The 55,023-nt window shown below is 73.1% G+C and carries 56 protein-coding genes, 5 tRNA genes, 1 other RNA gene and 1 pseudogene (2 of these 63 cut by a window edge); 28 read left to right on the top strand and 35 right to left on the bottom strand.

Annotation, left to right across the window (positions count from 1 at the left end; translation table 11 throughout):
* Window positions 1–513: the 5' portion of an alpha/beta fold hydrolase gene (locus AB0K17_RS03915; RefSeq protein WP_365982004.1), read on the bottom strand. The gene continues 318 nt to the left of window position 1, outside the view; only the first 513 of its 831 coding nucleotides appear in the window; its start codon is at window positions 511–513; its stop codon lies beyond the left edge, outside the window.
* Window positions 514–567: 54 nt separating this feature from the next.
* On the bottom strand, window positions 568–1,233 hold the full coding sequence (locus tag AB0K17_RS03910; RefSeq protein WP_365982003.1) for a DUF4097 family beta strand repeat-containing protein: 666 nt from the start codon (window positions 1,231–1,233) through the stop codon (window positions 568–570).
* Between the two features lie 235 nt (window positions 1,234–1,468).
* Between AB0K17_RS03910 and AB0K17_RS03905 the strand changes: the two genes are divergently transcribed.
* Entirely contained in the window at window positions 1,469–2,191 is a 723-nt protein-coding gene (locus tag AB0K17_RS03905) for a helix-turn-helix domain-containing protein (protein ID WP_365965134.1), read from the top strand.
* 3 nt (window positions 2,192–2,194) lie between these two features.
* Complete coding sequence (locus AB0K17_RS03900) at window positions 2,195–2,650, top strand: hypothetical protein (RefSeq protein ID WP_365982001.1); 456 nt, start codon at window positions 2,195–2,197, stop codon at window positions 2,648–2,650.
* A 13-nt stretch (window positions 2,651–2,663) separates the two neighbouring features.
* Here the strand turns inward: AB0K17_RS03900 and AB0K17_RS03895 are convergent, their stop codons facing one another.
* The 5 genes from AB0K17_RS03895 to AB0K17_RS03875 all read right to left on the bottom strand — a co-directional run bounded on the left by AB0K17_RS03895 (window position 2,664) and on the right by AB0K17_RS03875 (window position 5,616).
* Entirely contained in the window at window positions 2,664–3,248 is a 585-nt protein-coding gene (locus AB0K17_RS03895) for a Uma2 family endonuclease (RefSeq protein WP_365982000.1), read from the bottom strand.
* Between the two features lie 47 nt (window positions 3,249–3,295).
* Window positions 3,296–3,487, bottom strand: coding sequence for a hypothetical protein (locus AB0K17_RS03890; protein ID WP_365981999.1), 192 nt, complete (start codon window positions 3,485–3,487; stop codon window positions 3,296–3,298).
* The gene (locus AB0K17_RS03885) at window positions 3,477–4,283 is read right to left on the bottom strand and encodes a hypothetical protein (RefSeq protein WP_365981998.1); all 807 of its coding nucleotides are present in this window, start codon (window positions 4,281–4,283) and stop codon (window positions 3,477–3,479) included. The genes AB0K17_RS03890 and AB0K17_RS03885 overlap by 11 nt, the downstream gene beginning before the upstream one ends.
* Before the next feature lie 245 nt (window positions 4,284–4,528).
* Window positions 4,529–4,780 (bottom strand): DUF397 domain-containing protein, encoded by a 252-nt coding sequence (locus tag AB0K17_RS03880; RefSeq protein WP_365982051.1) that lies wholly within the window; start codon window positions 4,778–4,780, stop codon window positions 4,529–4,531.
* A gap of 14 nt (window positions 4,781–4,794) precedes the next feature.
* Entirely contained in the window at window positions 4,795–5,616 is an 822-nt protein-coding gene (locus tag AB0K17_RS03875; protein ID WP_365981997.1) for a helix-turn-helix transcriptional regulator, read from the bottom strand.
* Between the two features lie 137 nt (window positions 5,617–5,753).
* Here AB0K17_RS03875 and AB0K17_RS03870 point away from each other — a divergent pair, with 137 nt between their 5' ends.
* Window positions 5,754–6,227 carry a hypothetical protein gene (locus AB0K17_RS03870; RefSeq protein WP_365981996.1) on the top strand — a complete coding sequence of 158 codons (474 nt, stop codon included), beginning with the start codon at window positions 5,754–5,756 and terminating at the stop codon, window positions 6,225–6,227.
* Here the strand turns inward: AB0K17_RS03870 and AB0K17_RS03865 are convergent.
* The 5 genes from AB0K17_RS03865 to ffs form a co-directional block, all read right to left on the bottom strand.
* A complete protein-coding gene (locus AB0K17_RS03865; RefSeq protein ID WP_365965127.1) occupies window positions 6,169–6,837 on the bottom strand; it encodes a DUF5063 domain-containing protein in 669 nt (222 codons plus the stop codon). The two genes, AB0K17_RS03870 and AB0K17_RS03865, sit on opposite strands and share 59 nt — an antisense overlap.
* The gene (recR, locus tag AB0K17_RS03860; RefSeq protein WP_365965126.1) at window positions 6,830–7,429 is read right to left on the bottom strand and encodes a recombination mediator RecR; all 600 of its coding nucleotides are present in this window, start codon (window positions 7,427–7,429) and stop codon (window positions 6,830–6,832) included. Before recR ends, AB0K17_RS03865 begins: the two co-directional genes overlap by 8 nt.
* A gap of 38 nt (window positions 7,430–7,467) precedes the next feature.
* A complete protein-coding gene (locus AB0K17_RS03855; protein WP_365965125.1) occupies window positions 7,468–7,803 on the bottom strand; it encodes a YbaB/EbfC family nucleoid-associated protein in 336 nt (111 codons plus the stop codon).
* A gap of 136 nt (window positions 7,804–7,939) precedes the next feature.
* Window positions 7,940–10,573: a DNA polymerase III subunit gamma and tau gene (locus AB0K17_RS03850; RefSeq protein ID WP_365981995.1), complete on the bottom strand. Its 2,634-nt coding sequence runs from the start codon at window positions 10,571–10,573 to the stop codon at window positions 7,940–7,942.
* A gap of 98 nt (window positions 10,574–10,671) precedes the next feature.
* Window positions 10,672–10,766, bottom strand: an RNA gene (gene ffs / locus AB0K17_RS03845) — signal recognition particle sRNA small type.
* Window positions 10,767–10,888: 122 nt separating this feature from the next.
* On the opposite strand from ffs, the gene AB0K17_RS03840 reads away from it, so the two are divergent.
* The 3 genes from AB0K17_RS03840 to AB0K17_RS03830 all read left to right on the top strand — a co-directional run bounded on the left by AB0K17_RS03840 (window position 10,889) and on the right by AB0K17_RS03830 (window position 12,993).
* Window positions 10,889–10,976: transfer RNA gene (locus AB0K17_RS03840), tRNA-Ser, on the top strand.
* A 238-nt stretch (window positions 10,977–11,214) separates the two neighbouring features.
* Window positions 11,215–12,072: a hypothetical protein gene (locus AB0K17_RS03835; RefSeq protein WP_365981994.1), complete on the top strand. Its 858-nt coding sequence runs from the start codon at window positions 11,215–11,217 to the stop codon at window positions 12,070–12,072.
* A 51-nt stretch (window positions 12,073–12,123) separates the two neighbouring features.
* Window positions 12,124–12,993, top strand: coding sequence for a phosphorothioated DNA-binding restriction endonuclease (locus AB0K17_RS03830; RefSeq protein ID WP_365981993.1), 870 nt, complete (start codon window positions 12,124–12,126; stop codon window positions 12,991–12,993).
* Between the two features lie 64 nt (window positions 12,994–13,057).
* Here AB0K17_RS03830 and AB0K17_RS03825 read toward each other — a convergent pair whose 3' ends face one another.
* Window positions 13,058–15,073, bottom strand: coding sequence for a M6 family metalloprotease domain-containing protein (locus AB0K17_RS03825; RefSeq protein ID WP_365981992.1), 2,016 nt, complete (start codon window positions 15,071–15,073; stop codon window positions 13,058–13,060).
* An 89-nt stretch (window positions 15,074–15,162) separates the two neighbouring features.
* Window positions 15,163–15,330 (bottom strand): hypothetical protein, encoded by a 168-nt coding sequence (locus tag AB0K17_RS03820; protein ID WP_365965153.1) that lies wholly within the window; start codon window positions 15,328–15,330, stop codon window positions 15,163–15,165.
* Between AB0K17_RS03820 and AB0K17_RS03815 the strand changes: the two are divergent.
* The 3 genes and pseudogenes from AB0K17_RS03815 to AB0K17_RS03805 all read left to right on the top strand — a co-directional run.
* Window positions 15,309–15,935, top strand: a pseudogene (locus AB0K17_RS03815) (alpha/beta hydrolase); the annotation flags it as partial. The gene AB0K17_RS03820 and the pseudogene AB0K17_RS03815 overlap by 22 nt on opposite strands.
* 55 nt (window positions 15,936–15,990) lie before the next feature.
* Entirely contained in the window at window positions 15,991–16,584 is a 594-nt protein-coding gene (locus tag AB0K17_RS03810) for an HhH-GPD-type base excision DNA repair protein (protein WP_365965121.1), read from the top strand.
* A 67-nt stretch (window positions 16,585–16,651) separates the two neighbouring features.
* Window positions 16,652–16,855 carry a DUF5988 family protein gene (locus AB0K17_RS03805; RefSeq protein ID WP_365965120.1) on the top strand — a complete coding sequence of 68 codons (204 nt, stop codon included), beginning with the start codon at window positions 16,652–16,654 and terminating at the stop codon, window positions 16,853–16,855.
* A 29-nt stretch (window positions 16,856–16,884) separates the two neighbouring features.
* Here the strand turns inward: AB0K17_RS03805 and AB0K17_RS03800 are convergent, their stop codons facing one another.
* Window positions 16,885–18,396 carry a helicase HerA-like domain-containing protein gene (locus AB0K17_RS03800; RefSeq protein ID WP_365981991.1) on the bottom strand — a complete coding sequence of 504 codons (1,512 nt, stop codon included), beginning with the start codon at window positions 18,394–18,396 and terminating at the stop codon, window positions 16,885–16,887.
* An 88-nt stretch (window positions 18,397–18,484) separates the two neighbouring features.
* On the opposite strand from AB0K17_RS03800, the gene AB0K17_RS03795 reads away from it, so the two are divergent.
* Both AB0K17_RS03795 and AB0K17_RS03790 read left to right on the top strand, forming a co-directional pair.
* The gene (locus AB0K17_RS03795; RefSeq protein ID WP_004929488.1) at window positions 18,485–18,781 is read left to right on the top strand and encodes a type II toxin-antitoxin system VapB family antitoxin; all 297 of its coding nucleotides are present in this window, start codon (window positions 18,485–18,487) and stop codon (window positions 18,779–18,781) included.
* A gap of 96 nt (window positions 18,782–18,877) precedes the next feature.
* A complete protein-coding gene (locus AB0K17_RS03790) occupies window positions 18,878–19,600 on the top strand; it encodes a LytR C-terminal domain-containing protein (RefSeq protein WP_365981990.1) in 723 nt (240 codons plus the stop codon).
* Between the two features lie 130 nt (window positions 19,601–19,730).
* On the opposite strand, the gene upp is transcribed toward AB0K17_RS03790, so the two are convergent.
* The gene (gene upp / locus AB0K17_RS03785; RefSeq protein WP_365965117.1) at window positions 19,731–20,366 is read right to left on the bottom strand and encodes a uracil phosphoribosyltransferase; all 636 of its coding nucleotides are present in this window, start codon (window positions 20,364–20,366) and stop codon (window positions 19,731–19,733) included.
* A 335-nt stretch (window positions 20,367–20,701) separates the two neighbouring features.
* Here upp and AB0K17_RS03780 point away from each other — a divergent pair, with 335 nt between their 5' ends.
* The 5 genes from AB0K17_RS03780 (at window position 20,702) to AB0K17_RS03760 (ending at window position 25,896) form a co-directional block, all read left to right on the top strand.
* Window positions 20,702–20,923, top strand: coding sequence for a hypothetical protein (locus AB0K17_RS03780; protein WP_365965152.1), 222 nt, complete (start codon window positions 20,702–20,704; stop codon window positions 20,921–20,923).
* 198 nt (window positions 20,924–21,121) lie between these two features.
* Window positions 21,122–21,649, top strand: coding sequence for a hypothetical protein (locus AB0K17_RS03775; protein WP_365965151.1), 528 nt, complete (start codon window positions 21,122–21,124; stop codon window positions 21,647–21,649).
* A gap of 82 nt (window positions 21,650–21,731) precedes the next feature.
* The gene (gene tadA / locus AB0K17_RS03770; protein ID WP_365981989.1) at window positions 21,732–22,328 is read left to right on the top strand and encodes a tRNA adenosine(34) deaminase TadA; all 597 of its coding nucleotides are present in this window, start codon (window positions 21,732–21,734) and stop codon (window positions 22,326–22,328) included.
* 10 nt (window positions 22,329–22,338) lie between these two features.
* Window positions 22,339–22,428: transfer RNA gene (locus tag AB0K17_RS03765), tRNA-Ser, on the top strand.
* Window positions 22,429–22,557: 129 nt separating this feature from the next.
* Entirely contained in the window at window positions 22,558–25,896 is a 3,339-nt protein-coding gene (locus AB0K17_RS03760; RefSeq protein ID WP_365981988.1) for a BTAD domain-containing putative transcriptional regulator, read from the top strand.
* A gap of 341 nt (window positions 25,897–26,237) precedes the next feature.
* Here the strand turns inward: AB0K17_RS03760 and AB0K17_RS03755 are convergent, their stop codons facing one another.
* Window positions 26,238–26,609, bottom strand: a complete 372-nt coding sequence (locus AB0K17_RS03755) for an STAS domain-containing protein (RefSeq protein ID WP_365965114.1) — start codon at window positions 26,607–26,609, stop codon at window positions 26,238–26,240.
* A gap of 510 nt (window positions 26,610–27,119) precedes the next feature.
* Here AB0K17_RS03755 and AB0K17_RS03750 point away from each other — a divergent pair.
* The 5 genes from AB0K17_RS03750 (at window position 27,120) to AB0K17_RS03730 (ending at window position 30,499) form a co-directional block, all read left to right on the top strand.
* Window positions 27,120–27,281 carry a hypothetical protein gene (locus tag AB0K17_RS03750; RefSeq protein ID WP_365965113.1) on the top strand — a complete coding sequence of 54 codons (162 nt, stop codon included), beginning with the start codon at window positions 27,120–27,122 and terminating at the stop codon, window positions 27,279–27,281.
* 16 nt (window positions 27,282–27,297) lie between these two features.
* Window positions 27,298–27,591, top strand: coding sequence for a Dabb family protein (locus AB0K17_RS03745; RefSeq protein ID WP_344433155.1), 294 nt, complete (start codon window positions 27,298–27,300; stop codon window positions 27,589–27,591).
* 296 nt (window positions 27,592–27,887) lie between these two features.
* Complete coding sequence (locus AB0K17_RS03740) at window positions 27,888–28,715, top strand: RNA polymerase sigma factor SigF (RefSeq protein WP_365982050.1); 828 nt, start codon at window positions 27,888–27,890, stop codon at window positions 28,713–28,715.
* Window positions 28,716–28,903: 188 nt separating this feature from the next.
* Window positions 28,904–29,749 carry an RNA polymerase sigma factor SigF gene (locus tag AB0K17_RS03735; protein WP_365965112.1) on the top strand — a complete coding sequence of 282 codons (846 nt, stop codon included), beginning with the start codon at window positions 28,904–28,906 and terminating at the stop codon, window positions 29,747–29,749.
* A 39-nt stretch (window positions 29,750–29,788) separates the two neighbouring features.
* Window positions 29,789–30,499, top strand: coding sequence for a hypothetical protein (locus AB0K17_RS03730; protein WP_365981987.1), 711 nt, complete (start codon window positions 29,789–29,791; stop codon window positions 30,497–30,499).
* A gap of 195 nt (window positions 30,500–30,694) precedes the next feature.
* Here AB0K17_RS03730 and AB0K17_RS03725 read toward each other — a convergent pair whose 3' ends face one another.
* Complete coding sequence (locus tag AB0K17_RS03725; RefSeq protein WP_365981986.1) at window positions 30,695–30,937, bottom strand: hypothetical protein; 243 nt, start codon at window positions 30,935–30,937, stop codon at window positions 30,695–30,697.
* 174 nt (window positions 30,938–31,111) lie between these two features.
* Between AB0K17_RS03725 and AB0K17_RS03720 the strand changes: the two genes are divergently transcribed.
* Together AB0K17_RS03720 and AB0K17_RS03715 are read left to right on the top strand one after the other, a co-directional pair.
* Window positions 31,112–31,579 (top strand): MarR family transcriptional regulator, encoded by a 468-nt coding sequence (locus AB0K17_RS03720; RefSeq protein WP_365981985.1) that lies wholly within the window; start codon window positions 31,112–31,114, stop codon window positions 31,577–31,579.
* Window positions 31,580–31,603: 24 nt separating this feature from the next.
* Complete coding sequence (locus AB0K17_RS03715; RefSeq protein ID WP_365981984.1) at window positions 31,604–33,184, top strand: MDR family MFS transporter; 1,581 nt, start codon at window positions 31,604–31,606, stop codon at window positions 33,182–33,184.
* Window positions 33,185–33,334: 150 nt separating this feature from the next.
* On the opposite strand, the gene AB0K17_RS03710 is transcribed toward AB0K17_RS03715, so the two are convergent.
* The 6 genes from AB0K17_RS03710 to AB0K17_RS03685 form a co-directional block, all read right to left on the bottom strand.
* Entirely contained in the window at window positions 33,335–34,141 is an 807-nt protein-coding gene (locus tag AB0K17_RS03710) for a TetR/AcrR family transcriptional regulator (RefSeq protein WP_365981983.1), read from the bottom strand.
* Between the two features lie 93 nt (window positions 34,142–34,234).
* A complete protein-coding gene (locus tag AB0K17_RS03705; RefSeq protein WP_365981982.1) occupies window positions 34,235–35,758 on the bottom strand; it encodes an MFS transporter in 1,524 nt (507 codons plus the stop codon).
* 59 nt (window positions 35,759–35,817) lie between these two features.
* On the bottom strand, window positions 35,818–36,627 hold the full coding sequence (locus AB0K17_RS03700; protein WP_365981981.1) for a response regulator transcription factor: 810 nt from the start codon (window positions 36,625–36,627) through the stop codon (window positions 35,818–35,820).
* A 149-nt stretch (window positions 36,628–36,776) separates the two neighbouring features.
* Window positions 36,777–36,850, bottom strand: a tRNA-Met gene (locus AB0K17_RS03695).
* A 47-nt stretch (window positions 36,851–36,897) separates the two neighbouring features.
* Window positions 36,898–36,970 (bottom strand) — tRNA-Arg (locus AB0K17_RS03690).
* A gap of 172 nt (window positions 36,971–37,142) precedes the next feature.
* A tRNA-Ser gene (locus tag AB0K17_RS03685) sits at window positions 37,143–37,233 on the bottom strand.
* 218 nt (window positions 37,234–37,451) lie between these two features.
* Here AB0K17_RS03685 and AB0K17_RS03680 point away from each other — a divergent pair.
* A complete protein-coding gene (locus AB0K17_RS03680) occupies window positions 37,452–37,934 on the top strand; it encodes an SSI family serine proteinase inhibitor (protein WP_365981980.1) in 483 nt (160 codons plus the stop codon).
* A gap of 235 nt (window positions 37,935–38,169) precedes the next feature.
* Entirely contained in the window at window positions 38,170–43,086 is a 4,917-nt protein-coding gene (locus AB0K17_RS03675) for a PAS domain-containing protein (RefSeq protein WP_365981979.1), read from the top strand.
* 50 nt (window positions 43,087–43,136) lie between these two features.
* On the opposite strand, the gene AB0K17_RS03670 is transcribed toward AB0K17_RS03675, so the two are convergent.
* Complete coding sequence (locus AB0K17_RS03670) at window positions 43,137–43,718, bottom strand: TetR family transcriptional regulator (RefSeq protein WP_365981978.1); 582 nt, start codon at window positions 43,716–43,718, stop codon at window positions 43,137–43,139.
* A gap of 111 nt (window positions 43,719–43,829) precedes the next feature.
* On the opposite strand from AB0K17_RS03670, the gene AB0K17_RS03665 reads away from it, so the two are divergent.
* Window positions 43,830–45,065: an MFS transporter gene (locus AB0K17_RS03665; protein ID WP_365981977.1), complete on the top strand. Its 1,236-nt coding sequence runs from the start codon at window positions 43,830–43,832 to the stop codon at window positions 45,063–45,065.
* Window positions 45,066–45,119: 54 nt separating this feature from the next.
* Here AB0K17_RS03665 and AB0K17_RS03660 read toward each other — a convergent pair whose 3' ends face one another.
* From AB0K17_RS03660 to AB0K17_RS03630, 7 genes are all read right to left on the bottom strand, one after another.
* Window positions 45,120–46,775, bottom strand: a complete 1,656-nt coding sequence (locus tag AB0K17_RS03660) for a long-chain fatty acid--CoA ligase (RefSeq protein ID WP_365981976.1) — start codon at window positions 46,773–46,775, stop codon at window positions 45,120–45,122.
* Window positions 46,776–46,921: 146 nt separating this feature from the next.
* Window positions 46,922–47,464 (bottom strand): SigE family RNA polymerase sigma factor, encoded by a 543-nt coding sequence (locus AB0K17_RS03655; RefSeq protein ID WP_365965099.1) that lies wholly within the window; start codon window positions 47,462–47,464, stop codon window positions 46,922–46,924.
* Between the two features lie 202 nt (window positions 47,465–47,666).
* Window positions 47,667–48,491, bottom strand: a complete 825-nt coding sequence (locus AB0K17_RS03650; protein ID WP_365965098.1) for a DUF1906 domain-containing protein — start codon at window positions 48,489–48,491, stop codon at window positions 47,667–47,669.
* A 54-nt stretch (window positions 48,492–48,545) separates the two neighbouring features.
* Complete coding sequence (locus tag AB0K17_RS03645) at window positions 48,546–49,688, bottom strand: lipid-transfer protein (protein ID WP_365981975.1); 1,143 nt, start codon at window positions 49,686–49,688, stop codon at window positions 48,546–48,548.
* On the bottom strand, window positions 49,685–50,089 hold the full coding sequence (locus AB0K17_RS03640; protein WP_365981974.1) for an acyl dehydratase: 405 nt from the start codon (window positions 50,087–50,089) through the stop codon (window positions 49,685–49,687). The genes AB0K17_RS03645 and AB0K17_RS03640 overlap by 4 nt, the downstream gene beginning before the upstream one ends.
* On the bottom strand, window positions 50,086–51,078 hold the full coding sequence (locus tag AB0K17_RS03635; RefSeq protein ID WP_365982049.1) for an OB-fold domain-containing protein: 993 nt from the start codon (window positions 51,076–51,078) through the stop codon (window positions 50,086–50,088). Before AB0K17_RS03635 ends, AB0K17_RS03640 begins: the two co-directional genes overlap by 4 nt.
* Window positions 51,079–51,245: 167 nt before the next feature.
* Complete coding sequence (locus AB0K17_RS03630) at window positions 51,246–51,566, bottom strand: hypothetical protein (RefSeq protein WP_365981973.1); 321 nt, start codon at window positions 51,564–51,566, stop codon at window positions 51,246–51,248.
* 699 nt (window positions 51,567–52,265) lie between these two features.
* On the opposite strand from AB0K17_RS03630, the gene AB0K17_RS03625 reads away from it, so the two are divergent.
* On the top strand, window positions 52,266–52,916 hold the full coding sequence (locus tag AB0K17_RS03625) for a GGDEF domain-containing protein (protein WP_365981972.1): 651 nt from the start codon (window positions 52,266–52,268) through the stop codon (window positions 52,914–52,916).
* 107 nt (window positions 52,917–53,023) lie between these two features.
* Here AB0K17_RS03625 and AB0K17_RS03620 read toward each other — a convergent pair whose 3' ends face one another.
* Complete coding sequence (locus AB0K17_RS03620) at window positions 53,024–53,437, bottom strand: peptidoglycan-binding domain-containing protein (protein ID WP_365981971.1); 414 nt, start codon at window positions 53,435–53,437, stop codon at window positions 53,024–53,026.
* Window positions 53,438–53,740: 303 nt separating this feature from the next.
* Here AB0K17_RS03620 and AB0K17_RS03615 point away from each other — a divergent pair, with 303 nt between their 5' ends.
* Window positions 53,741–54,652 carry an SGNH/GDSL hydrolase family protein gene (locus AB0K17_RS03615; protein ID WP_365981970.1) on the top strand — a complete coding sequence of 304 codons (912 nt, stop codon included), beginning with the start codon at window positions 53,741–53,743 and terminating at the stop codon, window positions 54,650–54,652.
* 41 nt (window positions 54,653–54,693) lie between these two features.
* Here AB0K17_RS03615 and AB0K17_RS03610 read toward each other — a convergent pair whose 3' ends face one another.
* Together AB0K17_RS03610 and AB0K17_RS03605 are read right to left on the bottom strand one after the other, a co-directional pair.
* Window positions 54,694–54,951 carry a hypothetical protein gene (locus tag AB0K17_RS03610; protein WP_365981969.1) on the bottom strand — a complete coding sequence of 86 codons (258 nt, stop codon included), beginning with the start codon at window positions 54,949–54,951 and terminating at the stop codon, window positions 54,694–54,696.
* 9 nt (window positions 54,952–54,960) lie between these two features.
* Window positions 54,961–55,023, bottom strand: the final stretch of a protein-coding gene (locus AB0K17_RS03605; RefSeq protein WP_365981968.1) for a hypothetical protein. The gene runs 102 nt beyond the window's last position; 63 of the gene's 165 nt are visible here — the last part of the coding sequence; the start codon falls outside the window, past its right edge; its stop codon occupies window positions 54,961–54,963.

Raw genomic sequence — 55,023 nt, 5'->3', positions numbered from 1 at the left:
AACCAGGCCCGTCGGGCGCAGCAGCGGCGTGAACCAGGCCAGACGCCGGAAGAGCCCACGGATCCGCTCCTCCATCGCCCCGTCCAGCCAGTCGTACGGGAACGCGCCGTCGACCAGGACCGCGCCCACCGCACGGTCCGGGTTCCGGGCGGCCCAGTGCGCGGCGACGACCGCTCCGTAGGACCAGCCCACCAGCACCGCCCGCTCCACGCCCCTGGCGGCGAGAACGGCATCCACATCCCGGACGGCGGCCTCGAAGGAGTAGTCCGCCGAGGTCTTCGACTTCTTTCCGCGGGCCCGCTCGTCGTAGGTGATGTGCCGCCACCCCGGCCCCAGTTCGGCGACGGTCCGCCGCCAGTAGCCCTGCGTGGCGAACTGGCCGTTGAGGTAGACCACGGGGGTGCCGGGGCTGCCGGGGCCTCCGGTGTCGGTGACGGCCAGGGCCGTGTCGTCGACGGGCACCATGCCGGTCCACGGCGCGGCGGCGGCCGGGACAGCGCTGCTCTTCGTCATGTGTTCCCCCTGTACGGATGCGGCGCCGGATGCGGTTGCGGATGCGGATGCGGTTCAGAGGCTGCGGGCGGTGATGTCGCCGTGGGGGGTGGTGGCGCGGATGTCGAGCGCGGCGGTGCCGTCGTTCTTGAGGGCGTTGCTGATGCGGCCGTAGCCGGTTTCGGCGTCCAGGGCGGCCGAGACGCCGGCGGCCGCGACCACCGAGATGTCACCGGACTGGGTACGGAGCACGAGCGCGCCGCGTACGGCCTCGTTGATCCGGATGTCGCCCCGCGCGGTGCTGATCTCGGCGGGGCCGCCCAGCCGGCCGACCTGGACATCGCCGTCGACGGCGGTCAGGCGCAGGCTCGCGGCCTCGTCGACCTTGATCTGGCGGTACGCGCCGTCGAAGACGACGTCACCGAGGCGGCCGACGCCGCGCAGTTCGCAGGCGGCGCTCTTCGCCTCGACGCGGGAGCCGGCGGGCAGTTGGACGGTGATTTCGACGGATCCCGAGGCGCCGAAGAGCTGGTTCCTGGGCTCGGGGGTGCTGATCCGCAGGACGCCGTCGGCGTAGGCGACGGCGGTGCGCTCGGCGGTCTGGACGTCGCGGCTCTTGCCGGGGTTGGCGGGCAGGACCTCGACGGTGGTGTCGGTGCGGTCGGCGGCGATGAGCTGGATGCGCCCGGCGGGGATGTCGAAGAGGGCGGAGACCGGGGCGGGGGTGGCGAACTTCTGCATGATGCGTTCCTTCGAGTCGTCGTTTCCGATGACAGAAACGCTACGTTGCGTTCGACCTTCTAGCAACGAACTTGTTGCATAGAAAAAGCATCCTCGCAGGTAGATGCAGGAAATTCGTTGCATCGATCTGAACAGCAACGCAACACACACCCCACTGATCGTTGCAATGAAATGGGCGTGAACGCTATCCTGGACACCCACGGAACGACGGCAAGGACGACGAAGGAGAACCGCGATGCCGGGAGGCAGGCTCACCCAGCAGGAACGCCAGAAGATCGCGCTGGGACTGGCCGACGGCCTCGCCTACGCCGAGATCGCCCGCCGCCTCGACCGCCCGACCTCCACCGTCACGCGCGAGGTCATGCGCAACGGCGGCCCCACCGCCTACCGCGCGGAGGTCGCCCACCGCGCCACCGAACGCCGCGCCCAGCGGCGCAGGCAACCCGCGCCCCGGCGGGCGGACGCGCCCCCGCAGCCTCACGGGCGGGATGCCGAAGCGGTGCGCGAGTACGAGGAGACGTTCACGACGATGCTCATGCAGTCGGGCACGCCCAAGATGATGGCCCGGGTGCTCGCCTGCCTCTGCATCAGCGACACCGGCAGCCTCACCGCGTCCGAACTCGTCCAGCGCCTGCAGGTCAGCCCGGCGTCCGTGTCCAAGGCGGTCGCGTTCCTCGAAAGCCAGGGCCTCGTGCGCCGGGAGCGCGACGAACGCCGCCGCGAGCGCTACATCGTCGACGACGACGTCTGGTACCAGTCCATGATGGCCGCCGCCCGTGGCACCGCCGCCATCGCCGAAACCGCACGCCAAGGCGTCGGCGTGCTCATCCCCGGCACACCGGCCGCCGCCCGCCTCGAAAACATCGCCCGCTTCCTCGACTTCGTCTCCGAGAGCACCACCCGCGCCGCCAACCAGGCCCGCGAAATCCTCCGCACGCCTCAGCCGGAAGGGCGGTAGCCCGTGGCGCACGAGATGGTCACCGTCTGCCTGCCGCCGGACGCGCACCACGACCTGCACTCCGCCATCGAAGCGGCCCTGGCGCCCTTCGACATGAACGGTGACCACGAGCCCTACCAAGGCGAATGGGACCTGTGGTGGCTGGGCCGGCCGGGCGAGGAGTTCGCCGTACTCCCCGGCCACGAGGACGATCCCCGCCTCGTCCGAGCGCCCCTCGACGCGTACGGCAACCCCCGCCACTGGGCGCCCGGACAGTGCGACGGCGGCCCGCGCGGCCTGCTCGACCTCGACGGCACCGGGAGCCGGCTCGCCACGGAATACCTGCTCACCCTGGAGGGAGAGTGGGTCTACGACACCGCCATGCCCCGGCCCGACATCAGCTACCCCGACTTCTTCGGCAAGTACGTGCGTGCCCTCGCGTCGGACGTCATGGTCGTCCGCCTGCGCATCCACTGCTGAGGGGGCCGGTCACTCAGTCGGCGAACTCCTTCAGTTCCTCGGTCTCCAGGACGATGCCGACGGGGGCAGGGATCTCGACACGTGCGCCGAACGAGTGCGTCGCAACGTGGCAGTACTTCCCCTTCGCCGGTTCCGTGTGGACCGTGACCTCCCAACGGTCACGGTCGACGAGCAGGAACACCGGGATGCCCGCAGCCGCATAGCCGTCGGGCTTCTCGATGCGGTCCCGGCGTTCCGTGTCGAAATCATGGGACGTGATCTCGACCGTCATCAGCACGCCGTCGGGATCAGCCCATTCCCCCTGGCCTGCGAAGTGCTTCCGAGGCGCGAGGGCGCCATCCGTGCGCGCGCGCCCCTTGCGATAGGCCTCGACCTTCAGCCCCCGCTCCGGATAGAGGGCAAGATCCGGTCGCTGCTGCATGCACTGCATCAACAGCCACATGATGATCTCGTCGCGGTTGCCGTCCGGCATCGGCTTGACCCTGACCTCTCCACCAATGAGCTCAAGCCGGATGGCTTCCGGCGCCCTGCGGGCAAGTTCTTCGAAGTCCTCCACAGCCACCTGCGGCCGCCCGGGCGTCCTGGGTGTCGGGGTCATGGCGTCGCCTCCTCCCCTCCATGGTGCCCGCATCGGGGCCGGGGCGGTCATGCAAGGCCGCCGTCGGTGTCGGCTTCTCGCGGCCGGAACGTGGCCGGGACGTCCGCCAGGCGGCACTCCTGGCACAGCCCGCCACGCATGGCCTCCAGGCCGCACGGCTCCTCGCACAGTGTGCACACCGGCGTGCGGCGGATCACCGTCGACAGCCGGGTGATGAGCGGGATCCCTTCAGTGCTCATGATCAGTACTCCTTCGATGCCTCGGGGTGATCCCTGCCGCGATGCGGCAGTCATCTGCGCGTACGGAATGGGCGACGACCGGCGGCGCGCCTTCCACGCGGAAGGTGTCCGGTACGGGCTGTCCGGGTGGTACGGGCGGAGGCGGCGGCACCAGGTGCCTCAGGGGAATCAGGGGCATCTTGGCCGTCAGGCGGCTGCGGACCAGGCCGGCCGGGTGGTGGACCGACTGCGGCAGACCGGTCGTCACCGCCGCCGTCAGCTGTTCGGGGGTCATGTCGCGCGCCAGCCATTGCGCGGTGAGCGGTTCGAGGGCCTCGCACTCGGCGGCGGACAGCGTCAGGCGCGCATCCGCGAAGCGGAGCCGGGACAGGACCCCGTACGCACGGGAACGCGGCTGCGGCGCGACGGCGGGGGCCGGTTCGGGTTCCTCGGGCTCGGGGGCCGGGCGGGGCTCGGGACGCTCCCCCAGCTGCCCCTCCCACCACGCCTGCGAACGCGCCGTCCGCGAGAAGAACGTCAGCGTCACCCAGCGCACGCCGGCCTTCGTCGTTGCCGCCACCTGGCGGATGAACACGTGCCCGGCCTCGCGCAGGCGCCGGATCGCCGTCCGGCACGCCTGCTGCCCGTAGTCCGGCAGCACCTTGGCCAGCGTCTTCACGTCCATCGCCGCCCCCTCGGGCAGCCGGTCGATGAACGCGGCAATCGCCGCCTCACGCTTGGGCAGATGTACGAAGTCATGCGCGCCCGGCGGTGCTTGGTCCGGTGCGCTGCGCTTCCCGAACCCAGGGTTCGCCATGGGGTGTGCACTAGAGTTGGCTGTAGCCACGGATCGACCTCTGTCTCGATCTCGTTGGTCAGACCCCGGTTCGGTGTTGGTAGCACCGGCCGGGGTTGTTTGTTGCTGCGCACGCTAGGGCGTCCGTACCGCGTGTCGCAAGCGGATCACGGAAAGTTACTTGGGTGGGTGGGCGGGAGAGAACTCCCCACCACCCATTCCTTGAAAGCAGCGCTCGGATCTCGACGCTCGGGTCTTCCCGGAGCTCAAGCGCCGACGAGGAAGCGCGTGAATGCCGCCCAGGAGACGGCCGGTACGTCGACCCTCGGCGCTTGAGCCCCGAGCTTCGAGTCCCGGACGTGGATAGTGCGGGGGGAGGCGGCGACTTCGACGCAGTCGCCCCCTTCGCCACCGCTGTAGCTGGATCTGCGCCAGGAGAAGGCGACCTCGACGCACGCTTCACCGCCTTCGTCGCTATAGCTCGACTTGAACCAGTCCAAGGCTTCGCAGCCAGCTATTCGACGCTTGGTGTTCACAGCTCTCCCCGCATCTTTTCCATCAAACTCACCGAGTCTTCAGGGGTGAGCGCCTGTGATCGCAGGATGGCATAGCGGATGTTGAGGTCTGAGACGTCCTTCGGGTCGGACAGCATCACGCTGCCCTTCTGCCCCTCGAAGTACACGAGCCGCCGGTGCTCCTGGGACTCAAGCACGTACATGGCCCCTGCGAGCCCAGCGTGCGTCTCCCTGCGGGTCGGCATCACCTGGATGTCAACGTTGCGAAGCTCCGACAGCTCAATCAGCCGTCGCAGTTGGCCACGCATCACATCTTTTCCGCCGATCCAACGTTCCATGGTGACCTGTTCGAGTACGGCGCTGATCATCGCTGGTGGCGTACGGGTCAGCAGCTGCTGGCGCTCCATGCGAGCAGCTGACCGTTGCTCGATCTCCTCGTCGTCGAGCACCGGCCGTCCGCTGCGGAACACCGCCAATGCGTACTCCTGAGTCTGGAACAGTCCTGGAATCACTTGGTTCTGGTAGATCCCCAGCGATGCACACGCCGCCTCGTACTCCGCGTACTCCTCGAACCAGTCGGGAAACTTCCGCTGCACAATGTGCTTCGCCGCATCCCTCAGCAGCCCATCCGCATCGAGGAGTTCCTCCGCGGCCTCGATCAGCTGGGCGGACGGCCTGCGTCGTCCCTGCTCGACCGAACAGATCAGGTCCACCGAGTACTGCGCCGCCTCCGCCAGCCGCTCGCGGCTGACACCTGCGCGTCTGCGCAGGCCCTGCAGCAGAACGCCGAACATCCGCATCGTCGCCGACCTGGACTGCGCTTGCCTGTCGCCCGACATGTCTTCTCCTCCGGCTTTCCCCGCCAGCCGCCGCTCGACACCCGTCCTCGTACCGCTCCCCCGGCGCGTCGTACACCCGGGATCCGTACGGCGGTTGTCACTGATCAGGCTAGGCGCGATCACACAAAGTGGCGGGCGTGACCAAAGAAAATCCCCCCACAGGTGTCGCGCCCGCCTACCGCCCCGACTGGGTCCCCCTCCGCGGCCACCACCTGTGGCGTTGCGGAGTGCACTTCGACGTCGTGCGCGTGCCCGGCGCGTACGGGCAGGCGATCGCCGCGCGGCTGCGCGAGCTCGTCGGGCCCGGGGATGCCGGGGCGATCGTGTACGAGGAGAAGGGGGGCGGCTGGACGTACTTCCTCCTGCCGCCCGGCAGCGCCGAGGACTACTCCTGGCCCGCGAACGTGGAGCGGCTGAGCGGGCCGCGCACGATCGCGTACATCGGCGTACCGGCCCTACCGGGCACGGGCAACACGTGGCCGCTGAGCTGGTGCTCGCCGCCCACACGGGTGGCGCCGTTCGTCGAGCCGGAGGTGCTGCTCGACGTGCTGCTCAGCCCTCCTGAGCCGCGCGCCGCGACAGGTGCGGGCCGCCGATCTCGGCGGCCATGACGCGGCCGGCCTCCTCGGCGAGCTGCTCTTCCGGGTCGATGGCGTCCGTGTCGAGGCCGTCGAGTTCGGCGAGGGGCTGGTCGAGGCGGACGTGGGCGACGAGGGACTGCAGGGCGCGCAGGCAGGCCGAGGCGGTGGGGCCCCAGTTGGAGAGGTAGGAGAACTGCCACCACCACAGGGCCTCGTTGACGCGGCCGTCGCGATAGTGGGCCATGCCGTGGCGCAGGTCGGTGATGATGTCGGCGAGGTCGTCGGAGATGCGGGAGGCGACGGGCGCGCTGCGCGGCACGTACGGGTCGAAGACCTCGGAGTAGACGTCGATGGGGTCGAGCATGGTGGCGAAGCGCTCGCGGAGTTCGTCGACGTCCGGCTCGGGGCCGACGTCGGGCTCGTAGCGCTCGTCGGGGACGAAGTCCTCGTGGGCGCCGAGCCGGCCGCCGGTCAGCAGGAGCTGGGAGAGCTCCAGGAGCAGGAAGGGCACGGCGCTGTCGGGTTCGTCACCGCGGGAGACCTCGGTGACGGCCACGATGAAGCTCTCGACCGAGTCGGCGATGGAGACGACGAAGTCGTCGGGGTCGCGCTTCGCGTCGTGCAGCGTTGCGTCAGACATCGAGAAGTCTTCTCCCTTCGAAGGCACGCCCCAGCGTGACCTCGTCGGCGTATTCAAGGTCCCCACCCACGGGAAGACCGCTGGCCAGCCGGGTGACCTTCAGTCCCATGGGCTTCACCATGCGCGCGAGGTACGTGGCCGTCGCCTCGCCCTCGAGGTTGGGGTCGGTGGCCAGGATCAGCTCGGTGACCGTGCCGTCCGCGAGCCGTGCCAGCAGCTCGCGGATGCGCAGGTCGTCCGGGCCGACGCCCTCGATGGGGCTGATCGCCCCGCCGAGGACGTGGTACCGGCCGCGGAACTCTCGGGTCCGCTCGATCGCGACGACGTCCTTGGGCTCCTCCACCACACAGATCACGGCCGGGTCGCGGCGCGGGTCCTGGCAGATGCGGCAGCGCTCCTCCTGCGCCACGTTGCCGCACACCGCGCAGAACCGCACCTTCGCCTTGACCTCGGTCAGAGCGTGGGCGAGCCGGCGGACGTCGGCCGGCTCGGCCTGGAGGATGTGGAAGGCGATCCGCTGCGCGCTCTTGGGACCGACGCCGGGCAGCCTGCCCAGCTCGTCGATGAGGTCCTGGACCACGCCTTCGTACACGGATCGGTGCTCCTTCTCGGAAGTTGCCTACGGGGTTGTCAGAAGGGGAGGCCGGGGATGCCGCCCAGGCCCTGGGTCAGCGGGCCCAGCTTCTGCTCCTGCATCTGCTGGGCGCTCGCCGTGGCGTCACGGACGGCGGCGAGGACGAGGTCGGCGAGGGTCTCGGTGTCCTCCGGGTCCACGGCCTTCGGGTCGATGACCAGGCCCTGGAGCTCACCGGCACCGGTGACGGTGGCCTTGACCAGCCCGCCGCCCGCCGTGCCCTCGACCAGGGTGCGGGCCAGCTCCTCCTGGGCCGCGGCAAGGTTCTGCTGCATCTTCTGGGCCTGCTGGAGCAGCTGCTGCATGTTGGGCTGACCACCACCGGGGAACACGATTGGCTCCTGCACTGTCGACGACTACGGCGTACTGCCACTGCGTAGCCGAGCCTACGTGCTCGCCGGGCGGCGCGCCCCACGCCGTGCGAACCGGGTGCCGGGGCCGGCCCCGGCACCCCGCTGACCTGCGGCGTTACTCGTGAGGGATTTCCTCGATGACGGTCGCGCCCAGCTCGCGGACGATCAGGTCGTGGCCGGTGAGGGCGGTGTCGTCGAGGTCCGGATCGTCCTCGGCGGGCATGTCCTCCTCGATCGGCACGGGCGGCGGAGCCGCCGCCTCCGCCTCGCGGTACGGCTGCGCGGGCGGGGCCGTGCGCGCCGGAGGCGCGACAGGGGCGGCCGGAGCGGCGGCCGGGGCCGGCTGCGGCGCGGGGGCCGCGGGGCGGGCGTACGACGCCGACGCCGCGGGCGCGGGGGCACCGCCGGCGGCACCGGCTCCGGCCCCGCCGGAGGGGTCGACCAGCAGCTCCGGGCGCCACTGCAGGCCCAGGTCGCCGAGGGCCTGGCGCAGGACGTCCTCACTGCCGCTGTTGGCGAAGCTGTCGCGGGCACCGGCGGTGGCGAAACCGACCTGCAGGGTGCTGCCGTCGAAGCCGGAGACGTGGGCGTTCTGGCTCAGCAGGATCCACGTGAAACGGCGACGGTTCTTGACCGCCTCCAGGATGTTCGGCCACAGCTGCCGGGCCTGGGTGGCGTCGCCCTGAACGGGCATCGAGGCGGGGGCCGCGGGGGCGGTGCCGCCTGCGGCGGGGGCGGGGGCATGTGCCGCGCCACCTGCGGCGGGGCCGGGCCCCGGCGCTGCCGCCGTGGGCCACGCGCCGGCGGGGGCCGGAGCGCCGCCCGAACCCGGCGCGGCGGCGCCTGCGGCGGGGCCGGAACCGGGTGCGGCGGCCGTGGGCCACGCGCCGGGGCGCGAGCCGCCGCCTTCGGCGGGCGGCTGGGCGGGGCCGGAGGGCGCGCCATCGCCCGTGGGCGCGGAGGCGGCGGGGCCGGAGGCCGCCGTGGGCCACGCACCGGCGCGGGAACCGCCGCCGGCGGTGGGCGGCTGGGCGGGAGCGCCCGCCGAGGGCTGGGAGGCCCCCGTCGGCCACGCTCCGGCCGGCTGGCCGCCCCCGGCGGGGGACGGCGCCGGCTGCTGGGAGGAAGTGGCAGGCCCCTGGCCGGGGCCCGCGGGGCCACCGGCCCCGGTGCCCGGGCCGCCCGTGGTCGGCCAAGCGCCGGACGGCGCGCCCGCAGCCCCCTGGGCCTGGCCCGCAGGGCCACCCGCACCCGCACCCGGACCACCGGTCGTCGGCCACGCGCCGGACGGCGCGCCTGCGGGAGCCTGGCCCGGCGCCGCACCGGCCTGGCCCGCAGGGCCACCGGCACCGGGCCCACCGGCCGTCGGCCAGGCGCCCGACGGCGCGCCCGCGGGAGCCTGGCCCGGCGCCGCAGCGGCCTGGCCCGCAGGGCCGGCCGTGCCCGCCGGCTGCTGGGCCCCCGCCACGGCCGCGCGGGCCGCTGCCGGGCCTGTGAGGCCGGTGGGCAGGGGGGCGTGGGCCTCCGGCCCGGGGACGTACCCGACCGGCGGCATCGCGGTGGCAGGGCCGGCGGCGGCCACCGCGGAGCCCATGCCGCGCTCCAGGCGGTCGAGCCGGGCCCGTACCGACCGCTCGTCGTCGAAGGCGGCCGGCAGCAGCACGCGGGCGCAGATCAGCTCCAGCTGCAGGCGCGGCGAGGTGGCGCCGCGCATCTCCGTCAGGCCCTGGTTGACGAGGTCGGCGGCGCGGCTGAGCTCGGCGGCGCCGAAGACGGAGGCCTGGGCCTGCATGCGCTCGACGACGTCGACGGGGGCGTCGATGAGGCCCTTCTCGACGGCGTCCGGCACGGCGGCGATGATCACGAGGTCGCGCAGGCGTTCCAGCAGGTCGGCGACGAAGCGGCGGGGGTCGTTGCCGCCCTCGACGACGCGGTCGACGACCTCGAAGGCGGCGGCGCCGTCGCCGGCGGCGAAGGCGTCGACGACGGCGTCCAGCAGGGAACCGTCCGTGTAGCCGAGGAGGGACGTGGCCATGGCGTATGTCACACCGGCCTCGTCGGCACCGGCCAGCAGCTGGTCCATGACGGACATGGAGTCACGCACGGAACCGGCACCGGCGCGCACGACCAGGGGCAGCACGCCGTCCTCGACGGGGATCTTCTCCTGCTCGCAGACCTGCGCCAGGTACTCGCGCAGGGTGCCCGGCGGCACCAGCCGGAACGGGTAGTGGTGGGTGCGCGAGCGGATCGTGCCGATGACCTTCTCGGGCTCGGTGGTCGCGAAGATGAACTTCAGGTGCTCCGGCGGCTCCTCGACGACCTTCAGCAGGGCGTTGAAGCCCGCCGAGGTGACCATGTGGGCCTCGTCGATGATGTAGATCTTGTAGCGGCTGGAGGCGGGGCCGAAGAAGGCCTTCTCGCGCAGCTCGCGGGCGTCGTCGACGCCACCGTGGGAGGCGGCGTCGATCTCGATCACGTCGATGGAGCCCCGGCCGTTGCGCGCCAGGTCACGGCAGGACTGGCACTCGCCGCAGGGCGTGGGCGTCGGCCCGTTCTCGCAGTTCAGACAGCGGGCGAGGATGCGGGCACTGGTCGTCTTGCCGCAGCCGCGCGGCCCACTGAACAGGTACGCGTGGTTGACCCGGTTGTTCCGCAGCGCCTGCTGCAGCGGGGTGGTGACATGCTCCTGCCCGATGACCTCTGCGAAGGACTCGGGGCGGTAGCGGCGGTAGAGCGCGAGGGACGACACACCTACGACGATATCGGGCCCCACTGACAAGTGGCTTCCGTCACAGATTCCGCTCACCGGCACACGGGGCGCAGCGGCCCCGGACGACCCCGGGAAACACAAGGGCCCCCCACGCACCCGCCAGAGCCCACTTACCCTTGCTGCCTTCCGGCCCTGGGGGAGTTGGGTGAGATAGCGCCACGTGAGGGGCTTGGCCCCAAGCCTAGCGGATGCCGGGGCATGCTCGGCCACCCCCACCCACCCGAGGACCCCTCCGGACCCCCTCGCCGGGAACAGGTTCGCGAGCACTGCCCGGAGTCTTGTATTGTTTGCGGCGGAGGATTCGCCTAGAGGCCTAGGGCGCACGCTTGGAAAGCGTGTTGGGGGCAACCCCTCACGAGTTCGAATCTCGTATCCTCCGCCAGTGCCTCACCGGGCACTACCGAAGGCCCCGACCGGGAAACCGGCCGGGGCCTTCGGCGTTCCCGCGGGCGCCGCCTCCGTGGACAGGACGTTTGGTGGAGCGCCATGGCCCTCTGCCATCATCTGCCCAAGGTCACCGGGTCAGCTTCGGAGAGATCGATGGATGCCTCACTTGGACAGTTAGTGGCCACTGCCGTCGCCCAGGGTGCTCCGGGCCTGCGTGGGCTGCGCGGCGAGAGGTGACCGATCGTTCCGCGAGTGCGCAGCCCTCGTCCGAGCGGACCGACAACGAGATCTCCGGCAGCTCGCGCATCGGGGGCAATGCCTATCAGGCCAGGACCATCCACTTCGGCGGTCGCTCGGTGGGACTCACCCTCGTGTCCCTTGCGCTCGTTGCAGCGCTCACCGTGGTCGTCATTGTGGTCACCCGAGGGGGCGGCGAGCAGCGTCACCCGGCGGCGGCTTCCACGCCGACCACGGCAGTGGTGACACCCCCCACCACCGCTTCCAGCGTCACGCCCACGCCCGCGCCCACTCCCTCGCAGGCGGCGCCGAGCGCAGCCGCGTCGGCGGCCGCCGGCTCCCAGCCGAGGGACGCCCCGGCGCCCAAGCCCACGACGGGCAGTGTCCCGTTCGCGGGGCCCAACCTCTACTGCGGAAACTGGCGGTCAGCGAAGCAGTCGGCGAACCTGAAAGTCGCCTCTTGCGTCCAGGTGAACCCGTCCGCCTCCAGCGCGACCTTCGGCGTCATGGTGAAGAACGTCGGCAGGACCCAGGTCGTCGCGCGCGCCCTCGTCCAGACCGTGGGCCTGGGCGCACCGGAGTGTCCGCAAGGGCGGTACTCGCCGACGAACCTGCGGATCGACCCCGGGGGAATCTGGTTCAGCGACCTTGCCCGGTGCGCCGTAGGAGGGCTGAACCGCAAGGACTTCCAAGCCGTCGGATTCGCGATCGAAGACCCCGACGGCACCGGCGACATCCAGCAGGGTGCTGCGGTGTACTCGGTCCATCCTTCCCTGAAGGACGGGCAACTGAAATGCAAGATCAACGAAGTCTGGACGTCCTGCGCCCCGGCCGCCTACCCCCCGAACGACTGATCCACCGCCCCGAGCCGGAGCCCCGCCCGGCCGTCGCTACGATCGCGCGCCATGGACTGGCTCGAGCGCACCGCCAAGCTGAAGCAGTGGTCCCGGAGCGGGGTGCGGGCGCCGCACAAGCCGTTGCTGTTGCTGTACGCCCTGGGGCGGTATCAGCAGGACGCCGACGGGGAGCTGCGGTACAGCGTCGTGGAGGAGGATCTGAAGCGGCTGCTGGTCGAGTACGGGCCGGGCAACCCGACCACGCCCGCGTACCCCTTCCATCACCTGGTCAGCGACGGCGTGTGGGAGGTGCGTACCGATCACGGGCCGGGCAGTCCTGGGACCGGGGTTCGGGATCTGCGCACTGCAGGCGCTGCCGGGCGGTTGGTGCCGGAGTTGCGGGCGGCGTTGCGGCGGGAGCCGGCGTTGCTCGGGCGGATGGTGCGGGTGCTCCTCGACCAGAACTTTCCGCCCTCCCTTCACGAGGAGTTGTGCGAGGCCGTCGGGATCTCGCTGGAGCCGGTGGTCGCACGTCGGCAGCGGGATCGGCGGATGCGGGAGCTGGTGCTGACCGCCTACGAGTACCGGTGCGCCTTCTGCGGGTACGACGGCAGGATCGGCGCCGTACCCGTCGGGCTGGAGGCCGCGCACGTGCGGTGGTGGGCTTTCGGCGGGCCCGACGAGGTCGGCAACGGGGTGTGTCTGTGTTCACTGCACCACAAGCTCTTCGACAAGGGCGTCCTCGGCATAGGTGAGGGCCACCGCATCCTGGTCTCGCAGCGCTTCGTCGGGCACAGCGCCGCCGCCCGCGAGCATGTGCTGGCGCTCGCGGGGCGGCCGCTCATCGGGCCGCAGGCGGGCACCTCGCCCGTGGAGGCGGCGCATCGGGCCTGGCATATCGGACAGGTCTTCCACGGTTCCGCGCGGCCCGCCGCCTGACCGGTATCGAGGAGGCCGAGCCCGTACACCGGCGGTGCCGGTGTACGGGCCGTGGGCGTCGCCGCTACCTGCGCACCGCGCACGTGGCAGTAGCCGTGCGGGACGGGTCGCTCTCCGAGCGGGCCGTCAGGGTGATCGTGCCCGTGCGGGTGGCGTCGGAGCGGGCCTGGACCGCGACGTCCACGGGGACCGTCGCGCCGGCCCGGGTCGTGGCCAGGCGGTTGGGGAGCCAGGCGGACCAGCCGCGGCCGGCCGTGGTGGCCGACAGGCGGTAGATGTCGTCCGACGCCGGCCGGCCGGTGTTGGCGAGGGCGAAGGTGCACAGGGCCCGGCCGCCGGCCGGGCGGCCGCGGGCGGTGCCCTGGGCCAGGGCGACGCCCCGGGCCTGCGGGCCGGCGCCGTCGAGGGACTTCACGCCGATGTCGTACGAGAGCACGCCGCTCGCGTCCCGCTGGATGTTCAGCACGTAGAAGTGCAGGCGGTTGGCCGCGTCCACGTACTCGTACGCGCTGCCGGAATCGGCGCCCGCATGGAAGAGGGCATCGCTGAGCTGCCGGTAGTCCCCCATGGTGATCTTCTGTGGGGTGCCGTCGGGGCGGATGAAGTCGAGCATGCCGATGTCTTCGGGGTGGGCGTCGATCACCCAGGCGAAGGGGGCACGGTCGGCGTTCTTGGTCTTGCTGATCAGCACGCCGTTGTCGGGGGTGAAGGAGTCCATGCCCATGCGGTCGACGACCTCGACGGTGTAGTTGTCGTAGCCGCCGCCGTCGCACAGCGGGTCGGTGGCGCGGTCGCAGGACGGCGACAGGTCGCGACCCATGGTGATGTTGACGCCGGTCAGGCCCTTCTCGCCGGGCGGGGCGGAGCGGGCGGTGACGCGGGCGACGACGAGGCCGGAGTCCTTGAGGGCGTCGCGGTCCAGGTGCAGGACGTTCTTCTCGTCGACGATGCCGAGCTTCATCTTGTCGCGCAGCACGTGCTGGGCACCCATCGAGCCGCCCGCGGTGGCCGGGATCCGCCAGCGCGTGTGCGGGCCGCCGGGCCCGTTGAAGGAACCGCGCGAGAGCATGCCCCAGATGCCGGTGTACGAGCGGCTCAGCGGGGTGCCATAAGGGTTGTTGTAGTTGTCGCCGATGCCCAGGATGTGGCTGAGCTCATGGGCGAAGGTGGCCATGCCGGAGCTCTCGGCCTGCGTGGAGGAGCCGTTCGCGGCGTTGGGCCAGATGCGGGCCGCCGCCTGCCAGGACGTCCACGGCACGTACCGGGTGGCGGCCGCGTTGAGGCCGGAGGCCAGCGGCGAGGGCGGGCCCCAGGTGGCGGGCACGTCCGCCGCGCCGCGGAAGCGCATCGGTCCGAACTCCTGCCACGCCGACGACTCGTCGACGCCGGCGGTGAGGTAGTAGATGAAGTCGAACGAGCCGGCCTTGTCCGCGCCCACGTCCGCGACCCAGGCGCGCTTGCCGTCGGCGCGGATGTCCTTGCCGCAGGTGTCGCCGACCGGGCAGGCGCCGGGGTTCATGCCGGGCTCGATGCCGTACTGGTACGACTTCCACGGCATGCGGTAGACGCCGAAGGACGTCAGCTGGACGCCGAGGCGCCCGCCGGAGTCCTCCATCCAGTACTCGTTGATGGTGTGGCCGTGGTTGAGCGCGCCCGGCTTGTTGAGGAAGTCCTCGTAGAACTTCGGCACTTGTGCCCGCGGAATGCCGGAGGCGCTCGGCAGCGGATTGCCGAACTTCGCGGCGCCCGCCGCCTTGGTGACGGAGAAGTCCTCGTCGGGGTAGTCGAGCAGCACCAGCGCGCCCCGGAACGTGCGCTGCGTGGGCTTGGTGGCGGGGTTCGCCCAGTCCGTGCCGGGCACGGCGCGGTACTCGGACCAGGTCATGGCGTCCGGGTTGCGCCAGTGCTGCGGGTCGACCGGCTGGACGAGCGGCGGCCGGCCGCGCCCCTGGTCGGCGGGCGCGGCCCCGGCGGGCCCGGCGGCGACGGCGGCCGCCAGGAGGCCGAGGAGCGCGGCGAGGAAGGCCGGGCGGCCTAATCGGAGGATGTGGGTGGGGGTGCGTCTGCTTCGGGGGTGCATTGTCACCTCTCGGCTGGTCAACGCGACTGGTGCACACACCAGTTGCTCGCGCTGACGGTAGAGCCGGGGGTGAAGTGATGCCAGAGCTCCTACGGGACATTCGTGAACTGCGGGGTCCCCACGACCTCCAGCAGCGCCAGCCGGCTCGCCGTGTCGCTGCCCGGCGGCGGCGTGTACAGCACCAGGCGCTGGTCGCCCTCCGGCGCCAGCAGGACCTGGCAGTCCAGCTCGACCGGCCCGATCAGCTCGTGCAGCACCCGGACGCGGCTGTGCCGGCGCACGGCCACCTCGTGCAGCTCCCACAGCTCACATCGAGGACGCCGGCGAGGGCCCGGTGGACCTGCTCGGCTTCTCGATGGGCGCCCCCGTCGTCGCGGCCGCCGCGGCCCTGCGCCCCGATCTGGTGCGCCGGCTGATCCTGGTCGCCGGGTGGGCGCACACCGAGGGCGACGAGTACCTGCGCAACTTCTTCGCGGTGTGGCAGCGCCTGGGCGGCGCGGACCCCGAGGCCTTCGGGCGGTACGTGACGATGACCGGGTTCAGCCGCGGATTCCTCAACGCCACAGGCCGCGAGCAGGTCGAGCAGATGGTGCCCAACCTGCCGCCCACCCCCGGCACCCTGCGCCACGTCGACCTCGACACCCGCATCGACGTACGCGAGCACCTGCCCCGCATCCAGGCCCCCACCCTCGTCGTGGCCGGCACCCAGGACGCCACCGTGCCGGCGGAGCACGGCCGCGCGCTGCACGCCGCCATCGCCGGCAGCACGTACGCCGAGATCGACGCCGGGCACGTGATGTTCTTCGAGCGACCGGACGCGTTCGTCAAGCTCGTGCAGGAGTTCATCACCGACTCGCAGTGAGGAGCGCGCCGCGCCGTGACGTGCGGCCCGCACCCCCAGGGGCGATCATCGGGGCATGGACCGTGCGCTGCACCTCGCCCAGCAGGACGAGGCCGACGAGCTGCTCTCGCGCAGCCCGCTGGCCGCGCTGGTGGGCATGCTGCTGGACCAGCAGATCCCCATGGAGTGGGCCTTCACCGGGCCGTACACCCTCGCGCAGCGGCTCGGGCGCGACGACCTCGACGCGCACGAGATCGCTGCGTACGACCCCGAGGCCCTCGTCGAGCTGTTCTCGCGCAAGCCGGCCGTGCACCGGTACCCGGGGTCGATGGCCAAACGGGTGCAGCAGTTGTGCAAGTACTTGGTCGAGCATTACGACGGCGAGGCGAGCGCCGTGTGGCAGGACGCGGCGAGCGGGCCGGAGCTGCTGGGGCGGCTGGTGGACCTGCCGGGCTTCGGCAAGCAGAAGGCACAGATCTTCCTCGCGCTGCTGGGCAAGCAGTTCGGGGTGCGGCCGCAGGGCTGGCGGGAGGCGGCCGGGGCGTACGGCGAGGAGGGCTCGCACCGGTCGGTCGCCGACATCACCGGGCCGGAGTCGCTGGAGAAGGTCCGTGCCTACAAGCAGGAAGTGAAAAGAGCCGCCAAGAAGGCAGGGGTCAAGAAGGCGTGAGGGGCCGAGCGCGGCCGACGGCGCGTCGCACCGCGGGTCGGCACCGGCCGCCGGGAGACTGGGCCCCATGAGCAGCCCCAAAGCATTCCTCGAAGGCGGCCCGGACGACCTGCCGTCGCGGACCGTCCCCATCGTCCCCCCGGGCGTCGAGCTGAAGATCCCGCACCGCGGGGGGTACGAGCACTTCAAGGTCACGCCCCGGCACACGGACACCGAGGAGGGCCGGCTGACGGTCTTCGAGTGGTACGAGCGGACGGAGATCGCCGAGTAGGCCCCGGTCGCCGGTCACCCGTCACCGAATCACCGTCGGCGGCGCGTCGTCCCGAAGACGGAACGCGTGATCTCGCGGCCCAGCTGGGTGCCCACGGAGCGCGCGAGGGACTTGAACATGCCGCTGCCGACGACCTGTTCGAGAAGGGAGGGTTCCGCGCGCTGCGCGGGGCCCTCCGAGGGCCGCTCCGGCGCGGGCGCCGGCGGTTGCGCGGCGGTGAGCTTCTCGTACGCCGATTCCCTGTCCACAGCCTGTGCGTAACGTTCGTACAGCGGCGACATCCGCACCGCCCCCGCCAGGGCCGTCGCGTCCACCGGGCCCATCAGCGAGCAGGGGGCGCGCAACCGGGTGGCCGCCACCGGCGTGGGGGCGCCCTGCTCGCCCAGCACGGTGACCACGGCCTCGCCCGTACCGAGCCCGGTCAGCACCTCTTCGAGGTCGTACGGGGAGACGGGGAACGTCCGCACCGTCGCCTTCAGGGCCTTCGCGTCGTCCGGGGTGAAGGCGCGCAGCGCGTGCTGCACGCGGTTGCCGAGCTGGCCGAGGACGTCGCCGGGCACGTCCTTGGGCGACTGCGTCACGAAGAAGACCCCCACGCCCTTGGAACGGATCAGCCGGACGGTCTGCGTGACCGACTCCAGGAATTCCTTCGAGGCGTCGTCGAAGAGCAGATGGGCCTCGTCGAAGAAGAACACCAGTTTCGGCTTGTCGAGGTCACCGACCTCCGGCAGACCGTGGAAGAGGTCGGCGAGCAGCCACATCAGGAACGTGGAGAACAACCGCGGCCTGTCCTGGACGGCGGGCAGCTCCAGTACGGACACCGTCCCCCGCCCGTCGGCGGCCGTGCGCAGCAGGCCGGCGCTGTCGAACTCGGGCTCGCCGAAGAACGCGCCGGCGCCCTCCTGCTCGAAGGCCGTGAGCGAACGAAGGATCACCCCCGCGGTCTGGGTGGACAGCCCGCCGATGTCCCGCAGCTCCGGGCGGCCCTCGTCGGAGGTGAGGAAGGCGACGACGGCCCGCAGGTCCTTCAGGTCGACCAGCTCCAGGCCCTTGGCGTCGGCGTAGTGGAAGATCAGGCCGAGGGACTGCTCCTGCGTGCGGTTCAGCCCCAGCACCTTGGACAGCAGGACGGGCCCGAAGTCGGTGACCGTCGCCCGTACCGGGATCCCCGCGCCGAGGCCCCCGAGCGCATAGAACTCCGCCGGACAGGCCGCCGGGGCCCACTCCTGACCCACCTCCGCGGCCCGCTGCCGCACCTTCTCGCCGTCGACGCCCGGCGCGGAGACGCCGGAGAGGTCGCCCTTCATGTCGGCGAGGAAGACCGGCACCCCCTGGGCGGAGAGCTGCTCGGCCATCAGCTGCAGCGTCTTCGTCTTGCCCGTGCCGGTGGCGCCGGCGACCAGGCCGTGCCGGTTGAGCACGGACAGCGGCACCCGGACGGGGGCCTCCGGGTGGCATGCACCGTCCCAGAGCACGGCGCCCAGCTCCAGGGCCGGGCCGGAGAAGGCGTATCCCGCGGCGATTTCGCTCAGGGGTTCCATCCATCACTCCCGGTATACGACTGATTGTCACCATCGCACTCCCGCGCCGTGGCTGCGCTCGGAGCCGCTCGCCCGGTAGGCTTTCCGTGTGATCTTCAAGCGCATCGGAAACGGGCGGCCGTACCCCGACCACGGCCGGGAAAGCACCCGCCAGTGGGCGGATGTTGCCCCTCGCCCGGTACGCCTTGACCAGCTGGTGACCACCAAGCAGCAGCTCGACCTGGAGACGTTGCTCGCCGAGGACTCGACGTTCTACGGGGACCTCTTCGCCCACGTCGTGAAGTGGCGGGGCGACCTCTACCTGGAGGACGGGCTGCACCGCGCCGTGCGCGCCGCGCTCCAGCAGCGCCAGGTGCTGCACGCGCGCGTCCTCGAACTGGACTGACGCATGCGCCGCCCCGTTGGCCCTTTCGGGTAGGGGTCCGCGCAACCCATTGATCATCTAGTAGGCAGCGACCGCACCCCGCACTACGCTGCGTCCATGAGCATGCTCACGCCCCCCGGCATGGGGGGCAAGTACCGCATCACGGGCAACAGGTTTCCCCACATGCGCCGGCCGCCCAACCGCCGCCGGATCGTGCTCGTCAGCGCCGCCGCGGCCGTGGTGCTGGGGCTCACCGGATGGGGAACGCTCCAGCTCGTCGACGTCTACGGCGGCTTCTCCGGCAGCAGCCAGGACACTGCCGCCGCCCGGACGGCGGTGAAGGAGAAGAAGAGCGGCGACTGCAAACCCGGCGCCGGCGCCCCGCCGGTCAAACGGGCCGACCCCAAGCCGCTGCCCAAACCCGGCGACATCACCGTCAACGTCTACAACGCCACCCCGCGCGGCGGCCTCGCCAAAATCACGGCGGACGAACTCGAACGCCGCGGCTTCCGCATCGGCCAGGTGGGCAACGCCCAGGCCGACTACGACAAGAAGGTGCCCGGCATCGGCATCCTCCTGGGCAACCAGGCCGCCGTGGACGGGGCGCTGAAGGTCCTCGGCACGCAACTCGCCGGCACCGAGGTGCACGCGGACGAACGCGAGGGCCAGGACGTCGACCTCGTCCTCGGGGCGGGCTACCAGGCGCTCGCGCCGAAGGAGGAGGCGGACAAGGCGCTGACCGCGCTGGAGGAGGGACAGCCGGTGCCCTCGCCGTCGGCACCGGCGGCTCCCTCGTCCGCGCCGGCGGACAAGAAGGCGAGCCCCGCCGCGAAGTGCTGACGCGGCGGGGCTTTGCAGTTGCCTGTGTGCGGGCGCGCTGTGGCTTGTCGCGCCCACGCGGCGCAGCCGCGGATCGGACACCGCCCCGCGCCCCTTCCGGGGCGCCGCAGTGCCGTGCCGGCGGCTCGGCTCAGCCCGCGGTGCCGTACATGCGGTCGCCCGCGTCGCCCAGGCCCGGGACGATGTAGCCGTTCTCGTTGAGGCGCTCGTCGACGGAGGCGGTGACCACGGTCACCGGCGCACCGGCGAGCTCGCGCTCCATGACCTCGACGCCCTCCGGGGCGGCCAGCAGGCACAGCGCGGTGACGTCGTCGGCGCCACGGTCGATCAGCTCGCGGATCGCCGCGACGAGGGTGCCGCCGGTGGCGAGCATCGGGTCCAGGACGTAGACCTGGCGGCCGGAGAGGTCCTCCGGCATGCGGGTGGCGTAGGTCTCCGCCTTGAGGGTCTCCTCGTTGCGGATCATGCCGAGGAAGCCGACCTCGGCCGTCGGAAGCAGCCGGACCATGCCGTCGAGCATGCCCAGGCCGGCCCGCAGGATCGGCACCACCAGCGGCCGCGGGTGCGACAGCCGCACGCCGGTGGTCGCGGTGACCGGGGACTCGATGTTGACCTGCTCGGTCCGCACGTCGCGCGTGGCCTCGTAGGCGAGCAGGGTGACCAGCTCGTCGGCGAGGCGCCGGAAGGTGGGGGAATCGGTGCGCTTGTCGCGCAGGGTGGTGAGCTTGTGCGCCACCAGGGGGTGGTCGACGACGTGGATCCGCATGACATCGACATTAACCGAGCTTCACGGCCCGGGCGCCCGCCCGGACCCCGTCGGTGCTCTGCCGGCCCGGAGGCATCAAACCACCACCAAGGGGGAAAGTGGGCACGTACGCCCGGTCTGTCGCCGGGCGAGGACCTCGGCACGAGGTGGTGCTGTCCATGGCTGGGCGTGAGAAACGGGAGTCCATAGAGCCCGGGTCCGGGCCGCGACGCGGCCCGGGCGAACGACGGGAACGACGCGAGAGCGGGGCGCGCACGGGGCGCGCGGCGCGCGGGGAGGGCGCGGGCGAACCACGCCGCGAGGAGATCTTCGAGCGGCGCCGGGCGCAGCGCGGCCTGCCGGAGGGACGGAGAGAGCCCCGGGCGGGCGCCGCGGACGGGGACGACCCCGGCGGGGCGGACGCCGGCCCGGAGAGCGCCGAGGACCGCCGGCGGCGCCGGGCGCAGTTCCTCCGAGAGCTGAACGAGGCCAGGGAGCTGCGCGACCGGGTGCAGCCGCGCCGGGCCCGGGCGGCCCGGATGCGCCAGCAGATGCGGATGCGGACCTTCCGGTGGTGAGCCCGCCAGCGGCCCGCCGCCCCCAGGTCACGCCCGTACGGCGCCCTCCCGGGCCCCACGTGAGCGACATCTCTCGGACTGCTGCACGACGCAGCGCGGAAGACCTCTCGCAACGCCCCGGTTTCTGCCACGATTCCGAGTGGGCGGGGTGGTTCCCCGTCCGGCCCGGCACCGCCTATGACCAGTGGGAGAGTCACGGTGTACTTCGCCGCATTGCTCGCGCGCACCGAAGACGGTTGGGAAGCGAGCGACACAGAACTCGACGATGTGGAGACCCTGGCCGACCTCGTCGACCTCGCCCGGGAGAAAGCGGTCGAGGACGACACCGTCGTCGCCCTCATCGAGCAGGAGGACACCTGGTTCGCCGTCGTGCGGGTGGACGGTGAGGACGACCCGCGCGTCTATGTCTCCAACGCCTCCGTCGCCGCCCGCAGCTCGTACGGGGCGATGCTCGTCGACGAGCTGACCGGCCGCGAGGAGGACGGCTCCGACGACCTCGACGCCCTGGACCTCGACGGCACCGAGGAGGGCGAGCCGGAGCCGGAGGAGGACGACGAGGACGGCGAGGCCGCCGGCGACGTCGTCCCCCACGGGCCGCTGGGCGACGCCGAGCTCCTGGCCGACCTCGGAGTGGGCGCGAAGGAACTGCTGGCCATGGAGGGCGACGCGCTCAACGACATCGCCGCCCTCCTGGGCTGCAGCGAGATCCTGGAGGCCGTGCGCTGACGACCCGGCCCGCCGGGCCGGTGGGCCGCCGCCCCGGCGGCCCACCGGCCGGGACCGGGTCGCCTTCACCCACACTGGTGCCATGAACGAAGCCGCCGACCGGAGTGCCGACCGGAGTGCGCCCACCGCGCCAAAGCCCGCCCCCGACCCCGTACGCGACCCGTGGCTCGCCCCCATGCGGGCCGCGCTCGCCGAGGCCGAGCGGGCCCCGGACACCGGCGACGTACCGGTCGGCGCGGTGGTCCTCGGCCCCGACGGCTCCGTGATCGGCCGGGGCCGCAACGAGCGCGAGGCCACCGGCGACCCCACCGGCCACGCCGAGGTGCTGGCCATCCGCGAGGCCGCCCGCGCCGTCGGCGAGTGGCGGCTGTCCGGCTGCACGCTGGTCGTCACGCTCGAACCGTGCACGATGTGCGCGGGCGCGATCGTCCTCTCCCGCCTGGACCGCGTCGTCTACGGCGCGGCCGACGAGAAGGCCGGCGCGGCCGGCTCCCTGTGGGACGTCGTCCGCGACCGCCGCCTCAACCACCGCCCCGAAGTGATCCCGGGGGTGCTCGACGAGGAGTGCGCCGGACTCCTCACGCGCTTCTTCCGCGGAGGCGACCGGGGAGGCGATGCGGGAGGCGATCCCGGAGGCGATCGGGGAACCGATTTCGGAAGACGGCACCCCGTCCGCTAAGCTTCCTCTCGGTAGCGTGTCCGAGCGGCCGAAGGAGCACGCCTCGAAAGCGTGTGAGGGGGCAACTCCTCCGTGGGTTCAAATCCCACCGCTACCGCCAAGGATCACCCCCGGACCGCGCGAGCGGGCCGGGGGTGATCTGCGTTTGCCTGACGGCGTGTCGGGTTATGTACGAGTACGTGCATTTCAGATCATTTGCACCGCCACGGGCAGCGAAAGTGGTCGACTCATGACCCTGCGCTTCCACGTCCTCGGCCACGTACGGGCCGACCGGGACGGCCAGCCCCTGAAGCTGGGCTCCCCCCAGGAACGGGCGGCCCTCGCCCTCCTGCTGCTGCGCCGCGGGCGCACCATGAGCACCCCCGAGCTGATCGACGCCCTGTGGGGCCAGGACCCACCGCACCGGGCCACCGACACCCTGCGCGAGTACGTCACGCACCTGCGCGCCGTCGTCGAACCCGAACGGGCGCCCCGGGCCCGCGCCAGGATCCTCGTCTCCACCGGCACCGGCTACGCCCTGCACGTCCCCGACGACGCCCTCGACGCGGCACTCTTCGACCGGCGCCTGGCCGCCGCCGCGCACGCCCGCGCCGCCGGCGACCTCACCGCGGCCCACGAACACCTGGCCGCCGCCCTGGCCGCGTGGGAGAGCGGCACCGCCCTGACCGGACTGCCCGGACCCGGCGTGGACCGCGAACGCGAACGCCTGCGCGCCCTGCACACCGGCGCCCGCGAGGACCTCCACGACTGCGCCATCGCCCTCGGCCGGCACGCCGACGCCATCACCGGGCTGCGCGCCCTCGCCACCGAGCACCCCCTGCGCGAGCGCACCCGCGCCCTGCTCATGCTCGCCCTGCACCGCGCCGGCCGGCAGGCCGAGGCCCTGGCCGTCTTCACCGAGACCGCGCGGCTGCTCGCCGAAGGCGGCGGCCCCGGGCCCGGATCGGAACTCGTCCGCCTCCACGAGCAGGTCCTGGCCGGCGACCCGGCCCTCGCCCCACCGCAACCGGGCCCGGTCGCCCGGTCGGCCACCACCGCCCCGCGGCACGGCGCGGACCGGCTGCCACCCGAGCCGCCCTCCGGCTTCACCGGCCGCGACGAACTCGCCGCCACGATCCGCACCGCCCTCGCCGGCGACGGCGCCCGCGTCGTCGTCCTCACCGGACCCGGCGGGGCCGGGAAGAGCGCACTCGCCGTCCACGTCGCCCGGGCGCTGCGCGCCCGCCACCCCGACGGGCCGCTGTGGGCCGACCTGCGCGGCACGCGCGCACTGCCGCCGGACGCGGGCGCCGTCCTCGCCCACCTCCTGCACGACCTCGGCATCACCGACGCCGCCCTGCCGCACGGCACCGACCGCAGGGCCGCCCTCCTGCGCTCCCTGCTCGCCGAACGCCGCACCGTGCTCCTGCTCGACGACGCCCACGACGAACAGCAGGTCCTCCCCCTGCTCCCCGGCGCCACCGGCTGCGCCGTCCTCGTCACGAGCCGGACGCCCCTGCAGCTGCCCGGGGCGCGGACGGTCGAGGTAGGCCCCCTGGAGGAGAAGGACGCACTCCGGCTCCTGGCCGCGGTGAGCGGCAGCGACACGACGGGCCCGACCGCCCCCGCGGCCGCCGTGGTGGCGGCCTGCGAGGCGCTCCCCCTGGCCGTACGCATCGCCGGCGGGCGACTGGCGGAACGTTCCGCCTGGACGCTGGCCGACGTGGCCGCACGCCTCGACGAGGAACGGGCCCGCCTGCAGCACCACGGCGCGTGCGCGGACACGGCGGTCGAGGCGGCACTGCGCGTCGGCTACGAGGCCCTGGACAGGGCGGCGGCAGGGGCCCTGCGCTTGCTGTGCGTCCCGGACGCGGACCACGCGGACGCGGCGACGGCCGCGGCACTGCTCGGGACGGCGGCGGAGGCGCCGGAGGCGCCGGGGGCGCCGGGGATGCCGGGGGCGCCGGGGGCGCCGGGGGCGCTGGGGGCGCTGGGGGCGCTGGGGACGGAGGCGGGGACGGAGGCTGGGGTGCCCGGGGGTGCCGGGAGTCCTGTTGCGGCGTCGGCAGCCGCCGGGATGGCGGGCGCCGGGACGGGCGTGGCCGGGACGGCCGTAGGCCGGGCTCCGGCCACCGGTACGCCGACGGACGCCGGAACGCCGGGCGTCGGGACGGGCGTGGCCGGGACGCCGGGCGCCGGGACGGCCGTGGACCGGGCTCCGGCCACCGGTACCCCGGCCGCGCCCCGGCACGGCGTGCCCGGGGGTGCCGGGACAGCCAGGGCCATCGGATCCACCGAAGCCCCCGGCACCCCCGACGAGGAGGACGCGGTCGAGGCCGCCGCGTGCGTAATCGCCTCGCTCGTCGGCTCCGGGCTGTTGGAGCCGTTGGGCTCCGGGCGGTACCGACGGCATGCGCTCGTCGAGGACTTCGTGCGCCGGGAGAGCGATCGCAGTGACAGTCCCGTCGTGCGCGAGGCCGCCCTGGTGCGGCTCGCCGGGCATCAGCTCGCCACCGCCGTCGGCGCCCTGCAGCACCTGCGGCCCGGCAACGTCGTACCCCGTCACCTGCTGCACGAGGCCGCTCCTGGCGGCGGTCTGCCGTTGTCGGGGGCCGCGGCCGCGCGCCGGTGGGTGCACGAGGTGCAGGCGCAGGTGCTCGCCACCGTGCGGCAGGTGCTGGACGCGGCCACCGACGCCGCGCTGCCCCTCGCCGTCGACCTGCTGACCGTATGGGGTGAACTCACCCCCGCCGCGGACCTGCAGGCCCCCGCCCGGCAGGCCCTGGAACGGGCCCGCCGCGGCGGCGACGACGCGTGCGCGGCCCGTGCGCTGCGGCTCGTCGCCGCGCCCCGGCCCGGCGCCGACACCTACGAGCGCGCCGAGCGCGAACTGCGGGCGGCCCTGCGGTGGGGCGAGGCAGCCGGCGACGCGCTCGCGCCCCTGCTCACGGGCCGCCAACTGGCCCTCGTCCTGCTGGAGCTGGGCCGCCCCGAGGAGGCACTGCCCCTGCTGGTGCGCGCCGAGGAGCGCCTGCGGGAGGACGGCGCGCAGGCAGACGCCGCCGAGGCACTGGCCGAGGCGGCCGGGGCGTACGTGGCGGTGGGGCGCACCGAGGAGGCGCTGCACGCCGTCGACCGGGCCACGGCCCTGGTGCGGGAGGCCGGCGGGCCGCCGGCCGTCCTGGCACGGGTGCTCGCCGAGTCGGGCCGCGTCCACCTGCGGGCCGGCCGTTCGGCCGCCGCGGCGGACCGGATGCGCGAGGCGCTGGAGACGGCCGGCCCGGAGGGGGCCGACCCGCGCTGGGAGGCCCTCGTACGGGCCCGGCTGGCCCAGTGCCGGCTGGCGCAGCTGCGGCACCGGGAGGCGATCGCGGCCGCGGACGCGGCGCTGGCGGCGGAAGCGGTGCTGGGGGACGCGCACATCCGTGCGCTGGCGCTGGCGGCGCGCGGGCGGGCGCAACTTGCTCTGGGCGAGCCGCGGCTTGCGTGGGGGGCGTTGCGGGAGGCGCACGAGTTGCTGACGCGGCGGGGTGCGGCGGAGGCCGCGGACGTGGCGGCGGTGCTGGCGGAGGAGTTCGCGGCGGGGTGACGGCGCGGACTCCTTCCTGTGCGGGCGCGTCGTGGCTCGTCGCGCCCACGCGGCGCCGCCGCGCACGGCCTGGGCCCTGTCCGGCGGATCGTCGTCACGCGCCACCACGGCGCCCCGTCAGGGGCGCGGGACCCCTAGTCGATGTGCGGCTGCCGCCGCGTGGGCGCGACAAGCCACGACGTGCCCGCAGACGGGGTGCTGCGCTTCGCCCCGGCGCGTCGACTGCGGGCCGTCGCCGGCCGATCGCGCCCACACGGCGGCAGCCGCAGATCGACACCGTCCCGCGCCCCTACGGGGCACTGCATGATCCGCCGGACACGCCCCAGGGGCGCGCAGCCGGCCTACGCCGGCACGCTGCCGGCGACCGGGGCCGGGAAGTCGTCGATCCAGCGGAACGCCGGTTCCGCGCCGGAGATGCGGATCACCTTCGAGACCATCGCCCCGCCCCGCACCACCCGCAGGCACCCCCCGCCCCGCAGCGCCCGCGCCCGGACGCGGAGGAGCAGGCGGACGCCGCTCGCGTCCAGGAACGTCACTGCGCGCAGGTCGACGACCAGGTCGCGGCAGCGTGCCGCGAGTGCTTCCATGCGCGGGCCGAGCACCTGCTCGGCCAGGATGTCGATCTCTCCCACCAGTTCCATGACGACCGCTCCTCCGACCACGCGTTCCCGCATGGTGAAGGCGAGCTCGTGCACGCCCATGGCGAACCTCACCGCCCTCCCTCATCGGGCACATCGTGTGCCCTTGTGGTGCCCCGGGAGTGGGCGGATTTCACCTGTCCGGCGGCATCGGGAAAAGCGCGGAAGCCCCGGCTCCGGACCCGTGCGCGAAATGGTCCGGAGCCGGGGCTCCCGGCGGTTGGTGCACGGGGGAGGCGGCGCAAGGGGCGAGCCGCCTCCCCCGACGAGGACACGGTCTCCGGCACGGGCCGCGGTCGGGGGGATTCGCGCGGCCCGGCCCCGCAGTGAGGCCGTATCCCGAGGTCCGGGGGATTCCTGCCAGATCCCCGGACCGGTCTCCATCCTCCGCCTGCGCCCGCGTTGCGGAGCCCGGCGAAGGGCCCGGCCCATAGGGCCGAAGGTCCTTAAATGCCGCGTAAGGGAGTGAAACGCGACACGACGGTCCGACACGCCGCCAATTTTCGGCCATCCGTTCGTTCGCACGGATGCACGGATAGACTCACGCGACCGCACAGGGGACGGCAGCAGGGGAGGCAGTGCGCGGTGCAGACGAAGAAGGTCGTGCTCTGGGGCCTGGGCATCTTCGTGGCGTACACGATCATCCACTCCCCCGCCCGGTCGGCCGAGCTGGTGCAGATAGGGTTCGAGGGCATTTCGGACGCCGCCAAGAACATCGGCGAGTTCATGACCCAGCTGATCAGCTGAGAGGACGAGGACGCCTGTGATCCGCCACCTGGTGCTGTTCAAGCTCGACGAGGGCGTGGAGCGCGACGACCCGCGTGTCGTCGCCGGCGTGCGCGCCTTCGAGGGACTGGGCGAGGCCATCGAGGACCTGCGCTCCTGGGAGTGCGGCTGGAACGTCTCCGACCGGCCGATCGCCTACGACTACGCCATCAACTGCTCCGTCGAGGACACCGACGCGCTGCAGCGCTACCTGGACCACCCGGCCCACCAGGCGGGCGTCGCCCAGTGGCGCGAATTCGCGACCTGGGTGATCGCCGACTACGTGTTCTGACCCGGCCCGGTACGCGGCGCCCGCCCGGTCCCCGCACCGGAGCGCGCCGGTCCGTCGCTCTTCACCGCCCCTCACCGCCTCGGTGGGGGGCGGTTTTTGACGTCAACACGGCTTTATGCGGTGCTTGCACACTACGGACATGTCTTGTGATGCTATGACCGCTTTTGCCGGATGAGTTGATCGAATTTGACCGCGAAGGGGTGGTGACCGTGCCGGCCCGTACAGCGCCCGAAGCCCCCCTCCGGCGCGATGAGCCCACCGACGAAAGGGACGCCGAGCAGCCGCACGCCGACGGGGTGCCGGACGAGCGCGGGGAGGACTCCGCGCAGCCGGCCGCGCCCGCCGGCCGTACCCGCGAGGGCCGCGGCGCCGACGCGCGCGCCCTGACGCAGGTGCTCTTCAAGGAGTTCGTGAAGCTCCAGCCCGGCACGCCGGAGCACGCCCGCGTGCGCGCCGCCCTGATCGAAGCCAACCTCCCGCTCGTGCGGTACGCCGCGGCGCGCTTTCGCAGCCGCAACGAACCCATGGAGGACGTGGTGCAGGTGGGCACCATCGGGCTGATCAACGCGATCGACCGCTTCGACCCCGACCGGGGCGTGCAGTTCCCGACGTTCGCCATGCCCACCGTGGTCGGTGAGATCAAGCGCTACTTCCGCGACAACGTGCGCACCGTGCACGTGCCGCGGCGCCTGCACGAGCTGTGGGTGCAGGTCAACGGCGCCACCGAGGACCTGACGGTGCTGCACGGCCGCTCGCCGACCACCGCCGAGATCGCCGAACGGCTCAACATCGCCGAGGAGGAGGTGCTGGCCTGCATCGAGGCCGGCCGCTCCTACCACGCCACCTCCCTGGAGGCCGCGCAGGAGGGCGACGGCCTGCCCGGCCTGCTCGACCGGCTCGGCTACGAGGACCCCGCGCTGGCGGGGGTCGAGCACCGCGATCTGGTGCGCCACCTGCTCGTACAGCTTCCGGAGCGGGAACAGCGCATCCTTCTGCTGCGCTACTACAGCAATTTGACGCAGTCGCAGATCAGCGCGGAGCTGGGGGTGTCGCAGATGCATGTGTCCCGGCTACTCTCACGGAGCTTCGCCCGTCTGCGCTCCGCAAATCGAATCGATGCCTAACCCCTACGGGTGACAGCCCCCCGGTGACATGGGGAAGATATATCGACTTGGCGCTACAGCGTGTTGCCGACATGTGACATTCTGCAGGAACTGCGTTTGCCACAGCGCAGCCTCCGGTATTCAGGTGGAGGCTGAATCCCTCGTGCGAGGGCGCCGCTGTGACCCGTCCGCGACCTCAAGGGGGTGGCATGTCCGTAGACCTGGGCAGCGCGAAGGTGCTCGCCAACGACGCACCGCAGGCGGCTCCGCAGACCGTGCTCGACAACTGCGAAGCCATCGACACCCGCACCCTCTCCCGTTCGTTGTTCCTGCGGCTGGCCACCCTGGAGCCCGGCAGCGCCGAGCGGGCGTACGTCCGTGACACCCTCATCGAGCTCAACCTCCCCCTCGTGCGCTACGCCGCTGCGCGTTTCCGCAGCCGCAACGAGCCCATGGAGGACATCGTCCAGGTCGGGACGATCGGGCTGATCAAGGCGATCGACCGGTTCGACTGCGAACGCGGGGTCGAATTCCCGACGTTCGCCATGCCCACGGTCGTCGGCGAGATCAAACGCTTCTTCCGCGACACCAGCTGGTCCGTGCGCGTGCCGCGCCGCCTGCAGGAGCTCCGGCTCGCCCTCACCAAGGCCAGCGACGAGCTCGCACAGAAGCTCGACCGCTCCCCCACCGTGCCGGAACTGGCCGTGTGCCTCGGCGTCTCCGAGGAGGACGTCGTCGACGGCCTCGCCGTCGGCAACGCCTACACCGCCAGCTCCCTGGACTCCCCCTCCCCCGAGGACGACGGCGGCGAGGGCTCGCTGGCCGACCGCCTGGGCTACGAGGACACGGCGCTGGAGGGTGTGGAGTACCGCGAGTCCCTCAAGCCACTGCTGGCCAAGCTGCCCGCGCGCGAACGGCAGATCATCATGCTGCGGTTCTTCGCCAACATGACGCAGTCGCAGATCGGCGAGGAGGTCGGCATCTCCCAGATGCACGTCTCCCGGCTGCTGACCCGCACGCTGGCGCAGCTGCGCGAGGGGCTCATCTCCGACTGAGTCATGTACAGCTGACGTACCGTCAGCGACACTGGGTCGATGCGACGGAAGACGCTCGTCTCCGCTTCGGCCGCCGCGCTCTGGCTCGGGACGGCGGGCGCCCTGGGCGCCCTCGCCACCGGCTGCGACAGCGCTGCCCGTGACGGCTACGTCGCCGCAGGGGACGCCGGCCCCGGCGGCAACGTGCCGCCGCAGGACGGCGTACGGTACGTGCCGCTGCCGTCGTCATCGCCGTCGCCGGTGCGCGTCACGGCGACGCCGACGCCGGCTCCGACGCCGAGCCCCACGGTGCGCCGCACCGTACCGGCTCCCCGTTCCGTCCCGCCCACGCACCGGCCGGTTCCGGCTCCCGCCACGAGCGGGGGCGCGAGCCCCACGAGGAGCAGCGGCAGCCGTACACCCACGGCTGCGCCGCAGCCCTCCCCTTCCCCGCCTGCTTCCCCGCCTGCGCTACAGGTGAGCGCACCGCGCCGGGAGGCCGCCGACGACCGCTGGTGCGAGCAGGTCGCGCTGACCTTCACGAACACGGGCGGCGGCCCGATCACCGAGGGCACGGTCACCCTGGGGACGCATGTCCTGGGCCTGTGGGGCGAGATGGACTGGACGACCGTGACCACGACCCGCCCCCTGCCCGCCCCGCTCGCCGCGGGCGAGGTGGTGGAGGGGAAGTGGACGGTGTGCGTGGACGCGTGGCGCGTCCTGCCGGGGATGTGGATCGAGACGCGTGACGTGACCGTCGATTGGCGCTAGGCCGTGTCCGGCGGATCGTGCAGTGCCCCGTAAGGGGCGCGGGGCGGTGTCGATCTGCGGCTGCCGCCGCGTGGGCGCGACAAGCCACGACGCGCCCGCAGATTGCCCGGGCCCCGGGGCAGTACGTCGACTGCAGGCCGTCGCCGGCTGATCGCGCAGTTCCCCGCGCCCCTACGGGGCGCACCCCGCGTGCCGCTAACCCAGCGCCAGCCAGGCCGCGCCCGCCACGAGGGCGATCGCGACGATCACGCCGAGGAGGACGCCCACGCGCCCCCCGCCGCCGTCGCGGCGGCGTCCGTGCGTCGCGGGCGCCGTGGCGCGCGGCGCGCCCGGCGCCGCCGGTGCGGCCTCGTCGACGAAGGCGCGGAACATCTGCGTGCTGCCCGCCGGGTCGTAGGGGCCGTCCTGGTGGGCTTGGGGATGCTGCGGGTTGGCCATGGGCCAGGACCCTAGCGAAGCCGGGGCGGCGCCGGGCCGCGGGGCTGCCGCTTTACGGCCACTCGGGCAAGCCTTGGGGTTTCTTTTACCCGATTTTCCTACTTTTCGTTTGCCTTCAGCAACCAATCTTTCTTACAGTTGCCTGAAGCAACCTAAAGTCCGAGGAGCAGGCCCATGGCCGCACAGGAGCAGTACGAAGAGCTGGCCCGCCAACTCAGTGCCATCGGCGCCGTCAAGCGCGGCCTGAGCCGGAGCCTGCCCCAGGACTGCCACCCGGCCACCGCGATCATGCTCGCCCTGCTCAAGCAGGACGGCGACATGCGCATGAGCCGCCTCGGCGAGCTGATGGCCGTCGACGCGTCGGTGACCAGCCGGCACGTCGCCCACGCCGCCGAGCGCGGCTGGCTCGACCGGCGGGCGGACCCCCTCGACCGGCGGTCCCGGCTGCTGAGCCTCACCCCCAGCGGAGAGGCGTTGCTGGAGGAGGTGAGCCGGCGCTACACACAGGCGCTGGCCACCGCTCTGGAGGACTGGTCCGACGACGACGTCGGCCACCTCATCGGCCTGATGAAGCGGCTGCGCACCAGCTTCGGGGACTGCCGTCCCCGTACGCCCGCGGCCGCCACCCGTACGCCCGTCTGACACCCCCACCGAGAAAGGAAGTCCATGGCCAAGTCCACACCAGCCGGTGTACGGGACGCCACCGGAGCAACCTCCCCCACCGCCGACGGCGCGCCCATGACGCACCGCCAGATAATGGAGGCGCTCTCCGGACTGCTGCTCGGCATGTTCGTGGCGATTCTCTCCTCGACGATCGTCTCGAACGCGCTGCCGGAGATCATCCACGACCTGCACGGCAGCCAGTCGTCGTACACCTGGGTCGTCACCGCGTCCCTGCTGGCGATGACCGCCTCGACTCCGCTGTGGGGCAAGCTCTCCGACCTGTTCAGCAAGAAGCTGCTGGTGCAGCTGGCGCTGGTCGTCTACGTGGCGGGCTCCGTCGTGGCCGGTCTGTCGCAGAACACCGGCACCCTGATCGCCTGCCGCGTCGTGCAGGGCATCGGCGTCGGCGGTCTGTCCGCCCTGGCGCAGATCGTCATGGCCGCGATGATCTCCCCGCGCGAGCGCGGCCGTTACTCCGGCTACCTCGGCGCGACCTTCGCCGTCGCCACCGTCGGCGGCCCGCTGCTGGGCGGCGTCATCACCGACACCGACTGGCTGGGCTGGCGCTGGTGCTTCTACGTCGGCGTGCCCTTCGCGATCATCGCGCTGATCGTGCTGCAGAAGACCCTCAAGCTGCCCGTGGTCAAGCGGGACGTCAAGGTCGACTGGCTGGGCGCCTTCTTCATCACCGCCTCCGTCACCCTGCTGCTGATCTGGGTCACCCGGGCCGGCAAGGGCAAGGACTACGACTGGATCTCGTGGCAGACCGGCGTCATGGTCGGCGGCTCGCTGCTGCTCGCGCTGCTCTTCCTGCTGGCCGAGAGGCGCGCCGCGGAGCCGATCATCCCGCTGCGGCTGTTCCGCAACCCGACGATCGCGCTGTCCTCGCTCGCGAGCCTCTTCGTGGGCGTGGCGATGTTCGCCGGCACCGTCTTCTTCTCCCAGTACTTCCAGCTGGCGCGCGGTGAGTCGCCGACGATGTCCGGTGTGCTGACCATCCCGATGATCGGCGGACTGTTCGTCTCCTCGACCGTCTCCGGTCAGATCATCACCAAGACCGGTCGCTGGAAGGCATGGTTGCTCAGCGGCGGTGTGCTGCTGACCGCGGGCCTGGGCCTGCTGGGCACGATGCGCTACGACACCCCGTACTGGCACCTGGCGATCTACATGGCGCTCACCGGTCTGGGCATCGGCATGATGATGCAGAACCTGGTGCTCGCCTCGCAGAACCAGGTCGAGCCCAAGGACCTCGGCGCCGCCAGCTCCGTCGTCACCTTCTTCCGCTCCCTCGGCGGCGCGGTGGGCGTCTCCGTGCTGGGCGCGGTGCTCGCCAACCGGGTGCCGGACTACGTCCGCGACGGACTGGTCGCGCTCGGCCCGAAGGCCGCGGCGGCCATGGGCCACGGCGGTACGTCCGGCGGCGGCATCCCCGACCTGAAGGCGCTGCCCGCCCCGCTGCGGACGGTCATGGAGAGCGCGTACGGCCACGGCATCGGCGACGTGTTCCTCTACGCGGCGCCGTGCGCGCTGATCGCGTTCATCGTGACGCTGTTCATCAAGGAGGTCGCGCTCAAGCGCGGCTGACGAGAACTCCCGGTGCGGGGGCGTGCGCAAGGGCAGGGGACGGCCTGCACGCACCGCACCGGGCATGCGAAGTGCCGGGTACGCCACGGACGTACCCGGCACTTCGCGTTGTCCGCCAGGCCCTGTCCGGCGGATCGTCGTCACGCGCCCCTACTGGGCACGGTCGCGCAGGACCTCGATGCCGGCGATCACGGTCTCCAGGCCCATCCCGAAGTCGTGCTCCCACATCTGGGCGACGGTGCGCTCGCCGCGCGCCTCGACGAGCTCGGCGGCCTCCCGGTACTGCTCGGTGAAGTCCGTCCGCTCCGTGACGACCTGCATCACGTGGGCGTAGTACTCGTCCTCGCCGACCCCCGCCGCCCGGCAGCGCTCCATGTACAGCCCCTGCGTGGCGGCGAAGCCGTACGCGAACTGGAACACGGCCGAGATCGCGCCGGTCAGCGCGTGGGGAGCGACCCCGCTGCGCCGGATGACGGCCAGCGAGGTGTTCGCGAAGGTCATGGCGCGCGGCCCGATGTTGAGGTACTGGCCGAGCAGCTGCGGCAGCCAGGTGTGGGCCACCAGGGTGCGGCGGTACTGGCTCACCAGGTCGCGCAGCTGATCGCGCCAGTCGGCCGTCTCCTCGGCGGGGTCGGGCAGGGCGATCTCGCCCCACACCTCGTCGATCGCGAGCTCGAGCAGGTCGTCCTTGGTGTCGACGTACCAGTAGACCGACATCGCGGTCACGCCGAGCTCCGCCGCCAGGCGGCGCATGGAGAACTTCGCGAAGCCCTCGGCGTCCAGCAGCCGCACCGTGGCGGCCACGATCCGCTCCCGGTCGAGGGCGCCCTCGCCGCTCTGGCCGCCCGACCGGCGCTTGGGGGCACCGTCCTGCTTGTCGGCCAGCCACACGCTGGTCCGCATGCTGCCCGCGTCCGCGCGGCTGCCGCCCGCCATGCCGGCCCTCTTCCTCTTCACTGGAACGCTCCCCGTACCGAAATGCTACGGCCCGCTCCCGGCGGGCCGAAGGGCCCGCCCGGAGCGGGCGTCGTCATGCTCCGCTCACCGCTGTCACGCTCCGGCCTGCTGCCGCCGCTCGGCCCGGTACAGCAGGACGGCCGCGAGGGCACCGCCCGCGAGGACGGCGGCGGCCCCCACCAGCTGGCTGGTCTGCACACCCGTGGCGAAGGCGTCGGCGATCGCGGCGCGATCGGCGGGCGTACGGGCGTGGGAGAGGGCGGCCTGCAGCGAGCCCGCGCCGGCGGCGACGGCCGGGACGAGGGCCGCGAAACGGGAGTTCAGCACGGCGCCCAGCACCGCGACGCCCAGGCCGTTGCCGCACTCCTGCAGCGTGCCGTTGACGCCGGCGCCGACGCCGGCCTTCTCCGGCGGGATCGCCGACATGATGGCGTTGGCCATGGCCGGCATGGACAGCGCGATACCGCAGCCCATCAGGATCAGGCCCAGCAGCATGCCGCCGTAACCGTGCGCCCCGAGGATCGCTATGGCCGCGAGCCCGCCGGCCAGCAGGCCCATGCCGCCGGCGATGGCGAGCGGGGTGCCCACCTTGGGCAGCAGCCGGGCACCCACGCCGGTGAGGTTGAGGACGACGATGACCAGCGCGAGCGGCGTCATGCGCAGACCCGTCTGCAGCGGGTCGTAGCCCAGGACGAGCTGCAGGTGCTGGGTGAGCAGGAAGAACGAGCCGCCCATGCCGAAGGCGACCAGGATGCCGCCGGAGACCGCGCCGACGAAGCGGCTGTTGCGGAAGAAGTGCATGTCCAGCATCGGGTACGGGCAGCGGCGCTCCCACAGGGCGAACGCGGCGAGCGTGACGAGGCCGATCGCGCCGGAGAGCAGCACTCGGCCGGAGGTCCAGCCGTGACCGGGCCCGGAGATGATCGCGAAGACGAGGCCCGTCATGCCGATGGTGGACAGGATCGCGCCGGGCACGTCCGGCCGGTCGCCGGAGGGGTTCTTGGACTCGGGCACCCACTTGAGCACGGCCAGCAGGCCGACGACGGCCACCGGCAGGTTGATCAGGAAGATCGAGCCCCACCAGAAGTGATTGAGCAGCGCGCCGCCGATCAGCGGGCCGGCGGCGAAGCCGAGCGAGCTGACGGCACCCCACAGGCCGATGGCCTTGGGCCGCTCCTCGTCGTCGAAGACCTGCACGATGACGGCCAGGGTGGTGGTCATCAGCAGCGCCCCGCCGACGCCCATGCCGGCGCGGGCGGCGATCAGCTGGCCGGTGCTCTGCGCGAGGCCGGCGGCCAGTGACCCGAGGCCGAACAGGGCCAGGCCCGTGACCAGCATCTTCTTGCGCCCATAGCGGTCGGCGGCATTGCCCGCGGTGAGCAGCAGGCCGGCCTGGACCAGCGAGTAGGCGTTGATCATCCACTGGACGTCGGCCGTCGAAGCCCCCATCTCGCCGGTGAGGGAGGGGATCGCGACGGTGAGCACGGTGTTGTCCAGCAGCACGGTGAGCTGCGCGAGACAGATGACGGCGAGCACGGCCCAGCGCGTGGGGTTCCGGTGCGGCGCAGCGGTGGGTTGTGGTGTCCGTTCGGTCTGGCTGGCAGTGTGCGCCGGCATGCGGGGTCCCCCTTGTACGGTGTACGAGCGCGATTGCTCATACACCGTACAAGACGCAGCTATACGCTGTACATCGCTTTTTTGACGGGCCCTGCCGCGGGCCTCACCGCGGGCGTCGTGACGACGGGCTCGGCGGGCTCGGCGGGCTTGATGAGGTAGCCCGCGCCGCGACGGGTGTGGATCATCGGCGGGGCATCGGCCTCGATCTTGCGGCGCAGGTAGGAGATGTAGAGCTCGACGACGTTGGCCCGGCCGCCGAACTCGTACGACCACACGCGGTCGAGGATCTGCGGCTTGCTCAGCACCCGCCGCGGATTGCGCATCAAGAAGCGCAGCAGCTCGAACTCGGTCGCGGTCAGGCGGATCTCCCGGCCGCCGCGGAAGACCTCGCGGCTGTCCTCGTCCAGCACCAGATCCCCCACCACCAGCACCGCCCGGCCGCGGGGGGCCGGCGAGGGCGAACGGCGCAGCAGCCCGCGCAGCCGGGCCACGACCTCCTCCATGCCGAACGGCTTGGCCACCCGGTCGTCCCCGCCCGCCGTCAGCCCGGCGAAGCGCTCGCCGCCCGGGTCCTTCGGGGTCAGGAACAGCACCGGCAGACCCGGCCGTTCACGGCGCAGCCGGACCGGCAGCTCCTGCGCGTCCGCGCCGGCGAGGGCCACGTCCAGGACGACGGCGTCCGGCCGGAACTCCGCGGCCGCACCGGCCGCCGCGCCGGCAGCGGCCGACCGCACGTGCCAGCCCTCGTAGCGCAGGGCGAGGCAGAGCAGTTCGGTGAGCGCCGGCTCGTCGACGACGACCAGGACGCGCACGGGGGATCCGTCGTCGTGCAGCAACTGGGGGCGCCCGGTGGGCGAGGCGGTGGTCATAGCGCCGATGGTGGGAGCGCCGGGTGAGAGAGGCCTTGCGGCACTCTGTGAATCTTCTGAGAATCGGCCGGCGCGGCGTGGCGGGACGACCGGGCCGCGCAAAAACGCCACAGGGCCGGTACGAGAACGTACCGGCCCTGTGGTCACAGTAGCGGGGACAGGATTTGAACCTGCGACCTCTGGGTTATGAGCCCAGCGAGCTACCGAGCTGCTCCACCCCGCGACGGTCGAGAAGACGGACCCGGAAACCGGGGACCGACGACTCGGCTGTGCGCTCGGCAGGATTCGAACCTGCAACCTCTTGATCCGTAGTCAAGTGCTCTATCCGTTAAGCTACGAGCGCTTGGCTTCCCGGCCGTTTTCCTGGCCGGTCGGCGTTGCGGGAACAACATTACATGAACCTCGCCGCCAGACGAAATCCATTCCCCACACCCCGCCTGACCTGCACAAACGTCATCCAGTGATCGAAAAAGCCCCGGCCGTCGAATCGACGACCGGGGCTTTCCCGTGTGCTGCGGAGGCGGAGGGATTTGAACCCTCGATGGGCTTTAAGGCCCAAACCGCATTAGCAGTGCGGCGCCATAGACCGGACTAGGCGACGCCTCCAGCTCACCCGCGCGTACACGGATGTCGCGTGCAGATGATGACACAGCCTTGCGGCCCGCCACCAATCGCACCCCTACGGTACCGGGCGACGGGTGTCCTGGGCAAAGGCGTTCGCGGCGCGCAACGCGGGGCGCTCCGGGGCGTTAGTGCGGGTGAGGGGTCCGACCGGGGTTCCGGCCGCCCGGCCCCGCCGTCGCCCGCACCCCAGGAGTACGCGCATGTCGCTCCGCCCCCTTCGCCGCCTGGCTCGCACCGCCGCGATCCTCCCGGCCCTGGCCCCCGCCCTCCTCGCCGCCCCCGGCGCCACCGCCGCCCCGCTCCCGCCGGCCGGACTCGACCACGAGGACCACCTGACGATCGCCATCGCCGACGGCGTCCGGCACGGCACGCACTACGAGCTGTACTGCCACCCCGCCGGCGGCACCCACCCCCGCGCCCGCGAGGCCTGCGACCAGGTCGACGGCCAGACGACCTGGGCCAAGGACCCCTTCGCCCCCGTACCGGCCGGCGAGATGTGCACGATGATGTACGGCGGCACGCAGCGCGCCCACGTCACCGGCACCTGGGCCGGGCGGCCCGTCGACGCCGAGTTCAACCGGACCAACGGCTGCGAGATCGCCCGCTGGAACCGGTTCTCCCTTCTGTTCGGGGACTCGAAGGGCTTGCCGAAGAAAACCTCCGCGCAAACATTCCGGAAGTGACCCCGACGTCCCCACGAAGGCGGACACGAGGGGCATGTCCGGCCTGCCCGCAACGCTCCTGAGGGGTCCCCCGGACCCCCTCGGCACACCCGTCATCACACCCGTCATCCGCAGTAGCGCCCGCCACGGCAGCCCGTAGACTTCCCCTCGATGACATGCCCGGGCGCGGTACGAAGCGGTACGAACCCGCCCCGAGCGGTCGGCAAGCAGCGGTAACCAGGGAGGAAGCGTCGTCGTGAGCAGCAGGCCATCCCGAGGCGCTGCTCGCCTCGCAGCCATACTCGACGCGCTGCCGGACGCCCTGCTGCTCGTCAACTGCAACGGCACGGTCGTCAACGCCAACCACATCGCGCTCGAGACCTTCGAGGTGCCCGGCACGGGACTCGTCGGACGCGGCCTGCTCGACCTCCTCCCCGAGTTCGACTCCCGGCGCATCCCCGGCGGCCTGCGCCCCCCGCGCGCCGAGGCCGACGGCGGACGCACCAAGCCCACCCGCATGATCGCCCGGCGCACCGACGGCACACAGTTCCCCGTCGAGGTCACCAGCGCCAACCTCGAGGACGGGCGCACCCCCTACGCCGAACCCAACGGCTCCTACGACGACGAACTCCTCATGCTCGTCGTCCGCGACCTCACCGGCACCCTCGACACCGAGGCCGAACTCGCCCGCCAGCAGCGCCAGACCGAGATGATCCTGCGCGCCGCCGCCGAAGGCGTCGTCGGCGTCGACACCGCCGGCAAGGTCGTCCTCGTCAACCCCTCCGCCGCACAGATCCTCGGCTACCGCGCCAGCGACCTCGGCGGCCGCGAACTGCACCCCCTCATCCACCACTCCCGCCCCGACGGCACGCCCTTCCCCTACGAGGAATCGCCCATCGCCGACACCCTGCGCTCCGGGCGCAAGCACCGGGTGCGCGGCCAGGTCCTGTGGGCCAAGGACGGCCGGGCCGTCCCCGTCGACCTCACCACCGCGCCCGTACGCGACGGCGAACAGCTCGTCGGCGCCGTCATGACCTTCACCGACCGGCGCCCCTACGACGCCCTCGCCGCCCGCCACCAGCAGCTGCTCGGCCTCGTCGAATCCTCCCTGCGTGGCCCCCTCGACCAACTCCGCGCCGAACTCGGCACCCTCGCCGACGACCCCGCCGGCCAGCTGTGGCCCGAGGCCAACCAGATCCTCCACCACCTCGCCGCCGGCTACGGCCGCATGGCCACCCTCGTCGACAACGTCCTCGCCTACCAGCGACTCGACGCCGGCCAGGACGACCTCGACCGCGAGAAGGTCTCCCTCGACGACGTCGTCTCCGCCGGCGTCGAGGGCGCCGTCGACCTCATCGGCCCCGGCCGCGCACAGTTCGCGGTGCACGCGCCCGCCATCGAGGCCGAGATCGACTCCACGCGGTTCGCCCAGGCGCTCGCCCACCTCATCGCCGACGTCGCCGGCGTCGACGCCACCGGCGCGGCTGCGCCCGGCGCCGTCCGCACCGGCGACTCCACGATCGTCGTCGCCGCCGCCCAACGCGGCGACGTCGTCCGCATCGAGGTCCGCGGCCCGCACCCCGGCGGCGACCCCGTCCACGGCCCGCTCGTCCGCGGCATCGTGCGCCGGCACGGCGGCGTCCTGCAGACCCACGACGTACCGGGCGCGGCGGGCGGCCGCGCCTACGTCCTCGAAGTACCGCTCTCGGCCGAGGCCGGCCCGGTCCCGCCCCCGGCGGACCGGCGCGGCCCCGACACGGAGAATCTGACGACGGTCATGCCGCTGCCGACCCAGCGGGGACGCGGCACGGCGCCGGAGGCGCCGGGGGCCGTCGGCACGGGGCGCTCCCCGGTTGCGGGGGCCCCTGCGGGCGGCGACGGCACGGCACCCCGCACGACGGACGGCGGGAACGGCTTCCCGGTACCGGCGGGGCCTGCGGGCGACGGCGCGGGGCAGGGTCGCGGTGCGGCCGGTGGGCCGAACGGCTTCCCAGTACCGGCGGGCGACGGCACGGGGGCGGGTGCCGGCGCGGCCGGTGGGCCGAACGGCTTCCCAGTACCGGCGGGCGACGGCGCGGGGCAGGGCCGCGGTGCGGCGGGTGGCCCGAACGGCTTCCCCGTTCCGGCGGGTGACGGCGCGGGGCCGGGCGCCGGCGCGGCCGGCGGGCCGAACGGCTTCCCGGTACCGGCGGGGCCTGCGGGCGATGGCGCGGGCCAGGGCCGCGGCGGCGGGAACGGTTTCCCTGTGCCCGCGGGGCCCGCGGGTAGCGACGCGGGCCGCGGTCGCGGTACGGCGGGCGACGGCGCAGGCCAGGGCCCCGGCGCGGCCGGCGGCCCCAACAGCTTCCCCGTTCCGACGGGTGACGGCGCAGGGCCAGGCGCCGGCGCGGCCGGCGGCCCCAACGGCTTCCCGGTTCCCGCGGGGCCTGCGGGCGACGGCACGGGCCAGGGCCGCGGTGCCGCGGGCGGCGGGAACGGCTTCGCGGTGCCCGCGGGTAGCGGCGCGGGCCACGGTCGCGGTACGGCGGGCGACGGCGCAGGCCAGGGCCCCGGCGTGGCCGGTGGCCCGAACGGCTTCCCGGTCCCGGCGGGCTCCGCGGGTGGCGCACCCGGTGCGGCCGGTGGCTCCAACGGCTCCCCGATTCCGGTGGGCGACGGCGCAGGCCACGGTCTCGGTGCTGCCGGCGGCGGAAACGGCTTCCCGGTCCCGGCGGGTGACGGCGCAGGTCCGGCACCCCGCGCGGCCGGCGGTCCCAACGGCTTCCCCATGCCCGGGCCCACCCCCGGCAAGGGCACAGGCACGCCGGACGGCGGCCCGGCCCCACACGCCGGCCGGCACGGCAACGGCCCGGCCGGCAACTCCAACGGCTTCCCCATGCCGGCGGGGCCCGCGGCTGACGACGCAGGCGTGACGGAGCGCGGTCCCGGCGGGCACGCCAACGGCTTCCCGGTCCCGGCGGGTGACGGCACAGATCCGGCACCCCGGGCGGCGGGCGGACCGAACAGCTTCCCCATGCCGGCGGGCCCTGCGGCCGGCGGTCCTAACGGCTTCCCCATGCCCGGGCCCACCCCCGGCGAGGGCACGGCCACGCCGGACGGCGGCCCGGCCCCACACGCCAGCCGGCACGGCAACGGCCCGGCGGGCGGCCCGAGCGGCTTCCCCGGTCCCGCGGGCCCCGCGGGTGGCGCACCCGGTGCGGCCGGTGGCCCCAACGGCTTCCCCCTTCCCGCGGATTCCGCCGGTGGCGACGCCGGCGCTGCGGGCGCCCCGAACCGCCTTTTCGCTCCGGGGGTTCCCACGGGCGACGGCGTGGGTACGCCGGAGGGCGCCGGTGAGGCTCCCGCGCCCGGGCGCGGCCGGCGGCGCAACGGGGGCGACGCCCCGAGCGGTGACGGTCGGCGTGGCGGCTTCGAGGGCCCCATTGCGCTGCCCGGTGCCGCGGCGGGCGACCCGGCCGCCGCCCAGGGCCCGCACGGCGGGCTCGACAACGCGGCAGCTCCGTTCGAGATGGCCGGCGACGACACGGGCGCACCGGGCGGCGCCCACGCCGTACCGGGTGCCACCCCCGGCCCCGGGGCTGCGGACGTCAACGGCGTACCCGGCGCCGGCCGGAGCAACGGCCCTGCGGGCCACGGCGGGTCCGAGGTCGACGGCGCGCCCGGCCCGGAGAGCGGTCCTGCGGACCACGAGGCATTCGGCGCCCCCGGCGCCGGCGGTGCACGGCCCACCGGGCGGCGGCGCGGGCCGGCGCGGGCCGAGGTGGAGGACGAGCAGGGCGGCAGCGGTCTCGTGCCGGCTCAGTCCGCGCCCACCGGGCGCCGGGCGCGGCGGGATGCGGCGCCGGAGGCCGTGGACGCGGCGGAGGCGCCGACGGGGCGGCGGGCACGGCGGGCGCTGGCCGAGGCCGTGCCCGAGGCGCAGATTCCGGGGCAGGCGACGGCCGAACCGGCGGTGGAGCGCACCGCGTTCGCCATGCCGCCGGCCGAGGGCCCGGCGCAGGGCGGCGCGGATCCGGCGGAGTTGTACGACCTGGCGGGGGCGTCCGTGCCGCCGGCGCAGCCCACGGGGCGGCGCCGGGCGCGGCGGGCGCTCGCGGAGGAGCCGGGTGCGGCGGCACCCGCGCCGGCGGCGCCCGCGGCGCGGCCGATCAGTGTGCGGACGCTGGGTCAGGGCCCGGGTGCGGGTGACACGCCGGCGGCGGGTACGCCCACGGCCGGTTCGGGCCGGCGTCGCAGGCTGGCGAATCCGGCCGAGGGCGATCGTGAGGCGCAGGCCCAGGCGGCGGCCGCGGCGGCGCCGGTGCGGCCGCAGCCGCTGGGTTCGCCGGAGGGCAAGGCGTTCGCGGTCGGGGCGCCGGACGAGGGTGCCGAGGGCCCGGAGCCGTTGGACGGTCCGGACGGTGCGGTCGAGGTCGTGGAGGCGGTGCGGCCGCCGATGGACGACGAGCTGCCGCCGGAGCCGCTGGACAATCCGCGCCGCCTGCTGGTGTGGCCGGCGCCGGACGAGGCGACGGAGAAGGCGCTGACGGAGCGCGGCTACCGTCCGGTGATCGTGCATTCGCGCGAGGAGGTGGACGAGCAGAAGGCCGCGTATCCGGCTGCGCTGTTCGTCGATCCGCTGACCGGTCCGATCACCCGGACGGCGCTGCAGTCGCTGCGGGAGGCGGCGACGGCGGCGGAGGTGCCGGTGCTGGTGACGGCGGGTCTGGGGCATGCGACGCGGGAGGCCGCCTACGGTGCCGACCCGGCCGTCCTGTTGAAGGCGCTGGCGCCGCGGGACAGCGAGATGCATCCGCCGCGGGTGCTGCTGATCGAGGAGCACGAGCCGATCGCGAATGCGCTGACGGCGACGCTGGAGCGGCGCGGCATGCACGTGGTGTGCGGGGCGACGGATTCGGAGGCCGTACAGCTCGCGGGGCAGACCCGGCCGAACCTGGTGGTGATGGACCTGATGCAGGTGCGCCGCCGGCGCGCCGGCATCGTGGACTGGCTGCGCGGCAACGGCGTGCTGGGCCGTACGCCGCTGGTGGTGTACACCTCGGCCGACATCGACCCCTCGCAGTTGCCGCGGCTGGCGTCGGGCGAGACGGTGCTGTTCCTGGCCGAGCGCTCGACGAGTGCGGACGTGCAGGGGCGGATCGTCGACCTGTTGGCGAAGATCGGCACCAACTGACCGCCGGCGGACCGTGCAGCGCCCCGTGAGGGGCGCGGCACCGCCGTGGCCTAGCCGCTGGTGATGCGGTGGGCCGCCGTCCGTACGGAGGCGCGCAGGCGCTCGACGTCCTCGTCGCGTTCGCCGACGATGATGCGGCGCATCTGCGGCTGCACGGTCGGCCAGGAGGCGAGGGCGATCATCATGAACAGCAGGTCGGCGGGTGGGATCCGGTCGTCGATGACGCCCTTGGCCTGGGCCTCGGCGAAGGCGGCGACCTTGCCCTCGTAGTGGCGGCGGCGCTCGGCCTCGTGCGGGATGCCGCCGGTGCCGTACTCCAGGCCTTCCCAGAAGACGAGCCTGATGAGCTCGGGGTGGGCCGCGTGGTACTCCATGAGCCGGTCGATCCAGCCCTCGAGGTCCTCGGCGTCGACGGGGTTGGCGGCGGCGAGTTCGATCAGGCGCTTTTCGAGGACCTGGGAGAAGAGCTCGGCCTTGTTGCCGAAGTAGGCGTAGATCAGCTGCTTGTTCGCCCGCGCCTCGCGGGCGATGCGGTCGATGCGGGCGCCGGCGATGCCGAAAGCGGCGAACTCGGCGGTGGCCGCTTCGAAGATGCGGGCCTTGGTGGCCTCGGGATCCCTGACTCCTGCCATGGGAACAGAGTAACCAACCATTTGGTTGACAGCGCTTGTACGTGCCTGCCACATTCATGTCGACCGTCACAACCAACCAGTTGGTTACGCCTCAGGGGGAGCGCCCACCCAATGCCGACCACCACCCCGGCCACCGCCGCACCCAGGGGGACGACGCCGTCCGCGCCCGTCCGCCCGGACCGCAGCTCCGGCACCCTGCTCGCCGTCATCGCGCTGTGCACGGCGGTCACCGCGGCGAACATCTACCTCGCCGCACCGCTGCTGCGCCTCATAGCCACCGACTTCGGCACCACCCCGGAAGCGGCCGGCTGGATCGCCTCCGTCGCCCAGCTCGGCTACGCCGTCGGCCTGCTGCTCTTCGCCCCGCTCGGCGACACGGCCGACCGGCGGCGGCTCGTCGGCGGGCTGTCCGCCGTGGCCGGCGCGGCCCTGGTCGCCGCCGCCCTCGCGCCCGGGCTGCCGGCGCTCGCCGCCGCGATCCTCGTCTCCTGCGCCGCGACGGTCGTCCCGCAGCTGCTCGTCCCGCTCGTCGCCGAGCGCGCCCCCGCCGAGCGGCGCGCGCGGCACGTGGCCGCCGTGGTGGCCGGCCTGTTCACCGGCATCGTCGCGGCCCGGGTGGTCGGCGGCCTGGCGGGCCAGGCGTTCGGCTGGCGGGCGGTGTTCTGGGGGGCCGCGGCGCTGACCGTGGCGGTCGGCCTGCTCACCGCCCTCATGCTGCCGGCGGAGACCCGGCCGCGCCGCTCCGGCAACCCGTTCCGGGGCATCGCCGCGCTGCCCGGTCTCTTCCTCTCCTCGCCGCAGCTGCGCGCCGCATGCCTGCGTCAGGCCGGGCTGTTCGGGTCCTGGAGCGCCCTGTGGACCTCGCTGACGCTGCTGCTGACCGACGCCTCCGGCCCGTACCGCGTCTCGCTCGGCACGGCCGGCCTCTTCGGCCTCTTCGGTCTCGTCTCCACCGCGGTCGCGCCCGTCTCCGGCACTCTCGTCGACCGCTTCGGGCCGCGCCGGGTCGTCGCGGTCGCGTACGGGGCGAGCGCGCTGGCCGTACCGCTGTTCCTGCTCGGCGAGCACATGATGGCCGCGCTGTGCGCGGGTGCGGTGCTCATCCACGCCGGACTGATGGCCGGTCAGGTCGCCAACCAGACGCGGGCGCTCGGCGCCACGGAGCGGCCGGCGGTGGCCAACACGGCTTACGTCGTCGCCGCGTTCATCGGTGGCGCGGCGGCGTCGGCGCTGGCCGGGCCGGCGTTCGGCCGGTGGGGCTGGGCGGGCGTGTGCGCGATCTCGGCGGTGTGGGTGACCGTCGGCTGGGTCGGCGGCGCGCTGGCGGAACGGCGCGTGCGCGCCTGAGGGCCCGGGACTTCGCCCCGGGCCCTCAGGGGGCGACTGCGGCCGCCGGCGGGGCTACCCGCCCAGGACCGTCACCACCAGGTCCCCGTCCGCGTACTGCTTGCGCAGCACCTTCTTGTCGAACTTGCCCACCGACGTCTTCGGCACCGCCGCCACCGTCGTCCACCTCTCCGGCAGCTGCCAGCGGGCGACGCGGTCGCCGAGGAAGGCGCGCAGGCCCTCGAAGTCGGCGGGGACTCCGTCGCGCAGGACGACGGCGGCCAGGGGGCGCTCGCCCCACTTCTCGTCCGGCACGCCGATCACGGCGGCCTCCGCGATCCCGGGGTGGGCCATCAGGTGGTTCTCCAGCTCGACGGAGGAGATCCACTCGCCGCCGGACTTGATCACGTCCTTGGCGCGGTCGGTGAGCGTCAGGAAGCCGTCGGGGGTGATCGTGCCGACGTCGCCGGTGCGCAGCCAGCCGTCCGGACTGAACTTGTCCTCGGGGCGCTGCGGTTCGCCGTCCGCTCCCCCGTGGTACGCGCCCGCGATCCAGGGGCCGCGGACCTCCAGTTCGCCGGCCGACCGGCCGTCCCAGGGCAGCACCTCGCCGCTCGGGCCCACCAGCCGTGCCTCGACGGAGGCCGGCACCCGGCCCTGGGTGATCCGGTAGGGCCAGGCCGCCTCGGCGTCCAGCCCGGCGGGCGGGTAGGCGACGGTGCCGAGCGGGGAGGTCTCGGTCATGCCCCAGGCCTGCACGAGCGTGAGGCCGAGCTTGTCCTCGAAGTCCTTCATCAGCGAGGGCGGGCACGCCGAACCGCCGCTGATCACGGTGCGCAGCGAGGACACGTCCCGCGGCTTGGCCACGAGCTCGGCCAGCAGCCCCTGCCAGATGGTGGGCACGCCCGCCGTCACGGTCGGCCGCTCGGCCTCGATCATCTCCGCGAGCGGGGCCGGCTGCAGGAAGCGGTCGGGCATCAGCAGCGACGACCCGGCCATGAAGGCCGCGTGCGGCAGCCCCCAGGCGTTGACGTGGAACATCGGGACCACGGGAAGACAGATCTCGGCGGGCGTCAGGCCGAAGGACGCCGCCGCGTTGACCTCCATCGCGTGCAGGTAGACCGAGCGGTGGCTGTAGACCACGCCCTTCGGCTCGCCGGTGGTGCCGGAGGTGTAGCACAGCGCCGCGGCCTGCCGTTCGTCCAGCTCGGGCCACGGGTACGCGTCGTCCGGGTGCCCGGCGATCAGCTCCTCGTACGCGTGCACCTGCGGCCGGCAGCCGGCCAGGACGGAGGGGTCGCCCGCGCCGGAGACGACGACATGCTCGATGCACTCCAGGTGCGGCAGCAGGGGGGCGAGCAGCGGCAGCAGCGAGCCGCTGACGACGACCACGCGGTCGGCGGCGTGCCGGACGATCCAGGCGAGCTGCTCGGCGGGCAGCCGCAGGTTGAGGGTGTGCAGGACCGCGCCCATGGAGGGGATGGCGAGGTACGCCTCCAGGTGGTCCCCGTTGTTCCACATGAGGGTGCCCACCGGTTCGCCCTCGCGCACGCCGAGCCCGTGCAGGGCATGGGCCAGGCGCGTGGCGCGGCGTCCGACCTCGGCGAACGTGCGCCGCTCCGGTGCGCCGTCACCCGTCCAGGTCGTGACCTTCGCGCCGGCGTGGACCGTCGACCCGTGGGCCAGGATCCGCGTGACCGTGAGCGGTACGTCCTGCATCGTGCTCTGCACCGGGGCCTCCCGACTGGTGCGCGCGTCGTCGCGCGAGGGGCAGTTCCCGGTGATTCTGCTGGGGTGTCCGGCGGTAAGTCACTAGCCGGAAGCAACGACTCCGACACATTCCGTTGACAGGGCCGGTATCAGGGGGCCCTGCGACGCTATGCGGCGTGCGCCAGCTCCGGGTCCTCGCGGAGCTTGCCCAGGGCCCGCGAGACCGCGCTCTTGACCGTGCCCACCGAGACGCCGAGCAGCTCGGCGGTCTGCACCTCGGTCATGTCCTCGTAATACCTGAGGACGACCATGGCCCGCTGGCGGGCGGGCAGCCGGTGCACCGCGCGCCACATCGCATCCCGCAGCGCCTGCTGCTCGGCGGGGTCCGCGGCCGCGGTCGCCTCGCGCTCGGGGAGCTCCTCGCAGGGGTACTCGTCGATGCGCCGCTTGCGCCACTGCGAGGTGCGGGTGTTCACCAGCGCCCGGCGGACGTAGCCGTCGAGGGCGCGGTGGTCGGCTATGCGGTCCCAGGCCAGGTAGGTCTTGGTGAGCGCCGTCTGCAGCAGGTCCTCGGCGTCGCACGGGTTCGAGGTCAGCGAACGGGCGGTGCGCTGCAGCACCGGGCCGCGGGCCCGGACGTAGGAGGAGAACGACGGGTACACGGCGGCGGTGGAGGCGCTGGTGCACACGGACGTCGAGGTCACTGTCATGCCCTCAACGCTAGGAGCGCGGGCGCCTCCGGCGTATCGGCCGCAGGTGCCGAAGCTCGGTCACCCTCAGGTCGTAGCGGTGGGGGTGTCCCCACCTCCTGGAGGGGGAGGAGACAGCGACGTAAGGCGCTCCGCGGGGCGCGGCCGGACGGAGATCGGACGGACATCGGACGGAGACCGTACGAGGATATGAGGAATCGATTCAGCGGATGATCGCCACGGGGGCGTCGATCGCGTTGCGGTCGATGGTCAGCTTCCGGCCACCGTACGTCTCGCTCACGTTCCCCGCGTACTGGTGGATGCGGCGGTGCGGCTGCCAGGCCCCCGAGGGCAGGACACGCTCGTGATCGGTGGACGCCGGAACCTTCCAGCGCGCGAACCACAGCACCTCCGGCAGGTCGTCCAGCCCGTCCCGGCGGGCCAGCACCATGTGCCGTACGCCCGACTCGGCGCTGCTGTAGAGGCCGGGGAGGTAGCCCTGACGGTCGACCGTGGCGCTCCAGGCGCGGATGAAGTCCAAGGTGGCGCCGCCGCAGTCCTCGTCCTTGTAGTCGTACGCCTCCATGTCCAGATAGAGCGCGCTGCCGGGGGCGATACCCAGGTCGGCCGCGGTGTCCACGGCATCGCGGCCCTCGTCGACGCCCTGCTCCTCGGGGTAGTCGCCGATGGGGTAGTACCGCTTGCTGTTCGCCCGCGCGCACGGCGACTGCGAGCCGACGTACACCGGCAGCACCCGCCAGCCCAGGTCGCGGGCGCCGGTGAGCCAGCGGTGGCTGAGGTAGTGCTGGTTCGGGCAGGCGCGGGCCCGCCCGGCGTAGTAGACGCCGACGGCTCCGTACGGGGACTCCTCCCCCCAGGCGCTGAGCGTGGTCAGCGGCGGCGCCTGGCAGGTGTCGAAGCCCTTGCCCCGGTAGACGACGGGCCGGGTGTCCGGAACGGCGTCGCCCGGCGCGGCCGCGGCCGGCACCTGGGCGACTGCCGCCAACAGGGCGACGAGATATCCGATGATCTTTCTCCGTCGGTACATAACGGCGAGCCTGGGCGCCGTGCGGGGCGGCCCCGCGCTGACACGCCCAGCCGTTCATCCGTCTGCGCCGAGAATGAGCCCCGACGTGGGAACACCGCTTCCGGCGGTGACGAGCACGCGTCCGGCACCCGGCACCTGGTTCGCCGACGTGCCGCGCAACAGCCGTACGCCCTCGGCGATGCCGTTCATCCCGTGCAGGTACGCCTCGCCGAGCTGGCCGCCGTGCGTGTTGACCGGCAACGCGTCCGCCGCGAGGAACGCACCGCCCTCGCCCGGGCCGCAGAAGCCGAACTCCTCCAGCTGCATGAGGACATGGGGCGTGAAGTGGTCGTACAGAACGGCGGCGTCGACATCCGCCGGCCGCAATCCGCTCGTGCGCCACAACCGCTCGGCCACTCCACGCGACTCGGGCAGACCCGTGATGTCCTCGCGGTAGAAGTTCGTCATCTGCTCCTGCCCGCGGGCCGCGCCCTGCGCGGCGGCGAGCACGACGGCGGGCGGATGCCGCAGCGCACGGGCCCGTTCGAGGCCGGTGACGACGAGCGCCTGCCCGCCGTCGGTCTCCTGGCAGCAGTCCAGCAGCCGCAGCGGCTCCACGATCCAGCGGGACGCGGCGTGCTCGGCGAGGGTCAGGGGCCGGCCGTGGAAGTACGCCGCCGGATTGCGGGCCGCGTGCCGGCGGGCGGTGACGGCGGCGTGCCCGAACACCTCCGGCTCCAGCCCGTGGACGTGCAGGTAGCGGCGCGCCTGCACGGCCGCCCAGGACGCCGGCGTGAGCAGCCCGTACGGCATCCCCCAGCCCAGCGCCACGCCCTCGGTGGAGGGCGCACGCTGCGAGAGACCGGCGCCGAAGCGGCGGCCGGATCGCTCGTTGAACGCCCGGTAGCAGACGACCACTTCCGCCGCGCCCGAGGCGACGGCCAGGGCCGCCTGCAGCACGGTCGCGCAGGCGGCGCCGCCGCCGTAGTGGACGCGGGAGAAGAAGGACAGCTCCCCCATGCCGGTGGCCCGGGCCACGGCGATCTCGGGGCTGGTGTCCATGGTGAACGTCACCAGGCCGTCGACGTCGGCGGGCGCGAGGCCGGCATCGGCGAGGGCGGCGCGCACGGCCTCGGCGGCCAGGGCCAGTTCGCTGCGGCCGGAGTCCTTGGTGAAGGCGGTGGCGCCGATACCGGCGATGGCGACGCGACGGCTCATGGGGCACCCCCGGAGGCGGGCAGGACGAGGGTGGCGGTACCGGTGACGTGACGGCCGAGGCTGTTGGTGCCCGTGAAGGTGACGTCGGCGGTCCGTTCGTCATCACATGTGGAGGTAATTATTCCGGTCAGGGTGAGGGTGTCACCGGGGTAGTTGGGCACCCCCAGGCGCACGGCGAGGCGGCGCAGGACGGCGCCGGGGCCGAGGCGCTCGGCGAGGTAGCGGCCCACCAGGCCCTGGGTGGTGAGGATGTTCATGAAGATGTCCGGCGCCCCCGCGGCGCGGGCGGCCTCGACGTCGTGGTGCACGTCCTTGAAGTCCCGGCCGGCGAGCGCACCCGCGACGATCAGGGTGCGCGTGACGGGGACGACGAGCGGCGGCAGCTCGTCGCCGGGCTTCACGGGGCGTCCTGGCGGCACGGGGCGTCCTCCCGGCACGGGGCGTCCTGGCGGCTGTCGCGCTGGTGGCGGGCACGGAAGAAGGGCAGCTGCTGGGCGTCCCCCGGCCCGTACGCCCGCGCGAACTCCAGCTCGACCGGCATGCCGATGCGCAGCTCCGCGGGCCCGGCGCCGGTGACGGTGCTGATCATCCGTACCCCTTCGGCGAGTTCGACCAGGCCGACGGCGTACGGCGGTGCGAAGGCCGGGTGCGGGGGATGGTGCACGACGACGTACGAATGCACCGTGCCGGCGCCGGACGCCTCTGCTGTCTCCCACCGGTCCGAGCCGCAGTCCGGGCATCCGGGACCCCAGGGGAAGCGCAGGCGGTCGCAGGCCGTGCAGCGCTGGAGGAGCAGCCGGTTCTCGGCCACGCCCTCCCAGAAGCCGGCGTTGTCGCGGTCGACGACGGGGCGGGGGCGCCGGGAAGCGTCCGCCGCATGGTGCGGGCGGTACTTCAGGATGCGGAAGCGGTGGGTGGCGGCCGGCTCGCCGTTCGCACGGATCTCGGTGCGGGTGGTGACGAAGTGGCCGGTGCCGAGGCTTGTGGTCTTGCGCGGCGAGATCTGTTCGATCACGGAGTCGAAGGTGATCACATCGCCGGGGTGCAGGGGCCTCAGGTACTCCTGCTCGCAGTCCGTGGCCACGACGGCGGTGCAGCCGGCGGCGTCGAGGAGGGCGAGCAGCTCGCCGTACGCGGCGGAGCGCTGCGGGCCCGCGCCGGGGGCGGTGGTGGGGCCCGGCATGATCCACGCCTGCAGCATGGCGGGTGGGGCGACGGCGGTGGGCCCCTCGTGGGCGGGGTCGGGGGTGGCGTCGGGGTCGGGGTCGCCCATGACCTCGCACCAGTGGCTGATCATGGCGGTGTTCACCGGGTACCGGCCGGTGCCGGAGGCGGCGGGGCACCCTTCGTAGGACCGCAGGCGCGCGAACAGGTCGTCGTCGCTCACGATTTCTGACTGTCCGTCAGGTCACGGGGGCTGTCAAGGCATGGTGGGGCGGGCGGCGGGCACAACGCCGCGCGGCGGCACCGGAGTGCCGCCGCGCGGTTCGTACAGACCCAGTCCTCTCTCACCACGTCACCCTGCTGTCACCCCCGGGGCGCGGGGGGCCGCAGGGCTCACCACATTCTGGTGAAGGTGATCCTGATGTTCTCCTGCTGGATCACGTTGTGCCCGTGCTGCCCGGGACTGAGAATGCTGGCGGTGTTCGCCTGTGCCGTGGCGCCCGCACCTGTCGCGAGCTGCTGCGCCGTGGTGCTGTTGCCGTGGTTGCTCCCCCCGACGCCGCTGCCCACGATGTCGGCGGCGGCCGCGTTCGCGCCGCGGTTGGCCAGCTGGCCGTGGTCGTCGGCCGTGGCGACGCCGGCGAAGAGCAGGGCGGCCATCGGCAGGGCGGTCAGGGCGGCGAAGATGCGGGCGGCAGTGCGGGTGCTTGCCATGTCACTTCCTCCAGAAGGAACTGCTCGAACGAACGACTCGATTCGAACGAACTACTCGATCGTGCCCAGCGGTTGGCCGGCCGCCGCGGCGATTTGTCGACGTCGCGACTTCAGACTTGCCCACCGGATCCACACCGAACCCACCGACTCTCCGCATTCCCTCGCAAGCATGAGATTCCCGACCTAAACACTGACCCCACGGAAACGCCGCGCACCGACGCCCTCTCCGCCCGCTCTCGCCCCATGCGCACCAAGAGGCGAACCGTTTCGGCAGCGCCGGCCCGCGGCCGGGGAAACTCCCCCGGATCGCCCATCGGTTTCGGCCCAACTGCCCCCGAAAAACGTCTTTTCGCTTCACTTCGAAGGTGACGGACCGGCTCCGCGCCACCGGAAACGGGGACGTCCAGCAATGACGGCCCGGTCCACCGCCCGCCCCTGTCGGCCGCTCGCGGCCGCCAGGTCCCGCGACGGCGCGACCGGGCCGCCGCTCGGCCGCGCCGTCACCTGCGACCCGGATGCCATCGGGACCCGCAGGTACCCCAACTGGCACTGCAGCCCCTCGCCTTACTCGACCCGTCTCTCGCAACTCCCCTCGCAACGCCCTCACAACATCCCTGGCAACACCCTCCATCGCACCGCCGCGCGGCCGTGCCCACCGGTCCGTACCGACCGACCGTCGACCGCACAGGAAGGTGCCCGATGAACCTCATAACCCAGGTCCTGCCCGTCGCCCTCCCCACCCTCGGCTGGGCCGCCCACGCGCTCGTCCTCCTGCGCCGCCTGCGGGCCGCCCGCACCGACCGGCTCACCGGGCTGATGCGGCGCGAGGAGTTCACGCCCCGCGCCCTGCGGGCGCTGCGGCATCCGCACACCGCCGTACTGCTGCTCGACCTCAACGGCTTCAAGCAGATCAACGACACCCACGGCCACGAGGCCGGCGACCGGGTCATCGCGGCCGTCGGCCGGCGCCTGTCCGCCTGGTGCAAGGAACGCGGCGGCTTCGCCGCCCGCCTGGGCGGCGACGAGTTCACCGCGCTGGTCCGGCTGGCACCGGAGGCCGACCCCGACGCCGAGATGCGCTGCCTGTCGGCCCGGCTGTCCGCCCCGCTCGACGCCGGGACCGCCACCCTCGCGCCCCGCGCCTCCATCGGCCTGTCCCGCACGGCCGACCACCCCGGAGCCGGCCTCTCCGACCTGCTGCGCGGCGCGGACGAGGCCATGTACGCGGCCAAGCGCCGCGGCATCCCGTGGCAGCCGGCCCGCCCCGCCGCCCCCCGCACCCGGCGCCCGAGCCGCCCGGGCCCGGCGCACCTGACGCTGCTCACGCCGGTGTGGCGGAAGGCGTCGTGACGGTCGTGACGACGGTGTCGTGACGACGGTGTTCTGATACGCCGACGATCCGGCCGTCCCCAACCGGCCGGGTCGTCGCTGTCTGTATCTGTGCTGTTGCTGTTGCCTCAGTCCAGGCGGGTGTGGACGTAGAAGCCGCCGAGGCTGGAGTCGCTCGGGATGAGGGAGGTGCAGTAGCCGTTCAGGCCGCCGTAGTACTGGTCACCGTAGGCAAGCAGGTAGTCGCCGGTCCGCGGGCCGACGACGCCGTCACTGTCGAGGCCGACCCAGCTCTGGTACCACCGCACCTGGGCGTCCGTCCGCGGGCCCCACTTGCCGTCCTCGGCGACCTGCGCCCGGCCCACCTTGGCGGCAATGCTGTTGACCTGGTGCTGCACGCACCAGACGGCCGAACCGGAGGTGGTGTGGCCGTAGCCGACGTAGCCGGCGCCCTCGGCGGCGTTGGCGGTACCGCCCAGTCCGCCCGCGACCAGGGCGGCGGTGCCGACCACGAGACCGGCCTTGGCCGCGTACTTCTTCAACACTTTCGTGTCCCCCGTTCATGGAATTGATCTTCGCGGAGGACGTTAGGCCCTGATCTGCCCATGCCAGAAGCCGGAGCGGCCTCCCGGACGCCCCTGATGCGCCGCCGGGCCCGTCCGGTGACAGCCGTGACCGGACCGGGACGTTCCAGGGCCCTTTCGTCAAGCCCGGCGTCCCGGCCGTCCTGTGTCCGGTATCCGGTCACAAGCGTCCGCCACGCCGGACGCATGATTGACGCCCTCCCCACCGGCCCCGAGTCTGTCGCCCGCGACGGACGACCCCGTCCCTACCGAGGAGGACCCATGCTCCGCACCGCACGCAGCAGGCTGCGATTAACCCTGGCCGCCCTGGGCACCGCCGCGGCCCTGGCCGCCGGCTTCCTCACCCCCGCGACCGCCACCGCCGCCCCCGGGCCCGGCCTCCGGAGCGCCCGCTACGTCGCCCTGGGCGACTCCTTCACCTCGGGCCCCTCCATCCCCACCCAGGTGAACGTGACCTGCGGCCGCTCGAACGCCAACTACCCGTCACTCCTGAAGGAATGGCTGGGCGTCACCCGCTTCACCGACGCCAGCTGCGGCGGGGCCGTCACCCAGGACATGTGGCGACCGCAACCCGGACGCCCCGGGACGACGCCCCAGCTCGACGCGATCGACTCGTCCACCGCCCTGGTCACCCTGGGCATCGGCGGCAACGACATCGGCTTCGGCGAGATCATCCTCCGCTGCGCCCACGCCTGGCCGAAGCCCGTCCCCACCGACAACCCCTGCCAGCGCTACTTCACCGGCAGCGGCACGGACGAGCTGGAACAGCGCATCGAACAGACCGCGCCCAAGGTCGCCGACATCCTCCGAGCCATCCACCAGCGCGCCCCGCACGCCCGGATCGCCGTCGTCGGCTACCCCGCGGTGATCGGCGACGACATCGCCGGCTGCCGCACCTCCCTGCGCATCGCCGACGGTGACATCCCCTACCTGCGCGGCGTCATCCGCCACCTGAACGCCATGCTCCGCCGCCAGGCCGTCGCCCACGACGCCCTCTACGTCAACACCAACGCCACCACGGCGGACCACGACGCCTGCCGCCCCTTCGAGGACCGCTACGTCGAAGGCCTCTACGTCCGCCCCGAACGCCCCGCCATCCCCGTCCACCCCAACGCCGACGGCGAACGCGCGATGGCTCTGGCGGTCGTCAAAACCCTGATCGTCGGCTCCTGACCCACCCCGTCCCGGGCCGGTGCGGCAGCCCGGGACGTGGGTCACTCGGCGACGACGCCCTGGGACAGGCCCTGGATCTGGGCCACGGCCTCCGCAGCCGGGCCGGCCGGCGCCGCCTTCGGCTTCCGCTCGCGGGTCATGGACGTGTAGACGGCCACCGCGGTCGCCGCCGGCGCGCCGGCGGCGAGGAGGCTTCCTGCGGCCGAGCCGCCGCAGAGCGTCACACCGGGCAGCGCGAAGGTCGCAGCTCCGGCGAGCAGCACGACTCCGAAAGCGCCTACGGTCTTACCGTTCCGCATGGATTCCCCTCACAGCAACTGCGTGCAGCCCACGCAAGCGACCAGGGCCAGGGCGACCACGGACAAGAGCCA

Origin of the sequence: Streptomyces sp. NPDC049585, from assembly GCF_040675615.1 — a bacterium.
GTDB lineage: Bacteria > Actinomycetota > Actinomycetes > Streptomycetales > Streptomycetaceae > Streptomyces > Streptomyces luteosporeus.
This window is presented reverse-complemented; position numbering and strand designations above follow the sequence as displayed.

Coding starts and splice junctions, on each gene's coding strand:
- AB0K17_RS03720 (WP_365981985.1), top strand. CDS start 31,112: ATGGCCGCACAGGAGCAGTACGAAGAGCTGGCCCGCCAACTCAGTGCC.
- AB0K17_RS03830 (WP_365981993.1), top strand. CDS start 12,124: ATGGACTGGCTCGAGCGCACCGCCAAGCTGAAGCAGTGGTCCCGGAGC.
- AB0K17_RS03865 (WP_365965127.1), bottom strand. CDS start 6,837: ATGTCTGACGCAACGCTGCACGACGCGAAGCGCGACCCCGACGACTTC.
- AB0K17_RS03625 (WP_365981972.1), top strand. CDS start 52,266: ATGAACCTCATAACCCAGGTCCTGCCCGTCGCCCTCCCCACCCTCGGC.
- AB0K17_RS03805 (WP_365965120.1), top strand. CDS start 16,652: ATGAGCAGCCCCAAAGCATTCCTCGAAGGCGGCCCGGACGACCTGCCG.
- AB0K17_RS03825 (WP_365981992.1), bottom strand. CDS start 15,073: ATGCACCCCCGAAGCAGACGCACCCCCACCCACATCCTCCGATTAGGC.
- AB0K17_RS03645 (WP_365981975.1), bottom strand. CDS start 49,688: ATGAGCCGTCGCGTCGCCATCGCCGGTATCGGCGCCACCGCCTTCACC.
- AB0K17_RS03790 (WP_365981990.1), top strand. CDS start 18,878: ATGAGCATGCTCACGCCCCCCGGCATGGGGGGCAAGTACCGCATCACG.
- AB0K17_RS03615 (WP_365981970.1), top strand. CDS start 53,741: ATGCTCCGCACCGCACGCAGCAGGCTGCGATTAACCCTGGCCGCCCTG.
- AB0K17_RS03730 (WP_365981987.1), top strand. CDS start 29,789: ATGCGACGGAAGACGCTCGTCTCCGCTTCGGCCGCCGCGCTCTGGCTC.
- AB0K17_RS03810 (WP_365965121.1), top strand. CDS start 15,991: ATGGACCGTGCGCTGCACCTCGCCCAGCAGGACGAGGCCGACGAGCTG.
- AB0K17_RS03670 (WP_365981978.1), bottom strand. CDS start 43,718: ATGGCAGGAGTCAGGGATCCCGAGGCCACCAAGGCCCGCATCTTCGAA.
- AB0K17_RS03655 (WP_365965099.1), bottom strand. CDS start 47,464: ATGACAGTGACCTCGACGTCCGTGTGCACCAGCGCCTCCACCGCCGCC.
- AB0K17_RS03760 (WP_365981988.1), top strand. CDS start 22,558: ATGACCCTGCGCTTCCACGTCCTCGGCCACGTACGGGCCGACCGGGAC.
- AB0K17_RS03610 (WP_365981969.1), bottom strand. CDS start 54,951: ATGCGGAACGGTAAGACCGTAGGCGCTTTCGGAGTCGTGCTGCTCGCC.
- AB0K17_RS03665 (WP_365981977.1), top strand. CDS start 43,830: ATGCCGACCACCACCCCGGCCACCGCCGCACCCAGGGGGACGACGCCG.
- AB0K17_RS03630 (WP_365981973.1), bottom strand. CDS start 51,566: ATGGCAAGCACCCGCACTGCCGCCCGCATCTTCGCCGCCCTGACCGCC.
- upp (WP_365965117.1), bottom strand. CDS start 20,366: ATGCGGATCCACGTCGTCGACCACCCCCTGGTGGCGCACAAGCTCACC.
- AB0K17_RS03910 (WP_365982003.1), bottom strand. CDS start 1,233: ATGCAGAAGTTCGCCACCCCCGCCCCGGTCTCCGCCCTCTTCGACATC.
- AB0K17_RS03735 (WP_365965112.1), top strand. CDS start 28,904: ATGTCCGTAGACCTGGGCAGCGCGAAGGTGCTCGCCAACGACGCACCG.
- AB0K17_RS03725 (WP_365981986.1), bottom strand. CDS start 30,937: ATGGCCAACCCGCAGCATCCCCAAGCCCACCAGGACGGCCCCTACGAC.
- AB0K17_RS03885 (WP_365981998.1), bottom strand. CDS start 4,283: ATGGCGAACCCTGGGTTCGGGAAGCGCAGCGCACCGGACCAAGCACCG.
- AB0K17_RS03800 (WP_365981991.1), bottom strand. CDS start 18,396: ATGGAACCCCTGAGCGAAATCGCCGCGGGATACGCCTTCTCCGGCCCG.
- AB0K17_RS03875 (WP_365981997.1), bottom strand. CDS start 5,616: ATGTCGGGCGACAGGCAAGCGCAGTCCAGGTCGGCGACGATGCGGATG.
- AB0K17_RS03890 (WP_365981999.1), bottom strand. CDS start 3,487: ATGAGCACTGAAGGGATCCCGCTCATCACCCGGCTGTCGACGGTGATC.
- AB0K17_RS03705 (WP_365981982.1), bottom strand. CDS start 35,758: ATGCCGGCGCACACTGCCAGCCAGACCGAACGGACACCACAACCCACC.
- AB0K17_RS03650 (WP_365965098.1), bottom strand. CDS start 48,491: ATGTACCGACGGAGAAAGATCATCGGATATCTCGTCGCCCTGTTGGCG.
- AB0K17_RS03905 (WP_365965134.1), top strand. CDS start 1,469: ATGCCGGGAGGCAGGCTCACCCAGCAGGAACGCCAGAAGATCGCGCTG.
- AB0K17_RS03715 (WP_365981984.1), top strand. CDS start 31,604: ATGGCCAAGTCCACACCAGCCGGTGTACGGGACGCCACCGGAGCAACC.
- AB0K17_RS03680 (WP_365981980.1), top strand. CDS start 37,452: ATGTCGCTCCGCCCCCTTCGCCGCCTGGCTCGCACCGCCGCGATCCTC.
- AB0K17_RS03700 (WP_365981981.1), bottom strand. CDS start 36,627: ATGACCACCGCCTCGCCCACCGGGCGCCCCCAGTTGCTGCACGACGAC.
- AB0K17_RS03895 (WP_365982000.1), bottom strand. CDS start 3,248: ATGACCCCGACACCCAGGACGCCCGGGCGGCCGCAGGTGGCTGTGGAG.
- tadA (WP_365981989.1), top strand. CDS start 21,732: ATGAACGAAGCCGCCGACCGGAGTGCCGACCGGAGTGCGCCCACCGCG.